Genomic DNA, 56424 nt, shown 5'->3' on the forward strand with positions numbered 1-56424 from the left:
GGTCAAGCTGTCACCGGCGACGAAGTCCCGGTCCGCCAGCGCTGTGTCGAGGATGGCAAACTGCCGGGCCAGATCCGCCACGCCGGCCGCGATCGCATCGGGATTCCGATCCTCGCTCCTGGTCCGGATCAGTTGCCAGAACACCGGGCGAAGCGACGGGACGATAACGGATTCCATCCACTCCATCCAGCGATCGGCGTCGGCCCGCACCCGCAGATCGTCCGGCCACAGACGGCCGGCCGAGTGCCTGGCGCAGAGATACCGGACGATCGCATGAGATTCCCACAGCACGAAGCCGTCGTCGTCGATCGTCGGCACCAGGCGATTCGGGTTGAGCCGGACATAGTCATCGGTGTCGACGAACCCGTAGACGCCGCCGGCATCTATGCGCTCGTGGGGGAGACCGAGCTCCTCGACGGTCCACATGACCTTCTGTACGTTGATCGAGCTGTTGCGACCCCAGATCCGGAGCATGCAGATCGTCCCCTTGCACAAGATGAGCCAGGACAGAACTGCATATCCGCTCGGCGTTGTCATCCGCGAAACTTGATTGTATAAGCTGGCCTGCGTGCCCGTCCGCACCCCTGGAGGAGACGGGCTTTTGACATGCGCCGGCCCAGCAAGGTCGGCCGTTTCGTTTCGAGGAGAGATCACGATGTCCGCGACCGTTTCGCTCAAGGCGGCGGCGCGCGAACGGGTCGGCAAGGGGGCCGCCCGTGCAGAGCGCCGCGCTGGACGAATTCCCGCCGTTATCTACGGCGGCAAGGAACCTGCTACCCCAATCACACTCGACTTTCGCGACATCAGCCTGCGGCTGCGCGGCGGTCACTTCCTGACGACCGTCTTCGAGATCGAGGTCGACGGCAACAAGATCCGCGCCCTGCCGCGCGACGTCCAGACCGATCCGGTCAAGGACTTCCCTGTCCATGTGGACTTCCTCCGCCTGACCAAGGGCGCCAAGATCTCGGTCGAGATCCCGGTCACCTTCCTCAACGAAGAGGATTGCCCCGGTATCCGCCGCGGCGGCGTGCTCAACGTCGTGCGTCACGAGATCGAGGTGATGGCTCCGGTCGATGAGATTCCCGACGAGATCGTCGCCGATCTGGCCGGCCTGGACATCGGCGACTCGCTTCACATCTCCGCAATTGCCCTTCCCGAAGGCGTCGAGCCCACGATCACCGACCGCGACTTCACGGTCGCCACGATCGCCGCTCCCGCGTCGCTGAAGAGCGAGGAAGAGGAAGCGGAGGAAGCCGAAGCCGCCGAGGCCGAGGCCGAAGAGGAAGCGGAGGAAGACGGCGACACCGAAGAGTGATCGCCGTCCGGCCCGCCGGAGTGGTGATCGGACCCATGGTGCTGATGGTCGGTCTCGGCAATCCCGGACCGAAATACGCCGGAAACCGCCACAATATCGGCTTCATGGCTGTCGACGCCATTGCCGATCTGCACCGCTTCGCGGGCTGGCGCAGCCGCTTTCAGGGACAGGTCGCCGAGGGCAACCTCGGCGACTCCAGGGTGATGCTGCTCAAGCCGATGACCTGGATGAACGAATCCGGCCGGGCCGTCGGCGAGGCAATGCGCTGGCTGAAGCTTTCGCCCGCTCAGGTGATCGTGTTCTACGACGAACTGGATCTGGTGCCGGGCAAGGTGCGCGTAAAGACCGGCGGCGGGGCTGCGGGTCACAACGGCATCCGCTCCATCACCGCCCATATCGGCCCCGACTTCCGCCGTGTCCGGCTCGGCATCGGCCATCCCGGCCACAAGGACCGCGTGCAGCGACATGTCCTCTCTGACTTCTCCAAGGCAGATAAGGACTGGCTCGGCCCGTTGCTCGTGGCGGCGGCCGACAGTGCCGGCATGCTCGCTGCGGGTGACGATTCCGGATTCATGAACAAGGTGGCGCTTGCGCTCGGCAGCCAGGAGAAGGCCGCTTCTCGCAAGGCCGGACAATCGGGGGCGTAGCCGGATGGGCTTCAGGTGCGGTATCGTCGGACTACCGAACGTCGGCAAGTCGACACTCTTCAATGCCCTCACGCAGACGGCGGCCGCGCAGGCGGAGAACTATCCGTTCTGCACCATCGAGCCGAATGTCGGCGAGGTCGCCGTCCCGGACCCGCGCCTGACGGAACTGTCGCGGATAGCAAAGTCCGCCGAGATCATCCCGACGCGACTGACCTTCGTCGACATTGCCGGCCTCGTGCGCGGCGCATCGAAGGGCGAGGGCCTCGGCAACCAGTTCCTCGGACACATCCGCGAAGTCGATGCCATCGCCTTCGTCGTCCGCTGTTTCGAGGATGGCGACGTGACCCATGTCGAGGGGCGCATCGACCCGATCGCCGACGCCGAGACGATCGAGACCGAGCTGATGCTCGCCGACCTGGACAGTCTGGAGAAGCGGATTCCCGCCCTCGAAAAGCGCATCCGGGCCAACGACAAGGAAGCCAGACTCGCGTTCGATCTGGTCAACCGCTCGCTGGCCGTCCTGCGTGAGGGCCGGCCGGCCCGGCTCATCGAGTTGAAGGACGAGGAGCGCAAGGCCTTCGATGCATTGAACCTTCTGACGTCCAAGCCGGTGCTCTACGTGTGCAACGTGGACGAGGGATCGGCGGCCACCGGCAACGAGCTGTCGAAGACCGTCGAGGCGCGCGCCGCTGCCGAGAATGCTGCCTGCGTGGTCATCTCCGCAAAGATCGAGGCGGAAATAGCCTTGCTGCCGTCGGCAGAGCGCGCGGAGTTCCTGGAGACGCTGGAGCTCGAGGAACCGGGCCTGAACCGGCTGATCCGCGCCGGATACGGGCTTTTGGACCTCGTCACCTTCTTCACCGTCGGGCCCAAGGAGGCCCGCGCCTGGACGGTCCATCGCGGCGCCCGGGCGCCGCAGGCTGCCGGCGAGATCCACACCGATTTCGAGAAGGGCTTCATCCGCGCCGAGACGATCTCCTACGACGATTTCGTGCGGCTGGGCGGCGAGGCCGGTGCAAAGGAAGCGGGCAAGATGCGTCTCGAAGGCAAAGACTACGTCGTCCAGGACGGCGATGTGATGCATTTCCGCTTCGCGGCGTAGTCAGGGCGGAGGGATGTCGATGAGCAACAAGGCCTTCGAGGATTTCACTCCCGGCGATGTGGTGGAGTTTCACCATGTTACCGTCACCGAGGACGACATCATCGACTTCGCAACCGACTGGGATCCGCAGCCGATGCACCTCGACGAGGAGGCAGGCAAGGCGAGCATCCTGGGAGGACTGACGGGGTCGGGCTGGCACATGGTCTGCCTGCTGATGCGCGGCATGTGCGATGGCTTTCTGCTCGGCTCGACATCCGCCGGATCGCCGGGCGTCAACGAAATCCGGTGGTTGAAACCGCTCCGGCCGGGCGACGAGCTGACGATGCGCTACGAGGTGATGAGCGCCCGTACGTCGAAGAGCCGGCCCGGTATCGGGATCGTCCATTTCAAGTTCGAGACGATAAACCAGAACGGGGAGACCATCATGACGATGGACAATCCCATCATGTTCCGCCGCCGCGAGACTGCGGAGGCGGGCTCGTGACCTATTTCGAGGACGTGGAACTTGGCGACGGCGCCGAACTCGGGCGCCATACCTTCGCCGCCGAGGAAATCATCGCCTTTGCCAGGCGATGGGACCCCCAGCCGTTTCATACCGATCCGGTCGCCGCGAAGGACAGCCTGTTCGGCGACCTGTGCGCGAGCGGATGGCATACGGTCTGCACCTGGATGCGGCTGAACGTCGAAGCCTCCGAGCGTCTCATCGCCGAGGCAAGGGCAGCCGGCGGCCCGATCCCGAGGTTCGGCCCGTCCCCCGGCATTTTCGACCTCAAATGGCCGAAGCCGGTCTTCGTCGGCGACACGATTTCCTACAGATGGACGTTCGTCGAGAAGCGCGAGACCAACTCGCGGCCGGAATGGGGGCTGCTGACCTACCTCGCCGAAGGCACCAACCAGGACGACGAGCCGGTGATGACGTTCAACGGCCGTTTCTTCATGGGCCGCCGCCCGGAATAGCCACCGGAACTCCGGTCAGGACAAAAGAACGGCGGCGACCGTTGTCGCCGCCGTGCCAGTCGGCTGCGGGAGGGAGTTCAGATGCTCAGTTCTCGGGCGGCATCGGATATTCGTCGGCATTGAGGACGATGCCCGGCTTCTTGGAGAAGTCGATGCGCGGCGGCGAGAAGATATCGACGAACAGCATCGGGCCGTAGCTGATCTTCCGCGAGGTGTGGATCAGTCCTGCGGGAATGATCAGCACCGAGGGTGCGCCGTACTCGCCGTGGTCGTCTTCGCGCCACTCGGACATCTTCTTCGTCCAGGGATAGCGCAGGTGGTGCATGTAGGTGCCGTCCAGCACCAATGACCCCTGCTCGAAATCGTCGTGCCAGTGCGGCGACAGCTTTTCGGTGTCGCGCGGCTCGTCGAACGGTTCGAACATGTTGATCATCAGGCTGCGGCTGCGGAACAGGCGCGAGGGCATCGCCGCGCTGTCGCCCATCTCGTACTCGTCGAGCGGGTAGTGGCGAAGCTTGTACCCGCCTTCCGGCATCGGCCAGGGCTCCAGCGGGGCGCATTCCGGCGCGCCGTCCGAATACAGGTCGGCATTGATCGCCTTCGCGCAAAGGTCCTCCGCCTCCTTCGAGAACACGCGGGCCACGCACCCGCCGTTCTTGAAGGTGATGGAACTGGGTCCCGGCGGGATGATGGTGACGGAGTACTCGCCGGCCTCGACCTGGTCGTTGCCGGCGGTGACGGTGGCGGCGACACCGCGCGGCAGGATCAGGACGTACTCGTCCGGATTGTCGTCGCGGGCCAGGACCGCTTCCTCCGAAACCTGGGAGACGGCCACGAGGAAATTCGCGCCGCGGGTCAGCCAGGTGCGGCTGCCCTCCTCGTCGGTGATCTGCGGCGGCTGCGCATAGTGCCTCGCCTGGGTTGCCTCGCGAACTGCTGCGTTCATTACCGTCTCCCTTCGCTTTTGCCTGGTGCGGCCCGGGGACCGCGCCGAATTCGTTATCTGTTCAGTTCCGCCATGTCCGCGAGTGCCTTGCCCGCGGCCTGCCGCATGAAACCGTGATCGGACGAGACGATGAAGGCGCTGGCGCCGAGCGAGGCGAAGTCCTCGGCCTCCGCCTTGCCGCCGACCATGATGCAGACCGTCTTGCCGGCCGCCGTCACCGCCTTGATGATCTTCTCCGCCGCCTGCCGCACCACCGGTGCGTCCATACCGGGCGCCTGGAACGCCGCGGTGAGATCGCCGCGACCGACGAAGAAGCCGTCGATGCCATCGACGGCGACGATGTCGTCGATCACGTCGAGCGCCTCCGGGTCCTCAATCATCGCGATCACCGTCACGCCGGAATCCTGCGCCTCGGTATGCTCGGCGAACCCCATGGCGCCGTAGCGGCCCGCCCGCGTGGTATTGGCGAAGCCGCGCTTGCCGCCGCGATAGCGGCAGGCGGCGACCACGTCCTGCGCCGTCTCGACCGACGACACATGCGGCACCAGCACGCCGGTCGCCCCGTCGTCGAGGACCGACAGGATGGTCGAGGCGGTGGCATCCGGGACGCGAACGATGCCCGCGGTCCCCGAGGCGCGCGCCGCCAGCAGGCCGTAGCCCGTCGTGGTCCGGTCGAACGGCGCGTGCTCGCCGTCGATCACGACGAAGTCGAAGCCCATGTCGCCAAGGACTTCGATCGTCTGGGGCGCCGGCGTCTTAATGAAGGTGCCGACGACGGTTTGGCGGGCGAGGAAGCGTTTGCGAAACTCGGATGCCGGAGGGCGCGGTGCGGAATTCGCCATGATCTCCCTGTTCGTTTCGTACAAGAGAACGGTATCTTGTCTTTCGCAACAATTAGCGAACTGCCGGCGAGCCGGTCAAGAGCACGTTCTCTTCATTCTATCTGACGAAATTGCCGCAGAAATCCGTCGCGGTGCGGCGGGCCGCCGGGAGCGGCCCTACTCGCCCTCGAAGCCGACGAGCGTATGCACCGTGACGCCCTTGCCGCGCAGCCGGGCGGCGCCGCCGAGATCCGGCAGATCGATGATGAAGCAGGCCGCGACGACCTCGCCGCCGGACTTGCGGATCAGATCAATGGCCGCATCGGCCGTGCCGCCGGTCGCCACCAGGTCATCGACGAGCAGCACCCGGTCGCCGGGCTGGATGGCGTCGGCATGGATCTCCACCGTGTCGACGCCGTACTCGAGCTCGTAGTCCTGGCCGATCGTCTTGTACGGCAGCTTGCCCTTCTTGCGGATTGGGATGAAGCCGAGCCCCAGTTCGTGCGCGACGGCGCCCCCCAGGATGAAGCCGCGCGCCTCGATACCGACCACATGGACGATATCCGCGCCGAGAAACGGCCAGATCAGTTCGTCGATGGCCGCGCGCAGTCCTGCCCGGTCGGCGAGCAGCGTCGTGATGTCCCGGAACATGATGCCGGGCTTCGGATAGTCCGGGATCGTCCGGATGAGTCCGCGCAGGTTGAGCCCGGCCCGGGTATTGATAGGCTCGTTCACCGTCGCCTGTCCTTCCGCTGATCCTGTGCTTGCATTCGTGACATGTATCGAACGACGCTTCATCACCCGTTCGACTCAGGAGGCAGGAATGGAACCCGGTACCCGCGTGACGCTCACCGACATCGAAATCCCCTTCGCCCGTCTCGTCGTCATCTTCATCAAATGGGGACTGGCCGCCATTCCCGCCGCCATCATCGTCTCGCTGATCCTGTCGCTCGTCATGTTCGTGCTGGGGGGCCTATTCGGAGGCATGGGCATGATGATGCGCGGTTTCGGCAACTTCTGAGCGCCGGCCCTCAGACCCCCAACACCCGCCCGGCCACCGCGTCCAGCTTCTTCAGAAGGTCCGGATCGCGGGCGTCGGGCGGCGTGATGATTGCCGTTTCGAGCGCCAGGTCGGACCCGATCGGGCACGGCGGGTGCTCGCGGGGAAAATCTCGCGCCAGGCGGGCGATCAGACGGCGCGCCTTCTCGCCGTTGTCCGCCACGGTCCTAAGGATGGAGGGAACGTCGACGTCGCCGTGGTCGGGATGCCAGCAGTCGTAGTCGGTGACCATCGCCACCGTCGCGTAGCAGAGTTCGGCTTCGCGGGCGAGCTTGGCCTCGGGCATGTTCGTCATGCCGATGACATCGCAGCCCCAGGACCGGTAGAGGTGCGATTCGGCGAGCGTCGAGAATTGCGGTCCCTCCATGACCAGGTAGGTACCGCCCCGCCGGACGGGTATGTCTTCGGCTTGCGCTGCCGCCTCGACCAGATCGGCCAGGCCGGGGCTGACCGGATGGGCAAACGACACATGGGCCACGCAGCCGGTTCCGAAGAAGCTCTTTTCGCGGGCGAAGGTCCGGTCGATGAACTGGTCGACCAGCACGAAGGTGCCCGGACTGAGTTCGTCGCGAAACGAGCCGCAGGCGGAGATCGAGACAACGTCGGTGACGCCGACCCGTTTCAAGGCGTCGATATTGGCCCGGTAGTCGATCTCGGTCGGTGGGATCCGGTGGCCGCGCCCGTGCCGCGGCAGGAACACCATCTCCAGCCCGTCGAGCTCACCGAAATGCAGGAGGTCGGACGGCTCCCCCCATGGTGTGGGAACATGTTCCCAGCGCGGATTGGCCAATCCCGGCAGATCGTAGAGTCCCGACCCGCCGATGACGCCCAGTCTCGATTTCGCCATGCGCTTTCCCCTGCCCCAGGCCTGCGGCCGGCTGCTAGTTGCCCGGCCTTTCACCAAGGTATCTTGCCCGAAATTCCTCGACTTCGTTGCCTTCGAAAGCATCGAGGATCTGCAGCGTCACGGCCCGCGTGAGTTCGGACTTCTGTGACACGCCAAACCCGTACTTCTCGGGCTGGAATATCGGTCCGACCACGCGAACCGGATCTTCCGGATTGGTGAAGGCATAATACTCGAGATTCGGCGCGTCCCCGACCACGGCATCGATCCGGCCCCGCAGAAGCGCGGAGACAGCCTCGTCGATGTCGGCATACGAACTCACCGCGATACCATTCTCTTCGGCAAACTCTTCCGCCGTGCCTCCGGCCAGGACGCCGATCGTCTTGCCGTAGAGGTCGTCGGCGTTCCTGATCTGGTTGGTCAGGGCGATTGTCGTCATCACGCTCGTCACCGTCGAGGTGACGTATGCCAGCACCGCCACGCCGCACACCAGCCACAGCGCCGACCAGATGCGCCCGATCCAGCCGAACAGGTTCTTGCGCGACATCCGGCCGGTCGTCGCCACGGACATCACCGTATAGAAGCTTTCCGCGACACCGTCCCGCCAGCGGGTGGGGAAGCTCGTATCGAACCTGCGATCGAATATCGTCAGCAGGATCGTCGCTACGACGATGACGAAGGCAATCCATGCATAGGCGCGCAGAAAGCCGGCATCGCGGAGGCCCTGTACCATCGCCCAGAAGCCGGCGCCCTGGTTTTCGTCGATCATGATGCGCAGGCCCGCATCGAACCAGGGCTGCGTAAAGTCGATCCGCTCCGCCCGCCGCTTGTTGATGGTCAGATTGGTGACGGCGGCATCCACCTCGCCTTCGGCGGCCATGTCGACCAGATCCCGCACGGTCGGCGCGACGACATATTCGGATTCGATCCCCAGACCTTCGGTGACCGACTCCCACAGGTCGAATGCCATGCCGGCGTACCCGTCGCCGTCCCGCATGACGAAGGGCGGGCTCAGGTAGAGGCCGACCCTGATGGAATTCGATGGCGAGGCGGCGGAGTCCGGAGACGCCTGGACCTGCGCCGGCTGTTCCGCCGCCGGTTCGCCCTGGTCCTGGGCGAACGTCTGGCCTGACGGAAGTGTTGCTGCAACGCAGATGAACCAGAGCCATACGAGAAACCGCAATCCGGTCCGGATCCTATGATCGGACATGACATTCCTTCCTTGCTGGACACCGACTTGGCGAATCAGCCCGAAGAGTACCGCACTCGAGCAGCAGTGCCAGCAAACCGGGCCGAAAGCCGCGCTGACGAGCCCCCTACAGGCCGGCGGACCACAGCAGGACACCTGCCAGCGCCGCACCGGCGAGTACCCAGCCCATGCCGAGCCGCAGCACGAACACCGCGACGATCGCGGCGACGGTCAGGAGGGCGGCAACCGGATCGAGCGTATCGGGCACAGGCAGGTCGAGCGACAGGCCGAATCCGCGAAAGGTCGTCACCTCGCCGAACAGGACATGCAGCGAGAACCAGATCGACAGGTTGAGGATGACACCGACGACCGCGGCGGTGATGGTTGCCAGCGCGGCCGACAGGGCGCGGTTGCCGCGCAGCCGCTCGACATACGGCGCGCCGAGGAAGATCCAGAGAAAACAGGGGGTGAAGGTCACCCAGGTCGTGAGCAGTGCGCCGAGAGTCCCGGCAAGCAGCGGCGGCAGTCCCGTCGCTTCGCGGAACGCAGCCAGGAAGCCGACGAACTGTGTGACCATGATCAGCGGTCCCGGCGTCGTTTCCGCAAGGCCCAGGCCATCGAGCATCTCGCCGGGGGCAAGCCATCCGAACGTCTGCACGGCGGCCTGTGCCACCCATGCAAGGACCGCATAGGCGCCGCCGAAGGTGACCACCGCCAGCATCGAGAAGAAGGTCGCGATCTCGGTAAATACGTTGTCCGCGCCGAGCAGGGCGAGCAGAGCCGCAGGCGGCACGAGCCACAGCACCAGGAACGTGGCGGCGATGCGCAGGCTCCAGCCACGGTCGGCCTTCGCGTGGGCAGGGACATCCAGTCCCAGTACGGTGTCGGCGTCCTCCACGTGCTGGCCGACCTGCCCGTGTCCGCCACCGGCGCTGAAGGAGCCGACGCCCATGCGGCCGCCGACATAGCCGATCAGACCCGCAGCGGCGACGATCACCGGAAACGGAACATCGAAGCCGTAGATCGCAACCAGCGAAGCAGCCGCGATCGCCATCATGGTACCGTTCCTCAAGGCGCGCCGGCCGATCCTGACGACCGCCTGCAGCACGATCGCGAGCACCGCCGCCTTCAGGCCGAAGAACAGCGCCTCGATCGGGGCTAGTTCGCCGTAGACGGCATAGATCATGCTCAGCGCGAGGATCGAAAGAGCGCCCGGCAACACGAACAGCACGCCGGCGATGATGCCGCCGAGCGTGCGGTTGAGCAGCCAGCCGATGTAGATGGCGAGTTGCTGGGCCTCCGGACCGGGCAGCAGCATGCAGAAATTCAGCGCATGCAGGAACCGCGTGTCGCCGATCCAGCGCTTTTCCTCGACGAGCACCTGGTGCATCAGGGCGATCTGACCCGCCGGACCGCCGAAACTCATCGCCGCGATGCGCCCCCAGGCCCGGATGGCCTCCCCCAGAGGCACCACGTCACCGATGCGCGACGTCCCACCTGTAGCTGCTGACGTCTGCAATTGATCCGCCATCGATCCGCCCTCCCGATGCAGGTGACAGCGGGTTTCGACCTTTCCGTTGTCGTCCGGACATAGAGCGTATCGCAGATGACAGGGCCGTGACGATCACTTCACCGGCGTTGGCAAATCGTGCCGGCAGCAACAGGGACAGCACCGGCGAGGATCCGCGCGAGCGATCGCAACCGCGAGCAGCCCGTCAGCCCACTGCAATTAAAAGGCAAATCAGTATGGCAGCGGGCCTTCGGCGCGCTTTGCGGCAAGGGCTTCGGCGTACCATTCGAATTCGTCGATGAACCGGTCAGCGGCCTTGTCGATCCAGCCTTCGCTCGGCGTGCCGTCGTCGGCCAGGGCCTTTCCGATCGACGGAATCGCCAGGACGGACGGCAGGCTCGGCATGCCGAGTTCGGCCAGGACGGTCCTGAGCGTCACGGCCGCGCGCACGCCTCCGAAACGGCCGGCCGAATAGGACACGATCGTCGACGGGCGCCAGAAATACTCCTCCAGGAAGTGGTCCAACAGGTTCTTCAGCGCCGGCGGCACGCTTTGATTGTACTCGGCCGTGACGATCACGAAGCCGTCCGCCCGGCGGTAGAGGGCGGCAAGCTCCTCGAGAACAGGCGGCGCCTCTCCCTTGGAATATTCCTTGTACATGCGGTCGAGGAGAGGAAGTTGCTTCTCGAGCGGATCGACCAGGACGACCTCGTGACCACGCGCTTCCAGTTTGCCGACGATATAGCGCGCAGCCTTGATACCCTGGCGTTCGGACCGGACAGAGCCGAGGATTACAGGAAATACGAGACCCATGGACGACCCCCTCCCTTTCCGCCATGCCGCTGCAGCGTAGGGCGAACTCCCACCCTCGAAAAGCCGCAGATACAAAAAAGGGGCCGGAAGCCGGCCCCTTTATCGCCTGCAACGGCGGACTGACGAAGCCTCAATGATCGATGTTGCGCCAGAGCTTCTGCTTGGTGAAGTACAGAAGACCGGCCAGCACGATCAGGAACACCATGACCTGGAAGCCGATCCGCTTGCGCTCCTCGAGCTTCGGCTCGGCCGCCCACATCATGAAGGATGCCACGTCCTTGGAATACTGATCGACCGTCATCGGCGCGCCGTCGGTATATTCCACGACATCGTCGGACAACGGCGGCGCCATCGCGATCTGGTGGCCGGGGAAGTACGGGTTGTAGTACATGCCTTCCCGGATCTCTTCGTGTGCCGGGGGCTCCTCGTAGCCGGTGAGCAGCGAATAGATGTAGTCGGCACCACCTTCCCGGGCCTTGGCCAGCACGGAAAAGTCGGGAGGATAGGCCCCGCTGTTGGAAGCCCGCGCTGCCGCCTCGTTGACGAACGGAGGCGGGAAGCGGTCGGAAGGCTTGCCGGGGCGCTCGAACATGTCGCCGAAGGCATCGGGGCCATCGAGAACCTGGCGCGGGAATTCGGCGGCAAGCACGCGCGCCTGTGCCGGACTGAAGCCGGGTCCGCCCTCCTCGGCCAGGTTGCGGAAAGACAGCAGGTCGAGCGAATGGCAGCCGGAACAGACCTGCTCGTAGACCTTGTAGCCACGCTGGAGTTGGCCCCGGTCGAAGGTTCCGAACGGCCCCTCGAACGTGAAGTTCACCTCCTTCAGTTCGCGCTGCTCCCCCGCCGCACCCGCTGGCATGACAGCGGCCGCGAAAATAACCGCGCCCACGACGGCAGAGGCGGAAACGTGCGCGAGGCTCATGATGTCGATCTTGGTCTTTGTCATCGATCTTCCCCCGCCCTCAACCTCTGCTCTCCGGAGCGGACGCCGCAGCCGCCGCCGCAGACGCGCCGCCGCCGTGCCCGTGCTTGGCCAGCACCGATTCGGAGATCGACGCGGGCAAGGGCTTGGTCCGCTCGAATATGCCGAGCAGCGGCAGGATCACCAGGAAGTGGAGGAAGTAGTAGGCCGTGAGGATCCGCGAGGCGATGACGTAGCCGCCCTCCGGAGGCTTGGCGCCGAGGTAGCCGAGGCCGATGCAGACGATCACCAGGATCCAGAAGAACTGCCGGTACAGGGGCCGGAAGGCCGCCGACTTGACCCGCGACGTATCGAGCCACGGCAGGATGAACAGCACAGCAATAGCACCGAACATTGCGATGACGCCGCCGAGCTTGTCGGGAATCGCCCGCAGGATCGCGTAGAAGGGCAGGAAGTACCATTCGGGCACGATGTGGGCGGGCGTCACCAGCGGGTTCGCGGGAATGTAGTTGTCGGTATGGCCGAGATAGTTCGGCATGTAGAACACGAACGCCGCGTAGAACACCAGAAACACGATGATCGCGAAGAAGTCCTTCACGGTGTAGTACGGGTGGAACGGTACGGTATCCTTGTCCGACTTCACCTCGACGCCGGTCGGGTTGTTGTTGCCCGGCACGTGCAGCGCCCAGATATGCAGGAACACCACGGCCGCGAGCACGAACGGCAGCAGGTAGTGCAGCGCGTAGAACCGGTTGAGCGTCGGATTGCCGACCGCGAAGCCGCCCCACAGCCATTCCACGATCGGCGTACCGACCAAGGGGATGGCGCTGAACAGGTTGGTGATCACCGTCGCGCCCCAGAAGCTCATCTGGCCCCACGGCAGCACGTAGCCCATGAAGGCGGTCGCCATCATGATCAGCAGGATCACGACACCGATCATCCACAGCAGCTCGCGCGGCGCCTTGTAGGAGCCGTAGTACAGCCCGCGGAAGATGTGGATGTAGACGGCGATGAAGAAGAACGAGGCGCCGTTGGCGTGCATGTAGCGCAGCAGCCAGCCGTAGTTCACGTCGCGCATGATCTGCTCGACGCTGTTGAAGGCCATGTCGACCTGCGCCGTGTAGTGCATCGCAAGGACGATGCCGGTGATGATCTGGATGCCCAGGAACAGCGTCAGGATCCCGCCGAAGGTCCAGAAGTAGTTCAGGTTCTTCGGCGTGGGGTAATCCACCGCGTTGGACTGCATGGTGCTGATGATCGGCAGCCTCGTGTCGATCCAGCGCACCACGGGATTCTTGTAATGAATGGTCGAGTGCCCGCTCATCGTCTTCTGCTTCTGCCCCCCGGACCTAGCCGACGCGAACAAGCGTGTCGGAAACGAATTCGTAGACCGGCACGTCGAGATTGCGCGGCGCCGGCCCCTTGCGGATCCGGCCGGCCGAATCGTAGTGCGATCCGTGGCACGGACAGAACCATCCGTCATAGTCGCCCTGCTCACCGAGCGGGACGCAGCCCAGGTGCGTGCAGACGCCGACCATCAGCAGCCATTCCGGCCGCGACTCGCCCCGGCCGTGCGCGCGGTTTGCGTCGGTCGCCGTGTCCTCGGCCGGCAGGTTCGCGTTGCGCGCCAGCGGATCCGGCAGGTCCTCGACCGGGAAGGCCTCGGCCTCCTCGATCTCCTGCTCGGTACGGTGCCGGATGAAGACCGGCTTGCCGCGCCACATCACGGTGAGGCTCTGGCCCACTTCGATGGAACTGATGTCGACCTCGATCGACGCCAGCGCCTGGACGCTCGCATCCGGGTTCATCTGGTCGATGAACGGCCAGGCAACGGCTACGGCGCCGACCGCCGTGACTGCTCCCGTTGCGATGTAGAGGAAATCCCTGCGCGTGGGTTCTTGAGTGTCCGTATGGGCGTGCGCCACGTCCAAATCCCCGATATCGTATTGCGGACTGCCGCCCGATCGTCCGGCTGCTCGGGCTTGTCAAAGCCGCCCGGTAGCCGCAACCGGGAGCGCTCGCCGGGTGGGCGAACGGGCATCCTTTTTGCACTCTTGACCGAAGTTGTCCAGCGCACCCGGGGGGGAGGTGTCCAATTGTCGCGAATGTTTCCAGAAAAGGCCGTTTCCCATTGATCCGACTTGCCCTCTACCAGCCGGATATCCCGCAAAATGCGGGCACGCTGATGCGTCTGGGCGCCTGCCTCGACGTCACCGTCGAGATCATCGAACCGGCTGGATTTCCCGTCTCGGAGCGGGCGTTTCGCCGCGCCGGCATGGACTATCTCGATCAGGTGTCGCTGGTCCGTCACGTGTCTTTCGCCGATTTCGCGCGCGAATTGACCTCAGAGGACCGGCGGATGGTGCTGTTGACCACGAGATCGACGGTTTCCTACGCCGATTTCCACTTCCGCCCCACGGATACGCTGCTGGTTGGGCGGGAGAGTTCCGGCGTCCCCGACAAGGTGCATGAGGCGGCGGATGCCCGAATCGCCGTCCCCATGAAGCGCGGGCTGCGATCCCTGAACGTCGCCGTCGCCGCTGCGATGGTGCTGGGCGAGGCGCTGCGGCAGACGGGAGGATTTCCGGCCGGCGGTCCTGCGACCGCCGGCCGGGCTTCGTGACGAGGCCGTCAGGCGACCTCCGGCTCCATTTCGCCGAGGAAGCCGCCCGACTGGCGCTGCCACAGGCGGGCGTAGATGCCGCCTCTGGCGATCAGCTCGGCATGGCTGCCGGTCTCGACGATACGGCCGGCCTCCATCACCACCAGCCGGTCCATCCGGGCGATGGTGGAGAGCCGGTGGGCGATCGCGATCACCGTCTTGCCGTCCATCAGCGCCTCCAGGTCCTCCTGGATCGCCGCCTCGATTTCCGAGTCGAGCGCCGAGGTCGCCTCGTCGAGGACCAGGATCGGCGCGTCCTTGAGGAGGACCCGGGCGATCGCGATCCGCTGGCGCTGCCCGCCGGACAGCTTCACGCCCCTCTCCCCGACATGGGCGTCGAGACCGCGCCGGCCGTGGAGATCGACGAGATCCGGCACGAACCCGTCCGAATGGGACCGTCTCAGCGCCGCCCAGATCGCCGCGTCGTCCGCCTCGGGCGCGCCGTAGCGGACGTTGTCGCGCACCGAGCGGTGCAGCAGCGAGGTGTCCTGCGTCACCACGCCGATCGCCCCGCGCAGGCTTTCCTGGCTCACCGCCGCGATATCCTGGCCGTCGATCAGCACACGGCCGGATTCCACGTCGTGGAACCTGAGCAGCAGGTTGACCAGCGTCGACTTGCCGGCGCCCGAGCGTCCGACAAGGCCGACCCGCTCGCCGGGCCGCACGCTCAGCGACAGGTCGTCGATCACGCCGCCGGTGCGGCCATAGTGGAACGACACCCGCTCGAAGGTGATGCCGCCGCGGTCGACGACGAGTTCGCCGGCCCCCGGTGCGTCCACCACCGCGTAGGGCCGCGAGATCGACTCCATGCCTTCGGCGACCGTGCCGAGGTTCTCGAAGATCCCCGTCACCACCCACATGATCCAGCCCGACATCGCGTTGATGCGCATGACCAGGCCGGCAGCGAGCGCCACCGCACCGATGGTGATCGCGCTGCCCTGCCACAGCCACAGGCCCATTCCGAGCGTCGTGGCGATGAGCAGGCCGTTGATGATCACCAGAGCGAGGTTCATCGCCGTGATCTGGCGCATCATCGCCCGGAACTTTCCGGTGTGGTCGACGATCGCCTCGCGGGCGTACTCGTCCTCGCGTTCGGCGTGGGCGAACAGCTTCACCGTCATGATGTTGGTGTAGCTGTCGACGATGCGGCCCGTCAGCATCGAGCGGGCGTCCGACATCACCGTCGCGTGGTGCTTCACCTTCGGCACGAAGTGCCAGAGAATGACGACGTAGGCGACGATCCACACCATCAGCGGCACCGCCAGCCAGATATCGGCTTCGGCGAACAGGAACAGCGCACTGGCCGAGTAGACGGTCACGTACCACAGCGCGTCGATCAGGCTGACCACCGCCTCGCGCAGCGCCGGTCCGGTCTGGATGATCCGGTTGGCGAGGCGGCCGGCGAAGTCGTTCTGAAAGAAGCCGAGGCTCTGCCGCAGCAGGTAGCGATGCGTCTGCCAGCGGATCAGGTTGGTCAGGCTCGGCTCGACCGACTGGTGCACCAGAAGCAGATGCAACGCGTTGGCGATCGGTCGCACGAGCACCGCGACCGCCGCCATCCACAGGAAGGTGGTTCCGTAATCGGCGAATAGTCGATCGGGCGGCGTCTCTTTCAGTATGTCGACGATCTGTCCGATGAAATTGAACAGACTGACCTCGATCAGCGCGACGCCGGCCGAAACGACCAGCAGCGGCGTCAGGACCGGCCAGGCCTGCTGCACGTAGTGCCACATGAACGCGACAAGCCGGTTCGGCGGTCGCTGCTGGCGGCCGTTCGCAAGAGGATCGACAAAGGACTCGAAGAGGGCAAACATCGGAGGGCTCCGGACAATCGGTGGAAGTGAGAAGGACACACCGAGAGCGGAGCGCGCGGGCCGCGAATGGGGCCCGGTAGCCGGTCAGCGGTGCGTCAATGCGGTCGCATGACGCCGATAAGCATTCTGGTCTCCAGAGATGTTGCTGGCATGATCGCCACCGTCCGGGGGTTCGGACCAGGCGGCGAACGGCGTTCCTATACCGCAAGGTCAGGCGAATTGCACCCCCGGTTCGTCCGAACGGGCCGCGGTGTTGCCGGTTGGTCACGTTTGGCGTAGGAGCGGCGCGCGGAGGAGCCGATGCCTGCAAACGAAGACACGCTGGAAAGCCGCAAGGCCAGAGCACGCGAGTGGTTCGAGACCCTGCGCGACCGGATTTGCGCCGCCTTCGAGGCGATCGAGGACGATCTCCCTGCCGGAACGCTCCTGTCCGACCGGCCTGCGGGCCGGTTCGCGCGCAAGCCCTGGCAACGCAGGGACCATACCGGCACGGACGGCGGCGGCGGCGTCATGTCGACCATGAACGGTCGCGTGTTCGAAAAGGTCGGCGTGCACTGTTCCACGGTTCACGGCGAGTTCGCCCCGGAGTTCCGCGACCAGATCCCAGGCGCATCCGATGACCCGCGCTTCTGGGCCAGCGGCATCTCGCTGATCGCCCATCCGCACAATCCCAACGTGCCGGCGGTCCACATGAACACGCGCTTAGTGGTGACCACCAGGGCGTGGTTCGGCGGCGGAGCCGACCTCACCCCGGTGCTCGACCGGCGCCGGACGCAGGAAGACCCGGACACGGACGCGTTTCACCGGGCCATGCGGACGGCATGCGAGGCGAACGGCAGGGACTGGCAGGAATACAAGGACTGGTGCGACCGCTATTTCTGGCTCGCCCACCGCCAGGAGCCGCGCGGCGTCGGCGGCATCTTCTACGACTACGTCGACACCGGCGACTGGGAGGCCGATTTCGCCTTCACGCGGTCCGTGGGAGAAGCCTTCCGGGACATCTATCCGGCACTGGTCCGGCGCAATTTCGCCAGCCCCTGGACGGCGGAGGATCGCGAGGAGCAACTGATACGGCGCGGGCGTTACGTCGAGTTCAACCTGCTCTACGACCGCGGCACGGTGTTCGGGCTGAAGACGGGCGGCAATGTCGAGTCCATCCTCTCCTCCATGCCGCCTGTAGTGAAGTGGCCCTGAACCTTATTGATTGGCAGCGGCGGCCCGGGCGAGGAGTTCGTCGCGCCGCAGCGAAAAATCCGACTCAATCCATTCCGTCTCCAGACGGGAGATGATCGCGCCGATCGCGGGTCCTGCAGGGATTCCCAGCGCCACGATATCGGCCCCCTTCACCGGCAGCTGCGGCACGGGCCACCGATCGGGCAACGCGCGCAGCGCCCGCCACTCCGGATCGTCGGCCGCCATTCCTGATCGGGCGAAAGCCAGTGTTGCGCGGTCGCGGTAGGTCTGCGCGCCCTGTCGATAGAGCAGGGCCTTGCGGACGGCTTCGCTGAGGTGCGGTCCGACATGCCACCAGCCGGCGGCGGCGGCCTGAAGCCGGTGGCGTTGCGCATTCGACAGCCGCAGCCGGTCCGAAATCCGCTCCGCGTCCTCGGGAATCGCTATCGCGACTGCGGCAAGGCGCATGAGCGCATCGGGAGGGGAAGCCTCCGCCGCCTCGACGGCCACCTCCCGTTCGAGGCTCCCGATATAGGCGACTCCTCCGGTTACCAGGCCGAGGATGCCGCAATCGGCCATCACCTCGACCGTCGCGGCGGCCCCGGGCGCAACGAGCAGCCGCAGCAGTTCCTGGCGGAGTCGTTCGCCGGACAGGCCAAGCACGCCCAGACGCTGGCGGATCGCGGCGGCGAGACCGTCGGCGTCCGGTGCGCCGTGGCCGAACTGCGCGTGGAACCGGAAGAACCGCAGGATTCTGAGGAAGTCCTCACGGATCCGGGCTTCCGGATCGCCGATGAAGCGCACGCGCCTCGCCATCAGGTCCGGGTAGCCGCCGACCCAGTCGTAGAGCCGCCCGTCCCGATCCGCGTAGAGCGCGTTCATGGTGAAGTCGCGCCGGCGCGCATCCTCCTCCCACGCGGCGCCGAAGGCCACCGTCGCGTGCCTGCCGTGCGTTTCGACATCGTGGCGCAGCGTCGTGACCTCGAACGGGCGCCCGTCCGACACGACCGTCATGGTGCCGTGTGCGACGCCCGTCGGCACGGCCTTCAGCCCGGCGGCAGTCGCAAGTCTGTCGACCTCATCCGTCGATCCTGTCGTCGCAAGATCGACATCGCCGCGGGGATGCCCCAGAATCGCGTCGCGTACCGCGCCTCCGACGACCCGCGTCTCGACGCCGTGCGTGTTCAGCGCGGCGATCACCTTCACCAGGGCCGGTTCCCGCAGCCAGCCGGTATCCCAGTCGATGTCGAGGACCGGCGTCGCCTCGCTCACTCTATGTTTCCGGGCTGGATCCGTCCGTCGCGCAATTCGGCCGGCTTGTACGTCGCCTCGGGCGGTGCGCCGGTGAAGGTGGCGGTGAGCAGAAAACCGATGATCGTCAGCACCAGGCCCAGGATCACCAGCCAGTAGATCGGACTGCGCTCCCAGGATTCGCGGCGCATCGGGTCGAGGCGCGAAAAGTAGAGATACATGGCGTATCCCGCGAACGGCAGCAGGAACAGGAAGAGCTGCAGCGCCACTACTCGTGCCATTATCTGTAGACCCGATTGTAGAGGTTGCGGACGATCCCCGCCGTCGCCCCCCAGATGTGATTGCCATCGTAGGGCATGGCGTAGAAATGGCGCTCATGGCCGCGGAAGACCCGGCTGCGCCGCTCGTGATTGGTGGGCGTCATGAGAAACACCAGAGGCACCTCGAACACCGCAGCCACCTCGTTGTCATCGATATCCAGCTGGTATCCCGGCTCGACGATACCGACGACCGGAACGATACGGAATCCGGTCCCCGTCTGGTACAGGTCGAGGTAGCCCAGCGGCTCGACCTGATCGGGCTTCAGCCCGATCTCCTCCTCCGTTTCACGCAGCGCCGCGGCCAACGGCGTCGGATCGATGCCTTCGATCTTGCCCCCGGGAAACGCCACCTGCCCCGCGTGTGCTGTCAGGTGATCCGTGCGGCGCGTCAGGATGACCGTGGCGCCGTCTTCGTGCGCCACCACCGGGATCAGGACGGCGGCTCTTCGCGGCGGTCCCTTGTGAAACACGTCGACCGGAAGGCCGGCGTTCAGGTCATGGTCGCCGACGTCCGGCGGAAGGTGGGCATTCAGATCGCCTTCGGGCGGTGCCCGCCGCAGTCGCTCCTTGGCAAGTCCCCGGAAGGCGTCCGGCAGGAACAGTGCAGGGGTGGGACTTCCCACCTTCGATTTCGCCAATGCATCCATTTGCGCGATCTGTCCGCTCATTGCATTCATGGTCGTGCCGATCAGGCCCGATTCAGTTGGACCCGGCCAGAGTTGCCGCCGGAGCCATCGGAAAGAACTCGCCGCCGCTTCGGATGCCGAACATTTTCTGGCCGTCCACGACCTCTTCTTCGCCGAGTTCTACCAGATCATAGAACACCGGGCGCGCCACCAATGCCTCCAGACGGCCGCGCACCAGCACGTACGGCTTCAGGCCGTCGGAGCCTGCTTCCTCCTCGAACCGAAGGGGGTGGGCGTGATCCACCTCGACGTAATCGTCGACATTCGTCCTGAACCCGATGCGCCGCTGCCGTCCCTCCCCTTCCACAGCCATTTCGACTGCCAGGAAGGGGGCGTCGTCGACGGTGATGCCGATCTTCTCGACTGGCGTGACCAGGTAGGTCTTGCCGTCGTCGTCCTTGCGAAGGACCGACGAGAACAGCTTGACCAGCCGTTTCCGGCCGATCGGCGAACCCAGGTAGAACCAGGTGCCGTCGCGGGCGATGCGCATGTCCAGATCGCCGCAGAATTCCGGATTCCATTTCTCGACGGGGGGAATTCCGCGTCCGCCCGACGCCCGCGCCGCTTCCTCCAGCGAGGCCAGGCCCATTGCCGTGGATCCCGGCCGCGCATCCGAATCGGCAGTATTTTGAGTCTTGGCTCGCGATGGTGAGGTCATAGTTTCGCCCATCTCCCCCGGCCAGATCGTTTGTTGTGCAGAGAACGTGCAATTGATGACCGTTTGCACCGGAATATCGTCGGCGGCGAAACAATCACGCTGCTGTGAGCACACTCCACTTCCAGCCCGGCTCCAATGGGCCATATAGTCGAGGCTATGAGCGCGATCAATCAGACCACCCAAGCCACCGACCGACCCGACGAGGATATCGTAGCTGCCGCCGATGCCACCGCGGCGCACCTCAGGGTTGTCCGCGAAGCAATCGGCACCGTCATTTTCGGGCAGGAAGATGTCGTCGAGAAAGCACTGGTGACTGTGCTTGCCGGAGGCCATGCCCTGCTGGTCGGTGTACCGGGCCTCGCCAAGACGAAGCTCGTCGAGACCATGGGCACCGTCCTCGGCCTCGACGCCCGCCGCATCCAGTTCACGCCGGACCTGATGCCCTCCGACATTCTCGGCGCCGAAGTGCTGGAGGAGTCGCCGGGCGGCGGCAGGTCGTTCCGGTTCATCCGGGGGCCGATCTTCTCTCAGCTGCTGATGGCCGACGAGATCAACCGCGCCAGCCCGCGCACCCAGTCGGCGCTGTTGCAGGCAATGCAGGAGCACCACGTCACGGTCGCCGGCGCCCGACACGACCTGCCCCGCCCCTTCCACGTCCTTGCCACCCAGAACCCGCTGGAACAGGAAGGCACTTATCCCTTGCCGGAAGCCCAGCTCGACCGGTTCCTGATGCAGGTCGACGTGGGCTATCCGGACATGGAGTCCGAGCGGCGGATGCTGTTCGAGACGACCGGCGATGCCGAAGCGGCAATCAAGCGCGTCATGGATGCTGACGAACTGATGGCCGCACAGCGGCTGGTGCGGCGGATGCCGGTCGGCGAGTCGGTCGTCGACGCCATCCTCAGGCTGGTTCGCGCGGCCAGGCCCGGCGAAGGCGACGAGATTGTCGATTCACAGATCGCCTGGGGCCCGGGGCCGCGCGCCAGTCAGGCGCTCATGCTGACGGTGCGCGCCCGGGCTCTGGTCCAGGGACGGCTCGCGCCATCGGTGGACGATGTCGTCGCCCTTGCCCGCCCCGTGCTGCAGCATCGTATGGCCACCACCTTCGCCGCCCGCGCTGACGGCGTCGACGTCGGGTCGATCATCGCCCGTTTCGTCGAGAAAGTGGGCTAGGTCACCTTGGCCGTCGCCGGCCCGGAACTGGTTCTGACTGCTCCGGATTCGAAGGATCTCGGACGTGAGGCATCGGCCCTGTCGGCGCGGATGCCGGACTTGCTGATGCAGGCGCGGCTCGTCTCCAACACGGTTGCCCATGGCATCCACGGCCGCCGCCGGGCCGGTCCCGGCGAGACCTTCTGGCAGTTCCGGCGGTTCCAGTCCGGCGAGCCGGCCCGGCGCGTCGACTGGCGCCGCTCCGCCCGCGACGATCTGCTGTATGTTCGCGAGAAGGAATGGGAAGCCTCCCACACGGTCTGGATCTGGATCGACCGGTCGCCGTCCATGTATTTCAGTTCCAGCCTGGCGCCTTGCCGGAAGATCGACCGGGCCGTCGTCATGGCCCTCGCCCTGACCGATCTGCTGATCCGCGGCGGCGAGCGCGTCGGTATCGTCGGATTGTTGCGGCCGACAGCACAGCGTCATGCCCTCGAGCGCGCCGCCGTCGCGATTGCGCGTGCACCTGTTAGTGACGATTCCCTGCCGGACGCGGCGCCGTTCGGGCGATTTTCCGAGTTCATCGCCATCGGCGACTTCCTCGAACCGCTCTCCGACCTCGAGCCGGCGCTGACCGGCATCGCTGCCCGCCGGGTCCACGGACACCTGGCCCAGGTTCTCGATCCTGTCGAGGAGTCGTTCCCGTTCGCGGGCCGCACCGAATTCCACGACGCGGCAAGCGGCCTCGAATTCGTCGCGGGCCGGGCCGAGACGGTACGGGAGGCCTACCTCGGCCGCATGGCGGCGCGCCGCAGGCGCCTGAAGGCCGTGACCGACCGGATCGGCTGGAGCCAGCTCATCCATCACACCGACCGACCCGCCCAGGAGCCGATCCTGGCGCTGCACGCCCGTTTGTCGGGCGGCGGCGATCCTCGGAGCTTCGGCGCGGCATCTGCAAGCTCGGGCAATCGACCGCGGCAGGACGCGGAGGCGGACGCGTGATTGCCGGCCTTCCCCTGGCGTTTGCCCAGCCGTGGCTGCTGACGGCACTGGTGCTGCTGCCGGCAATCTGGTGGCTTCTGCGCTTCACGCCGCCCCGTCCGGTCCGCGTGGCGTTTCCGCCGACGCGGATCCTGCTGGAAATCGAGCAGCGCGAAGACGCCAAGTCCAGGACTCCCTGGTGGCTGGTGCTGCTGCGGATGTTGATCGCCGCGCTGGTGATCATCGCGCTGGCCCGGCCGATCCTCAATCCGCAGGCGGTCACCGCCGGCGGCGACGGGCCGATACTCGTGGTCGTGGACAACGGCTGGGGTGCCACGCCCAATTGGTCCCGGATTTCCGGAACGGCCGACGAGATTCTCGCCGAAGCCGGCCGCGATGGCAGGCCGTCGCTTCTCGTCGCCACCGCCACCGATGCCGTGATCGGAGAACCGGTGGACTCCGATGCCGCGCGCGAGAAGCTCGCCGGTCTGTCCGTCCAGCCGCACGAACCGGACCGGGCCGCCATCGGCCAGTCCGTGACCGGGGCGGTCGAACGATATGCGATCGGTGAAGTGGTCTGGCTGTCGGACGGCCTCGAATATGGCGACGGAGAGGAATTCGCGTCGGCCCTGGAGGCGGCCGGCGCGGAGACGGTGGAAGTGGCCGTGCCGGAGACCGGCGAGCTTCCGCTCGCCCTTGGACCGGCAGTCAACGAGACCGGCAGCCTCACGGTCAGCGTGTTGCGTGCCGACGCCGATTCGCGGTCCGGCGGGACGATACGCGCCCGCGACCTGAAGGGGCGCGTCATCTCCGAGACCCCTTACGTTTTCGAGCAGGGAGCGGGCCGATCCGAAGCGGCAATCGATCTTCCTGTCGAATTGCGCAACGATATCGCCCGGCTCGAAATCGCCGAGGAGGAAACGGCCGGAGGCGTGCAGCTCCTCGACGATCGCTGGCGCCGGCGCGTCATCGGGCTCGTGTCGGGTGAAACGCGGGAACGGGCCCAGCCGCTGCTCTCGCCGCTCTACTATATCACCCGCGCGCTCGCCCCGTTTGCCGACCTTCGCGAAAGCCCCGACCCCAACCTGGCGGTCGCGATCGATCGCCTGATCCAGGAACGTGTGTCGATCCTCGTCCTCGCCGATATCGGCACCCTGATCGGCGACGCCCACGAGCAGATCGACGAATGGGTCGACGCGGGCGGCGTGCTCGTCCGGTTTGCCGGACCCAGGCTCGCCGGGGCGGACGCCGACTCCCTCGTCCCCGTCGAACTTCGCGGCGGTGACCGTTCGCTTGGCGGCACGCTGTCCTGGAGCGAACCGCAGCCCCTCGCGGCATTTCCCGAAGGCAGCCCGTTTGCGGGACTGCCGGTGCCGCCCGATGTCCGGGTGACGCGCCAGGTCCTGGCCGAACCTTCGATCGATCTGGTGGAGAAGACCTGGGCGAGCCTCGAGGACGGCACGCCGCTCGTCACCGCCATCCGGCATGGCAACGGCTGGATCGTGCTGTTCCACGTGACCGCCGACGCGGCCTGGTCCAACCTGCCGCTCAGCGGCGTCTTCGTGGAGATGCTGCGGCGGATCGTGGACCTCGCGGGCGCCTCCGAAGAAACCGCCGGAGCCTCGCGAGGCGTGCCGGGAGGAATCCTGCGACCGATTCGAACACTCGATGCCACGGGCCTGCTCGGCAGCCCGCCGCCATACGCGCGGCCGATCCCGTCGGCGGAATTCGCCGATGCGCGGCCCGAAAGGGAGCACCCTCCCGGTCTCTATGGCGAACCCGATGCCTTCCGCAGCCTGAATGTCATGGACGAGGGCACCCCCTTTTCGGCGCTCGAAGCGGGAGGCCTGACGGCTTCGACCTATCCTGCAGCAGAGCCCCGTTCAGTCGGACCTTGGCTGCTGGCGGCCGCGGTTCTGCTGCTGATCGCCGACGGCATCGCCGTCTTGATGCTGAGCGGCCGAGGCCTGCACGTCAGGCGAATGCGGCAAGGCGCGACTGCTGCCCTGCTCGCGCTCGCCGTGCTCGGCGCGCCCGCCGACAATCCGGCGCATGCGCAATCGGAGGCCGGGGGCCTCTCGCAGGCCGACCGGATGGCGCTCGAAGCCACGCTGACGACGCGTCTTGCCTACGTACGCACCGGCAACGCCGAAATCGACGAGACCAGTCGTGCCGGCCTGGAGGGACTGACGGCGGTACTGACCGAGCGCACCGCCCTCGAACCGGATTCGCCGATCGGCGTCGACATCGTCACCGACGAACTCGCCTTCTTCCCGCTGCTGTACTGGCCGATCGACTCCGACGCCGAGCCGCCGGCGCCGGAGGTGCTCGCCAAGATCGACGCCTACATGAAGCAGGGCGGCACCATCCTCTTCGACACCCGCGACGAGCTCGAGGCACGCCCCGGCTCGGACGGCTCCGTCGCCGGTCCCGGGATGCTGCGCCTGCGGACGCTGCTGCGCGGACTCGATATTCCTGAGCTGGAACCGGTCCCGGCCGACCACGTCCTGACCAAGGCGTTCTACCTGCTGCAGGATTTCCCGGGACGGTGGGAAGGCGGGCCGCTCTGGGTGGAAGCGGCACTGCGCAACGCCGACGAGGTGTCTCGTCCCGCCCGCAACGCCGACGGCGTTTCCGCGATCATGATCACGTCGAATGACCTCGCCGGCGCGTGGGCCACGGGCGACGACGGCCGGCCGCTCTATCCGGTGGCCCCCGGCGGCGATCTGCAACGCGAGATGGCCTACCGCTCCGGCGTCAACATCGTGATGTACACGCTGACCGGCAACTACAAGGCAGACCAGGTCCACGTGCCTGCCCTGCTGGAACGGCTGGGGCAGTAGGATGACCTGGAGCATCGACCTCGCCCCGCTCATCGACTGGCGGATCATCGCGGTCCTCGCCGTCGGGGCCGCACTCGTTTCGCTGGCCGGACTGCTACGCAGGATGCCGGGGGCCTGGCTCCGAGCGCTCGCGTCCACCCTGCTCGTCCTCGCCCTTCTCGACCCCTCGCTGAAGGAAGAGGACCGGGACGTGCTGCCCGGCGTGGTTGCGGTCGTCGTCGACGGCAGCGCCAGCCAGGGCCTGGCCGAACGCGCTGCGGAAACGGCGGCGGCCCGCGAGGCGCTGGAGGCCCGGCTCGGCCGGCTGCGCAACGTCGAGGCGCGCTGGATCGACGTGACGTCGACGGGAACGGACGGGACCGAGCTGTTCGGGGCGCTGGAGCGCGGGCTGGCGGACATTCCCTCCGACCGGATCGCGGGCGCCGTATTGCTGACCGACGGTCAGGTCCACGACGTTCCCGAACGCGCCGAGCAGCTCGGCTTCAACGCGCCGCTGCATGTTCTGCTCACCGGAAGCGACGACGAGCGCGACCGGCGTCTGGTCGTTCACTCGTCGCCACGCTTCGGCATCGTCGGCGAAGAACAGCCGATCACCTTCCGGGTCGAGGACATCGGCCCGCGCCAGACCTCCGGCCGGCAACGGGCCCGCGTCACCATCTCGCGCGACGGCGAACCGGTCACCGCTATGAACGTCACCCTCGGCGACAACGTTACCGTTCCCGTCGAGATTGCCAACGGCGGGCGCAACATCGTCGAGATCGAGGTGGAGGAAGCCCCCGGTGAACTGACCGCGCTGAACAATCGCGCTGTCATCACCATCGAGGGTATCCGCGACAATCTGCGGGTCCTGCTGGTGTCCGGCGAGCCGCATGCCGGCGAACGGACATGGCGGAACATCCTCAAGTCGGACGCATCCGTCGACCTCGTCCACTTCACCATCCTGCGCCCGCCGGAAAAGCAGGACGGTACGCCGATCTCGCAGCTCTCCCTGATCGCGTTCCCGACGCGCGAACTGTTCTCGGTCAAGATCGACGAGTTCGACCTCATCATCTTCGACCGCTACCAGAGCCGCGGCGTGCTGCCGATACTCTACTACGACAACATTGCCCGCTACGTTGAGGACGGCGGCGCCGTCCTCGTCGCCTCGGGTCCCGAATATGCCGACAACAGCAGCATCTACCGGACCCCGCTGTCCGCGGTTCTTCCCGCCGCTCCGACCGGCAACGTGATCGAAGAGCCCTACCGCGCCGCGCTTTCGGTGGAAGGCGACCGGCACCCGATCACCCGCGATCTCCTGGAAGGGGCCGAAGAGCCCGCCTGGAGCCACTGGTTCCGTCTCATCGATGCCGACATAGAACGCGGCTCGACGCTGATGACCGGGCCCGGAGACCGCCCGCTGCTGGTCGTGGAGCGCGAGGGCGAGGGTCGCGTTGCGCAGATGCTGTCGGATCACTCCTGGCTGTGGGCGCGCGGCTACGAGGGCGGCGGCCCCTACGTGCCGCTGCTGCGCCGGCTCGCCCACTGGCTGATGAAGGAAACCGACCTCGAGGAGGAGGCGCTGATCGCTCAGGGCCGCGGCGACGAGTTGGTGATCGAGCGCCGCACCATGGCGGACACCACCGGCCCGGCCCGGGTCGAGACCCCGACCGGCGCCCAGGTGGAAGTGACGATGGAGGAGGTCGAGCCCGGATTGTGGCAAGGCGAGACGCCGGTGACCGATCTCGGCATATATCGAGTCGAACAGGGCGACCTGCGCACCCTCGCCAATGTCGGGCCGGACAATCCGCGCGAATTCGCCGACGTTCTCTCGACACCCGAAAAACTGGCGCCCGTTGCCGAGGCGACGCGGGGCGGCATTTTCCGGATCGCCCAGGACGGCGACGTCTCGGTACCGCGCGTTCTGCCGATGCGGTCTGCGTCGTCCATGCATGGCAGCGACTGGATGGGACTGGAAACGACGGATGCCTCGATACTACGAGGCGTCCGCGCGGTGCCGCTGCTTGCCGGCCTGTTGGGCCTGGTCCTCCTGCTCGCCGCCCTCACCGCGGCTTGGTACCGCGAAGGCCGCTAACTGTCGCTGCGCGGGCGGGCGCTTGGCGCCGGCCGCGCCATTCCCCGCGCCTCCGCAAGCGCTCCCGGCACCAGTTCCATCGCCAGCAACCGGGCAGGGTCGACCGGGCCCGGGAGCCTGACCTGCCCGGCCGGTATGGGCGCGAATCCGGCCCTTGCGTAGTACGGCGCATCGCCCACGAGGACGACGAGGCGGTGTCCACAGGCCCGCGCCGCCTGCAGCGAGCGGAGCATCAGTGCCAGGCCGATGCCCCTGTTCTTGTGGTCTGGATGGACGACCAGCGGGCCGAGGAACAGGGCCGGGGTGCCGCCGATGGTGATCGGCGACAGCCGCACCGCGCCCGCGGGGCGATTGCCGAGCAGCGCGACGAAACTGAGTTCGGCGATCGGCTCCGTTCCCTCACGGACCCGATAGGCCGTGCGCGCGAAGCGCCCAGGCCCGAATGCCTCGTCCAGCATCGCCTCGATGGCGGGGACATGATCCGGCTGCTCGTTGACGATCAGCGTGGACATGGATGTTGCGGCGTTCGGCGTCACAGGAAGTTCGGCTGTCATGGCGGAGGAGTCCCGATTGTTCTCTCGGGCGTCCCATGACCGCGATCGCGATCGGGTATGTGTCGGCGGCTGATCGCCGCCTGTCAGCGGCGCGGTCGACGGGACGCAGCGAAACGGCACGCGCGGAAGCGCGTCTAGGCTCGTCGTCGCTGGAAAGTCCTCGTCACCGTCCCAGCATCCCGTGCAATTGGAACGGTCCTGATATCACGCACGGCCGCACCGGTCCAGCGGCGACGATATCGCCGATCGGCCGGTGCACAAGCCATGCGTCAGGTGCGCCCCGGAGGCGGCGCGCCGTGGCGGTCAGTCGTCGAGTCCGCCGATGTGCTTCTGCGCGTAGAGCTGGATTCCCAGCGCCTTCACCAGATCGAGCTGCGTCTCGAGGAAGTCGATATGCCCCTCCTCGTCGGTCGCCAGTTCCTCGAACAGGTTCTTCGATACGCGGTCGTCGACGGACTCGCAGTACTTTGCGGCTTCGGTGTACAGGTTGCGCGCCTCGTACTCTCCGGCCAGGTCGACTTCCAGGATCTCCTCGACGTTCTCGCCGATGCGCAGCGGGTTGAGTTCCTGCAGGTTGGGGAAGCCCTCCAGGAAGATGATGCGGGCGATGAACTTGTCGGCGTGATGCATCTCCTCGATCGATTCTTCCCGCCATTTCTTGGCCAGTCGGAGATAACCCCAATCCTCGAGAAGGCGGAAGTGAAGCCAGTACTGGCTGACGGCGGTCAGTTCCGAACGCAGGCCCTTGTTCAGATACTCTATGACCTTTGCTTCGCCCTTCATTCTTGCTCTCCTCCTGTCTCGGAGCCGCGGGCTCCGGGGTATGCAATGTCGGAGCCTACGGACTCCACCGGATCAGCCGAACCTTCCGCAGCGCGATCCCGGAGGATCGATCGGGAACGGAAATGAACAACGGGTCGAACGGTAGCCCATTCTTTAGAAACATTCTAGCTTGTTTTTGAGAGTCGGCGAAATGCCGTCGGGCCGGCCGGGTCGACAGGCGCCGTTCACGGAAACGCAATTTGAAAGTTGCCGGTCAGGCGCCGACGAACTGGCGGATCTGGAGAGTTTCGTGGACTTCGACGGTGTCGGCAGTCTCGACCACATCAACGGTCTCGACGACCATGGTGGCGGCGTCCTGTTCGCTTGCAGACAGCGGACACTTGGCGTTGCACCTGCTGGTGCAGGCGCTGTGAACGGACGGTAGCGCCGAATCCATTATCTGTCTGATTGTGCGCGCGCAACGGCCGCACTGCGGGCTGCAGCCCAGGCAGCGGTAGACCTGGGCAGGCGTGTACGGGCAGTCAGGCCCCGGCGAGAGGCAGCTGCGTATGGTCTTGTCCGAGAGAGCGTTGCAGGAACAGACGATCACGCCGAAACGGGGCCTTCGATTGGAACGACTTCACCTAGTTGCAACCGCAACTACCGAGAAGATAGGAAATAGGACATTTTCAGTCAAGTTAAGATCGGGCCCTGTATACCCGAGGCCGCGCGGCGACGTAAGCCCCCGGGATGCGGTCTGATGCCGCGCGAAACGAGCGCAGTTCAGATTGCGTGAACCGGTTTGCCCCGGGATATCGGCATTCGCTCGTCCCAGTAGGGCGGATCGCCGAAACAGGACACCAGGTGGTCCACGAAAGCGCGGACCTTGGCCGATAGATGCCGCCCCGGCGGGTACAGCGCGTACGCGCCGAGCTGCCACCATTCGATATCAGTCAGGATCGGAACCAGCCGCCCTTCCTCGACGGCCTTGTGGATCAGGAAGGTCGGCTGCGAGATGATGCCTAGCCCCGCTTCTGCCGCGGCCTGGAGGATTTCGCCGTTGTTGGCGACGAAACGCGCCTTCGGATTGACCACCCGTTCGCGCCCCTGCTCGTCGATCCACGAGAAGATCCGCCGCTCCGGAACGTTCGAGTAGCGCAGATAGGAGTGCCCCATCAGATCCTCGGGCCGCTTCGGCGTGCCGTGGCGCTCCAGATAACCGGGGCTTGCACACACGATGTTGCGCACGGGCGCGAGCCGCCGTGCGATCAGGCTCGAGTCTTCCAGTTGCCCGACCCGAACCGCCAGATCGAAGCCTTCGTTGACCACATCGACGCGGCGGTCGTTGACGTCGAGATCGATCCAGAGTTCGGGATGCTTCTCCAGAAAGCTCGTCACGGCCGGCAGAAGGTGCAGGACGCCGAAGGATTGCGGGCCGGCGATCTTGAGCCGGCCCGACAGTGCCCCATGCACCGCCGCCGCAGTCTGGTCGGCATCCTCGAGATCGGCGAGGATCTGCGAAGCGCGCTCGTAATAGGACTTGCCCGTATCGGTGAGGCTGAGCTGCCGGGTGGTGCGGTTCACCAATCGAACGCCGAGCCGCTCCTCGAGATCCTTGAGACGGCGGCTGACAGCGGACTTCGCAACCCCCAGGCGATCGGCGGCGGCGCCGATTCCGCCGGACTCGGCGACCTGAACGAAAGTCTGGATTTCGCTCATGCGATCCATTGTTCACTCCGACGCAACAATCAGAATGATCCGTAAGGTCTTTTCCCCCGGCCCGCAACCGCTAGCTAGAGGGGGATTGGTGCAATTCACGCGGAAGCAGATCGGAGAGCGTTTTGGGACAACTGGTTGACGGCAAATGGAAGATCGACCCACCAAGAGAGTCCGGGGACGGCAAGTTCAAGCGTGCCAAAACACATTTCCGCAACTGGATCACGCCCGACGGCGACGCCGGGCCAACCGGTATGGGCGGATTTCCGGCCGCCGCGGGCCGCTATCACATTTATGTGTCCCTCGCCTGTCCGTGGGCGCACAGGACCCTCGTCGTCCGAAAGCTGAAGGGCCTCGAGGAGCAGATCAGCGTGTCCAGCTGCGCTGCCTTCATGGGTGACCACGGTTGGGAATTCACCGATGAGTTTCCGGACCCCCTCTACAAGAAGAAATATGTCCACGAGTTGTATCAGAAGGCGGACGCCGGCTATACCGGCCGCGCCTCGGTTCCGGTGCTGTGGGACAAGGAACGCGAGACGATCGTCTCCAACGAATCCGCCGAAATCATCCGGATGCTGAACTCCGCCTTCGACGGCCTCGGCGCCGACGCGTCAGTCGATCTGTATCCGGCCGCCCTGCGCGCCGAGATCGATCGGATCAACTCCGTCGTCTACGACACGGTGAACAACGGCGTCTACAAGAGCGGGTTCGCGACCACCCAGGCGGCATACGAAGAGGCGGCGACGGCGCTTTTCGTCACCCTGGACGAGTTGGAAGAGCGCCTGTCGCGGCAGCGCTATCTTGTCGGCGAGCGACCGACGGAGGCCGACTGGCGCCTGTTCACCACGCTGGTCAGGTTCGACCCCGTGTATGTCGGCCACTTCAAGTGCAACATCCGGCGCCTTGCCGACTACGCGAACCTGTCGAACTACCTGCGCGACCTGTACCAGGTGCCGGGCATCGCCGAGACGGTGCACATCGACTACATCAAGGAGCACTACTATCGCAGCCACACCTCGGTGAATCCGACCGGGATCGTGCCGATCGGCCCCGAGATCGACCTGAAAGCCCCGCACAACCGGGAACGGCTGCAGGCGGCATGAATACGATTACCAATGCTCGCTGGTTTCCGCCCCGTCGAAGATCTCGGCCAGCCGCCTACGCGTCGCCGGGGTCGCCCCCTCGGGCAATTCACTGAGCGGAAAGAAGGCCGCCTCCAGTATCTCCGAGTTCCTGGAGGTGGGGCCATCCTGGCGCCACTCGTCGACGACGAAGACTGCCACGTGATCGCCGGGAAAGTACGTGTGGTTGGAGAATACGCCGTGCAGGCGCGGCGGGCCCTGCAGCACGACGTTGCCCTCTTCGCGCAGTTCCCGTCCGAGCGCCGCTAGCATGGTTTCGCCGCGTTCGACGCCGCCGCCGGGCAGATGCCATCCCGATACGTAGGAATGCCGTACCAGCAGGACGCCCTGCTCCCCGGCGACCACTCCCCGAACGCCGAGGGTCAACCCGCGGCTGAGGCGCCACCAGGGGCGAAACACCAATTTTCTGATCAATCGCCGCATGATCCCTTTGGCCGCCATTCATCGTCGCGCCGGGCGAATGTCGACGCCCGCAGTCATGACCACCTGGTTAATGCGTCATGCGTGCGGTGCAATCCAGCCCGGCGCGCGCATGAGTAGTGGTGATACAAGCTCCAGTTTATATCAGCCTCATAAATGGCGCACCGTCACTGGTGCGCTCCTGCATTTACCTATGGAGCCTACGATGATTTGGCGCATCTTTACCCGCCGGCACTATCATTGGCGGCCGTCTGTCGACATGCGCGACGGACGCATCGCCGCGGCGCTGATGACGTTTACGTCCAACTGACAAGAGACTGGCCAACGTCGCCCGCGGTACTCTAAAAGCGGGCGATGTTCCGCCTTGCTCATCTTTCCGATCCCCACATTCCGCCTGAAGTGTCGCCGCGGCGACGCGATCTGATGTCGAAGCGCGTCCTGGGCTGGACGAACTGGCGGCGCAGCCGACACCGCATCCATCGTCAGCACGTGCTCGACCTGCTGACCGGCGACATGGCCCACCAGTCGCCCGATCATGTCGTGGTGACCGGCGACCTGGCGATCGTCTCGACCCCCACAGAATGGCAGGCGTGCCGGCTCTGGCTTCAGGGCCTCGGGGTGCCAGAAGACATATCCGTCATACCCGGCAACCACGACGCCTACACCCGGCGCGCGATCCCCGGCACGGCTCTGGCCTGGCGCGAATACATGAGCGGCGATCCGGACACTGCCGCCCACAGCGATTTTCCCTATCTGCGCCGCCGCGGACCGACCGCCATCGTCGGCTGCTCGTCGGCGATCGTGTCGGCGCCGTTCATGGCGACCGGGCGGGTCGGGAGCGCCCAGCTGCGACGCATCGGGCCGCTGCTGCGGCAGCTTGGCGACGAAGGCCTGTTCCGGGTGGTTCTCATCCATCATCCGCCGCTGCGGTCATCGGGCGACCGCTACCGCCGCCTCACCGATGCGCGGGCGTTTGCCGGACTGCTGTCGGATTGCGGCGCCGAACTCGTCCTGCACGGCCACGAGCACACGGCGACCGTCCGCTGGACGCCGGGGCCGGGAGATTCGATACCGGTGGTCGGCGTTCCGTCCGCCTCGGCGCTCGCCCACGGCGGTCGACCCGCCGCACAGTACAACCTGTACGAACTCACCGGCGGACCGGGCTCATGGAACTGCCTGATGCGAACCCGGGGCTTCGACGGCGGCGAGTTGATCGAGTTGCAGGACCGGGCCCTGTACGTCGACGGCAAGTCCAGCGGCCAGGTCGTCAGCGGGAAATGAGTACCATTCCCGCGGAGAACAGACCAGCCACACCGACCACGATCCCGAGCAGGAAGACCAGCAAAAGCGACCAGCCTCCAACTCCGCCGGAGGTGGCCGAAGGCCTTGATTCAATTTGCGTTTCTGCCAAACGCTCCGGAGTCGACGGAGCCGCGTCGCGATCGCTTTCGAGGGCCCGCTCGCGCTCGATCAGACGGTGGGCGACATAGTCGGTCACGCGGCTCGCCATCTCCTCGACACTGGTCGTCTCCAGCATCACCTGGCGACCGTGCCGGGTATCCTTCAGGAATCGGTAGGTGCGCTTGTCGCGGCCCATCACCACATGCCCGAGCACATCGATCCACAGGCGCGGCGGCGTTCCCGCGGAGAGCGTGCATTCGAGCAGGTCGGTGTCCGGGGGGATATCCTCGAAGACGTCGCTCAGCGCATCCTGCAGCAGTTCGAGCCTTGCGACTTCCGCCTCGCGCAGTTCGACGATGACGTCGTCGCGCTCGGCTTCCTGCTGACGCGCCCGGTGCAGGGCCTCGCGAAGCGGGCTCCGCATCACGGGACGGTCCTCTGGGTCTTCGATGATCTTCTCTTCCGACATTCGGGTTCCCGAAGCCTGTGACTGCGCGCTCTACGCCATTCATTTACCACGCCGTCGCACTGCCAAGAAACTGCCAACGGTGTGCCGTCGCGGTGCTAACGTCGTGCCAGGCGAGTGCCGTGGCTATGCCGGCTGCCTGCGCCGCATGACCTGGACGATCAGGTCACGCACATCGGCCGGCACGAACGGCTTTTCAAGGTACGGGCAGCCGGTGCGGGCGAGGAAATCGCCGACCCGGCTGTTCAGGGTGTCGCCGGTCACGAAGGCAAGCCCGGCGACCCGCTCGGGCCCGCCCGCCTCCAGCGCGCGATAGAACGCCGGGCCGTCCATGTCGGGCATCCGGATGTCGCTGATCACCACGTCGAACGCGGTTTCCTCGATCAGCTCGAGCGCGCGGCGGGCCGAGGCCGTCACCTCGACGATGTGTCCCTCCAGTTCCAGCGATTCGCCGATCAGCATGCCGACGTCGGGCTCGTCGTCGATGACGAGGACGCGCAGGGCGGGCTCCCGCGACCGCTCGCCGGCATCGCCGGGCACCTGACCGTCGCCGGGCGCGGTGTCGCAGATCAGCCGCACGGTGAACGTCGCGCCGGGGCCGGGAGCGTCCTCGAGCTCGATGGAGCCGCCGTGCGCGGTGACGATGCGGTGCGACAGGGCAAGGCCGAGGCCGGTGCCCGAGCCCGGCCGCTTGGTCGTGTAGAGCGGCTCGAAGATGCGCGAGCGGACCGCCTCGGGGACACCCGTGCCGTTGTCGCGGAAGGTCACGGCGACCTGCCGGCGGTTGCTGACCGGCCGGGTGACGATCTCCAGCCGGCGCGGCCGGTCGACCTCGTTCAGGGCGTGCTCGGCATTGACCAGCAGGTTGGTGAAGACCTGCACCAGCTGGTCGGCGTTGCCGGTGATCTCCGGCAGGCCCTCGTCGAGTTCGAGGACGACGTCGATGCCGGAGGTCTTCAACGAATAGCTGGCGAAATCGAGCGCCCGCATCACCAGCGCGTTGACGTCGACCGGCAGCATCTCGCCGGATTCCTCGCGCGCCATGGCCAGGAAGGTGCGCACGATGCGGGCGCAGCGGTTGGCGGCGCTGCCGATCACATCGGCCCGCTTGGCGGTGGCGGGATCGGTCGCCGTCTCCTTCAGCATCAGGGCGTGCCCGACCAGCACCGACAGCGGGTTGTTGAGCTCGTGGGCGACGCCCGCCAGCAATTCGCCGAGCGCGCTCAGCTTCTCGCCCTGGTGCATCAGGTCGCGCTGCCTGGCGGCTTCCGCCTCAGCCTCGCGCCGCGCGGTCAGGTCGACGAAGCCGACGACGCTGACGTCGCGGCCGCCGTAGCTGATCAGCCGGTCGTTGAGCGAGGCCCAGAACGAACTCCCGTCCATCCGCCTCAGCTCGACCTCGACGTCCTGCAGGGACCCCGTTTCGCGCAGCCGCGCGATCAGTTGCGCGCGCACCTGCGGGTCGGCGAAATGCTCGGTGCTGCGGAGGGTCACGGTGGAGGGCCATTCGCGGCCGAACATCTCCGCGGCCGCCGGGCTCTCGTAGAGGATCTCGGAGGTCTCGATGTCGACCATCCAGACCGGCAGCGGATGGCCTTCGACCATCGAGCGGAAGTATTCCTCGCTGCGCCGAAGCGCATGCTCCATCATCTTGCGCGCGGTGATCTCGTCCCACACCGAGACGAAGCCGCCCTGCCGGGTCTGGCGGTGCGAATACTCGAACCAGCGCCCGTCCTTGGAGGCGAACTCCTCGCGCTTGGCGATGCCGCGCTGGGCGATCTGGCCGGCGAGCCACTCCTCCAGCCGGCCCTCCGCGTCTGTGAAGAAGCCGCGCTCGGCGCGGATCCGCGTGACGTCCGGCCAGTGGGCGCCCGGCACCAGCAGGTCGGCGGAATCGCCGTGAAACGATTTGTAGCGCGAGTTGCAGATGATCAGCCGGTCGCTGGAATCGTAGAGCACGAACCCGTCGTCGAGCGCCTCGATGGCGTCCTCGAGGATCTCCCGGGCCTGCTTGAGCTCGGCTTCGCGCTGCAGCTGTGCGGTGAGGTCCATCAGCGTGCAGACCGCGCAATCCTCGCCCTCCACCTCGACCAGCCGCCCAGACAGCTCGCCCGTGAAGGTCTCGCCGCCGGCCTGGCGGAACCGCATCCGGTGGTGGGCGGCGCTGCCGCCGGCGCGCAGCTCGTCCAGGAACGCGGCGCGTTCGGCGGTGTCGATCTCGAAGTCGGAAACGTTGTCCGGCCCGTCCCCCTCCCTCAGGCGGAGAAGCTCGGCGAGCGCCGGCGTGAAGAACAGCACCTGCCCGTCCGACAGCCGCCAGACATAGAGCGGGCCCGGCGTGCTCTCCAGGACGCGCCTGTAGGCCCCGTCGTCCAGACGGGCGCCCGACCCCCGGGAGCCGCGAGGTGCATCCATGTCGCCTTCGGCCGCCGTCGCGACCGTCCCACTGCCATGCCGCCACTGTTATCACAGTTCCCGATGTCCGGTAGAGCGGTGCGGGGGCGTGTCCGGCATTGATTTTTTCGATTTTCATCGCCGCCCGGGCCGATTATCGTCCGCGGCCATGACAGAGCTCCCAGACAGCGCCCGCCGCGTCGCCGATGCGGCTGCTGCGGCCGGCATCGCGATCGACGTCGTGCAGATGCCGGACTCGACGCGCACCGCCGAGGACGCCGCGGCGGCCTGCGGCTGTGCGGTGGCGCAGATCGTCAAGTCGCTAATCTTCGTCGGCGCCGAGACCGGCAGACCCTACCTGCTGCTGGTCTCGGGCGTGAACCGGGTCGACGAGACCGGCATCGCCGGCCTGCTCGGCGAGCCCCTGAAGCGGCCGGACGGCAAGACGGTGCGCGAACTGACCGGCTACGCGATCGGCGGCATTCCACCGATCGGCCATCCGGCGCCGATGCCGACCGTCATCGACGAGACGCTGCTGACCTTCGACACGGTGTGGGCCGCCGCCGGCACGCCGCGCTGCGTGTTCGCCTCCGATCCCAACGCCCTGAAGGACGCGACAGGCGCCCGGGCCTACGCGTTCTGAAAACCGGCACCTCGCACGGCTGTCCGATCGCGACATGAAAAAGCCCGCGGCAGTGCCGCGGGCTATCGTTTTGACCGCAGACTGCCCCGGTCAGGCGGGTTTCATGCGGGAGATCGCGTAGCCGGCGATGACCGCAGGGACGATCCACACCAGGGCCTGGATCACCAGCGACCGGGCGGCGAATTCGCCGGCGAGTTCGGCCGGGACGAGGCTTTCCATCGCGGCGGGTTGCGGGGCGCCGATGACATGCGGCAGCGCGATCAGCACCACCCCGCCGATCACCCACGCGACGTTGCGGCCGAAGAAGATCGCAGCCAGACCGGCGGCCGTCGCCACCGCTGTGCAGATCCACCAGACCTGCCGCGCCTCGAGCGCCGCGGCCGACGCGCCGGGCAGTTCCGGGGCAAGACCCATCGCCGGGGCGAGGCCCGCGGCGAAGAAGCCGGCAACCGCCCAGGGGACCACCGTGCGGGCATTGATCTCGGCGCCCTTGAAGAACATCGCCGCAAGCAGCATCCAGACGTAGCCGACCGCCACCAGCACGGTCGCCAGGAAGGTGAACAGGGTCCGGGTCAGGCCGCCGCCCTCGCCCGCCGCGCCTTGGGCGTCGGAATGCACGAGCAGGATCCGGGCGGCGCTGGCGACGTCCTTCACCTCGAACTGCTCGGCATGGAGAATGAGCGGAGTCGTCGTGACGGATTCGATCGCGCCCACGACGAGACCTCCGGCGATGCCTCCGATGAGGCCGCCGGCCAGAATGCGCATCAGCATGACGCGCTCAGTGGCAGGGGAACGACATTGCGTGACGCGCGTCGTGGGCGGCGTCATGCAGGGCCTGCGGACTGGCGAAGCCGGTGCCGAAGACGAGAAAGGCGCCCATCACGAATACGAGCGCGGCGATGCCGACCCGGCTCGAAGACGTTGCGTGGGAAAGTGTCGCGGTCTGCTGGTTCATGTCTCTTTACCCGTTCTGCCGCTCAACCCGGCGGCGGTTGGAGTTGCCCTGTCGGACCGGCAGGTCTCCTGGCTCGTACCTTCAGCGCCGCTCTTCCCCCTTCCCGGCCGCAAGGCCAGTGGGATCGACGGAAAAACGGCTCGGCACCTACAGTTGCGGGGACAGCCGCGGAATTCGGAAGCGCACGAAGAAAGGCCCCCGGCACCGCGTTCCCTGTTCGCCCTTTCGGGACCGGTCCGCTGCAAAGACTACACAGCCGGGCGAGTCCCGTCGAGTGGGTTTGCGACCGGGCCTGTCGCTATCGCGCCGGTCGAAGCCGGGTGTCGGGGCGGCGGGTCGGGGCGGCGGGTCGAGCCGGGGTGGAGATTCCGGAGGCGCTGCGGGAACGCAACCCTCCCCTCGATGGGAAGGGTCGGGCCGCAAGCTGGGTGGTGGAGCGGCAGGCCCGGTGTTTGCCGTCCCACTCTCAGCCGCTCGTTCCGGACGCCGGGAGCAAGCGTCAGCGAGCGGACGGTGCGCCGGAACCCGGCGTGACGATCCGCCGACGGCGCGATTCTTTGGCGGTGGTGATCGTGCGGGCCGCCCTCGTGGTTCGAGACGCGCTCTGCGAGCGCTCCTCACCATGAGAGCTCTCTTTATGGGAAGGCTCCTTTTACGGGTTGTGCAGGCGCAGTTGCAGCGGCGGCTTCGCCGGGGTTTTACGCCGGGTCCCCGTTTTCACGGGGGACGAGCGGAAGGAGGCTCACGTGGCGCGTCGATGCAAACGCAGTAGGCGCTAGCGAAGAGCTGCCTCCAGCCGCGCCCAGTCCCTTTCTCCGGCAGGCAGGCCGACGCGCAGCCAGTTTGGATGGTCGGCAAATCGGCGCACGAAGATGCCGGCGCGGCCGAGACGGTCGAAGAGGGCCAGCGCGTCGCGGTGGCGGGCGAGACGGAACAGGCGCGTGCCGCCGACGACCTCAAGGCCGGCGCCGGCCAGGAGATCGTCCATGCGCAGCGCGTCCGCCGTCAGGCGCGCGCGGGTGACGGCCAGCCAGGCATCGTCCGACAGGGCCGCGCGGCCGATCTCGATGGCCGGTCCCGACACCGCCCACGGCCCGAGCGCCTCGCGGATCGCTGCAGCAAGGCGGGGGCCGGCCACCGCGAAGCCGAGCCGCAGGCCGGCCAGCCCGTAGGTCTTGCCGAACGAGCGCAGCACGACGACGCCCTCCCCCGGCAGGTCGGGAATCAGGCTCAGCGGGCCGTCCTCGAGATCGGCGAATGCCTCGTCGACGACGAGAAGGCCGCCGTGGCGCGCACGGTCTTCGGCAATGGCCGCGAGATCGCCGGGCGCGTGGCGCCGGCCGTCGGGATTGTTGGGATTGCAGAGGACGACGCCGGCGCAGGGGTGGCCCTCGTGCGGCGAGCCGATCGCGACGACCCCGGCGCCGGCGGAGGCCCATGCCGCGGCGTGCTCGGCGTAGGTCGGACCGACGACCGCGACCGAGGCCAGCCGAACGACGCGCGGCAGCATCGAGATCAGCACCTGCGTGCCCGGCGCGGCGACGACATGTCCGGCTTCGGTGCCCCAGGCCGCGGCCGCCGCCGCCTCCAGCCTGCGCAGGTCGTCCGGCTCCGGCAGGCGCGACCAGGCCTGCGGTGCGAGCGGCGGGACCGGATAGGGCACCGGATTGATGCCCGTCGACAGGTCGAGGAAGGGCTGCGGCGCATCGGGGAACAGCCGGCGCGCCTCGGCGAGGCGGCCGCCGTGAGCGATGCTGCCGTCTCCCCCTGCCGGAACGCCATCGAACGTGCTAGCCATGCCGCCGCCCATGAGCCTTCTGTCGAACCTCTCGATCGTGCTGGCCGCCCTCCTGATCGAGGCGGCGATCGGCTATCCGGCCCCGGTGCAGCGCGCGGTGCGCCATCCGGTCGTCTGGATCGGCGCGCTGATAGACCGGCTGGACGTCCGCTTCAACCGGGCGAGCCTGCCGGAGTCGCGCCGGCGGCTCAACGGTGTCGGTGCGCTGTGCGTCCTGCTCGCCGCCGCGGTTGTCCCGGCGCTGATCGTCCAGGCGAGCCTGTTCGCCGTGCTGCCATGGGCCGCCGCGGCGCTGCTCTCCGGCATCGCCGCCTCCAGCCTGATCGCCCAGCGCAGCCTGTGGCGCCACGTCGCCGCCGTCGCCGAGGGGCTGGAGACGGAGGGGCTGGCCGGCGGCCGGAAGGCGGTCGCCCATATCGTCGGGCGCAATCCCGACAGCCTCGACGAGGCCGGCGTCGCGCGCGCGGCGATCGAGAGCCTGGCGGAGAACTTCTCCGACGGCATCGTCGCGCCGGCGCTCTGGTGCGCGGTGGCCGGCCTTCCGGGGATCGCAGCCTACAAGGCGGTCAACACGGCGGATTCGATGATCGGCCACAGGACCGAGCGCCACCGCGCCTTCGGCTGGGCCGCGGCCCGGTTCGACGACCTCGTCAACCTGCCGGCGTCGCGGCTGTCGGCCGTCTGGATCACGCTGGCCGCCCTCGTCGCGGGAGAGGATGCGGCCGGCGCCTGGCGCGCGGCGCGGCGCGATGCCCGGCGGCACCGCTCGCCCAACGCCGGCTGGCCGGAAGCCGCGATCGCCGGGGCGCTCGGCCTGAGGCTCGCCGGGCCGCGGATCTACGGCCCGACCCGGGTCGACGACGCCTGGATGGGCGACGGCCGCGCGGAGGCGACGGCCGCCGACATCCGCCGGGCGCTCAGGGTGTACCGGGCGGCGTGCGGGGTGCAGATCGGGGCGCTGGCGCTGGTCGCGGGAGTGGTGATGGTGGCGGTCCGAGGCGTGCTGTAGCAGGTGATGTTTCCGGCCTCCCACGGGCTTCCGACGGCCGCACCGCGATGGATCCCCGCACCGGATCGCTCCGCCGCAGGCGCCGCGCTGGGCCCCGGATCAGGTCCGGGGCGTAGGCTGTGGTGGGGGTCGATGGAGCCACAAGCACAGCCCACATCCCGGCCTTGAGCCGGCAACTGTGTTTTTCAGGCATGGAAGGGTACCTCGTCGCGGAGGATGGCGTTTGCGGTGAGGAGGATCTTTCTTGCCAGGGCGATGATTGCCAGCTTGAAGGGCTTGCCTCTGTCGATGAGGGCCTGAGCGAAGGCGCCGAGGCGGGTCCTGGAGCGCCAGGCGGCGACGGCGGCCATGTACAGGGCGTTGCGCACGCGCCGACGTCCGCCGCGGATGGCGCGGTGGCCGCGGAACCGACCGCTGTCGACGTTGAAGGGGGCAAGGCCGGCGAGCGCGGCGACGGCCTTCGGCGAGGCGGTTCCAAGCTCGGGCAGCAGCGCCAGCAGGGTGGCGGCGGCGACCGGGCCGATGCCCGGGATGGAGCGCAGCAGCCGGTTCGGCCGGGCCAGCTGCGGATCGGCGCGCAGCAGCGCGTCGCGTTGCGCCTCGACCTCGGCGATCTCGGCGTCGAGCCAGGCCAGATGCCGTTCCAGGCTGGCGCGCTCCCGGGGGCTGGCCTCGGCCAGACGCACCTTCTCCTTCTGACGCATGGCGACCAGCTGGTCGCGGCGCTTGTGCAACCCGGCCAGCGCGTCGCGGGCGTCCTCGCGCGCCGGGGTCTGTGCCGGCTCGAGCGCCTGGCCCATGGCCGCCAGCAGGCGGGCGTCGATCCTGTCCGTCTTGGCCATCACCCCGAGCGCCCGGGCGAAGTCGCGCGCCCGGGCCGGGTTGACCCGGGAGAAGCAAACCCCGCGCGCCTCCAGGCCTGCGGCCAGGCGGCGGTCGTAGCGCCCGGTCGCCTCGAAGACGATGTGTCTGTCCGACCGCGCCGGCAGGCCGGCCAGCCACGCGGCGATCGCCTCGTCGCTGTTGTCGATCCGCCGTGTCCGGCCGCCATCGGCTTCGAAAATGTCGAGATGATGCTTGCAGACATCGCATCCGACAAAGCGAGGGTGTATCTTCATGGTGCCTATCCCTGTGCTGCGAGGTCCGATGCGACCGGCCTCCATCAACTGTTCAGGTTGGGTCAGAATAGCGGGCGGGGATCCGGCCGGATCACGGTCTCTCAGACCAGGGACCCAACGATCTCCCGCCCGCACACACCATCGCACATCCAAAACACACAGGGATCCAGGGGCGGCACGGCAATGCCTGTCCGATCTCCGGCGTACGACAGCTCAACACGCTCCACCCTCATCCCGAGGAGCGGCGCGAGCCGCGTCTCGAGGGATCGGCTGCAGGCTCCGCGCGGCGGGCCTCACCGCGCCCGCCCTCGTGGTTCGAGACGCTTCGCGTGCGCGAAGCTCCTCACCATGAGGGCTTGGGGAGGTTGAATGGGTGGCAACCGCCGCGCGGGCCCCGGATCTGGTCCGGCGTGTCGCCTGCGGTACGGGTGGATGGAGTGCCACAAGCACAGTCGACATCCCGGCCTTGAGCCGGGAGCCAGGGGCGGCACGGCAATGCCTCTCCGATCTCCGGCGTACGACAGCTCAACACGCTCCACGCTTTTCCCGAAGAGCGGCGCGAGCCGCGTCTCGAGGAATCGGCCGCAGGCTCCGCGCGGCGGGCCTCACCGCGCCCGCCCTCGTGGTTCGAGACGCTTCGCGTGCGCGAAGCTCCTCACCATGAGGGCTTCGGAGGGCATCGGTCAGCTGCAACCGCCGCGCCGGGCCGGGATCACGTCCGGCGTGTCGGCTGTGGTACGGGTCGAGGCCACCAGCACCTGCGACGTCCCGGACGCCCGGAGCGGCAGCGGGGGGTGAGTCGGGATCCAGCGGAAGGACCCGCCGGAGGCACCTTTTCGGATCTCGCCGAAGGCGCCGCTACCGCGCGAGCGTCAGCAGGCGGTCGATGTCGACATGTGCCTCCAGATCGGCGGCGAGCGCGTCGAGGGCGGCGTCGACGCCGTCCTCGTAGGCGAGGTCCGAGCGGCCGCCGAAACGGGCCAGCCAGGCGGCGCGCTGGCGGTCGTCGGCGAAGAAGCCGTGGGCGTAGGTGCCGGACACGAGGCCGTCGGCGGAGACCGCGCCGTCGGTGCGGCCGTCGGCGAGGCGCACCAGCGGACGGCGCGCGGCAGGCCCTGCTGTGCGGCCCATGTGCATCTCGTAGCCCCTGAACGGCAGGCCGTCGGCGACGGTCTCGCCGGTCACCTCGACGAGGCTCTTGTCGGCGGTGAGCACCGTCTCGACGTCGAGCAGCCCGAGCCCGGCGACCGAGCCGGCCGGGCCCTCGATGCCGCCGGGATCCGACACCGTCCGGCCCAGCATCTGGTAGCCGCCGCACAGGCCCAGCACGCGGCCGCCGCGGCGCACATGGGCGGCGATGTCGATGTCCCAGCCGGCGGCACGCAGCGCGGCGAGATCGGCGATCGTCGCCTTGGAGCCCGGCAGGATGACCAGATCGCAGACCGGCAGCGGCTGCCCCGGAGCGACCATGACCAGTTCGACGTCCGGCTCGGCGCGGAGCGGATCGAGGTCGTCGAAATTGGCGATGCGCGGCAGCACCGGCACCGCGATGCGCAACGCGCCGCCGCGGCGATCCCGGCGCTCGGCAAGGCCGTAGGCGTCCTCCGCCGGCAGCCGGTCGGCGACGTCGGCGTGCGGGATCAGGCCGAGCGGCGCCCAGCCGGTCATCGCGGCGATCGCCTTCATGCCGTCGTCGAACAGACTCGGGTCGCCGCGCATGCGGTTGACCAGGAAGCCGACGATCATGGCGGCGTCGTCCGGGTCGAGCACCGTCCGGGTGCCGACGAGGCTGGCGATGACGCCGCCGCGGTCGATGTCGCCGATCAGCACGACGGGGACGTTGGCGGCGCGGGCGAAGCCCATGTTGGCGATGTCGCTTGCCCGCAGATTGATCTCCGAGGCGCTGCCGGCGCCCTCGACGAGGACGATGTCGGCGGTCTGCTTCAGCCGCGCGAAGCTGTCGAGGACGTGCGGCAGGAGCGATGGCTTGAGGCTCTGGAACTCGCGCGCCCGCGCCGCCCCGAACACCTTGCCGCGCACGACGATCTGGGCGCCGGTCTCGCTCTGCGGCTTCAGCAGCACCGGGTTCATGTCGACATGGGGCGCCAGCCCCGCCGCGCGCGCCTGAAGCGCCTGCGCCCGGCCGATCTCGCCGCCCCCGATCTCGCCGCCCCCGATGTCACCGCTCCCGATGTCACCGTTCCCGGGCGTCACGGCGGCGTTGTTCGACATGTTCTGCGGCTTGAACGGGGCGACCGGGATCCCGCGCAGCCTGAGCGCCCGGCAGAGGCCGGCGACGACCAGCGACTTGCCGACGTTGGAGCCGGTGCCCTGGAACATGATGGCGCGGGCGGTCATCGGGTGGTCCCGTCGCTATTCCGGTCCATCGAGGACCGGAACAGCGCACCCCCACCCCGACCCTCCCCCATCAAGGGGGAGGGGGCACCAAGGCATCGGCCTCGAGGAATGGAACGAACGTTGCCTACGCCGCCGACGGTCCGGTTTGTGCCGACCCGCTGCGGCACATGTCTCCCTCCCCCTTGATGGGGGAGGGTCGGGGTGGGGGTGCGCCGATACAGGTCTCGATGGCCCGTATCGGCGACATACCGGGCAGCAGCCAAAACCCTCAAAACTCGATCCCCTGCTGCGCCTTCACGCCGGCGGCGAAGTGGTGCTTGACGAGCGTCATCTCGGTGACGAGGTCGGCTGCCTCGACCAGCTCCGGCCTGGCGTTGCGGCCGGTGACGACGACGTGCAGGTCGGGCCGGCGCGCCTGCAGGGTGTCGACCACCTCGGCGAGCGGCAGGTAGTCGTAGCGCAGCGCGATGTTGAGTTCGTCGAGGACGACCAGCGCCATGTCGGGATCGGCCATCAGCTCCCGCGCCTTGCCCCAGGCGCGCCCGGCGGCGGCGACGTCGCGGTCCCTGTCCTGGGTCTCCCAGGTGAAGCCCTCGCCCATCGTGTGCCACGCGACGAGGTCGCCGAACCGCTCCAGCACATCGCGCTCGCCGGTCGACCAGGCGCCCTTGATGAACTGCACGACGCCGACCTTGCGGCCGTGCCCGAGCATCCTCAGCGCCAGCCCGAAGGCCGCCGTCGACTTGCCCTTGCCGGGGCCGGTGTTGACGATCAGCAGGCCCTTCTCGATGGTTTTGGAGGCGACCTCGGCATCCTGCACCGCCTTGCGCTTCTCCATCTTGGCGCGATGTCGATCGGGATCCGCCGGCTTCTCGGTCATTTCACGTCCTTCACTGTCATCGGCAGGCCGGCGACCATGAGGATCACGGTCGCGGCACGGGCCGCGATCTGCTGGTTGAGCCGGCCCTGCTCGTCGCGGAAGGCGCGGCCGAGCGTGGTCTCCGGGACGATGCCCTGGCCGACCTCGTTGGTGACGACGACGGTCGGACCGGCGCGCCAGGACAGCGCCGCCTCGAGGTCCTCGGCGGCGCCGGCGACGTCGCGGCCGCCGAGCATCAGGTTCGACAGCCACAGCGTCAGGCAGTCGACCAGCATCGGCGCCGCCGGCGCCTCGCGGACCGTCGCGGGCAGCGCCACCGGCGCCTCGACGGTCACCCAGCCCTCGCCGCGCTGCTGGCGGTGTCGGGCGATTCGCTCGCGCATCTCCGCGTCGCGGGCCTCGGCGGTGGCGACGTATGTCCACGGGCCCGGATGCCCCCTGATCAGGCTCTCCGCGTGGCGGCTCTTGCCCGAGCGCGCACCGCCGACGACCAGGGTCAGGGTCATGGCGCGGTCTCCCGGCGGTCGCAACCACCTCTCCCATGGGGAGAGGTCGGATCGCTCCGGCGATCCGGGTGAGGGGCTCGGGGGCGAACCGCATCCCCCGGCACCCCCGCCCCCGACCCTGCGGGTCGACCCCTTCCCGCCGGGGAGGGGTGGGTCCCGGCCGCATCCGTCCGCGTATCCGACATCGCTTCGACTCCCTCCCGCACTGCCCGCCGCGACCACGCCACGATCGCCGCCGCACACCGCCCGATTGACTCGCCCCGGCCGACCAAATAGTCAATCCGGTGACGGTCCTTCCCGTTGGAAGGTGAAAAGGGAACGCGGTGCCGGGTCCTCGACCCGCATGCCGCGGCTGCCCCCGCAACTGTAGGCGGAGAGCCGCCCGTCAAGTGTCCACTGGGCCAAGCGCCCGGGAAGGCGACGGGGCGGCGAAACGATCCGCGAGCCAGGAGACCTGCCGTCCGAAACTGACCGCAACGCCGGGCGGGGTGCGCCGGCGACCAGCGGAAGTCCGGCAGATGTCGGCCTGTTCCCCGGCAGTGTCGCTGGCTGAACGGTTCACGCACCCCACCCGGCGCGATGATGCGCCAGAAGGGGATCGCAAGCGGTGGCCGACGAGGACCGACCCAAGCTCTACGTGTGCACGACCTGCCGCAAGGCGGGCACCGACCTGCCGCCGGACGGCGTTCCGCGCGACGGCCAGCAGCTGTTCGACGCGATCTCGCAGCGGCTCGACGCGATGGGCGCCGACGCGCCGGTCGACGTCACCCCGATCGTCTGCTTCGCCAACTGCGAGCAGGGCTGCTCGGCCGGCCTCGTGCAGCCGGGCAAGTGGGCCTACATGGTCGGCCATGTCGGCCCCGAGCATGCCGGCGACCTGATCGCCTACGGCGCCGCCTACGCGAAATCCCAGACCGGGGCGGTGCTGCGGTCCGGCCGGCCCGAATCGCTGCGCCACGCGATCGTCGGACGGTTTCCGACCCAGCTCGCCTTTCCGATACCTCCAGTGAAGGATGCCGCCGAATGAGTGCGCCGAACACCGTCCGCAACGGGGCGAAGATCCCCGCCACCGTCATCACCGGCTTCCTCGGCGCCGGCAAGACGACGCTGGTGCGCCACGTGCTGGAGAACGCCGCGGGAAAGCGCATCGCCATCATCGTAAACGAGTTCGGGTCGCTCGGCATTGACGGCGACCTCTTGAAGAGCTGCGGCATCGCCGGCTGCTCCGACGACGACATCGTCGAACTGTCGAATGGCTGCATCTGCTGCACCGTCGCCGACGACTTCCTGCCGACCATGCAGGCGCTGCTCGACCGCGACGACCCGCCCGAGCACGTGCTGATCGAGACCTCCGGGCTGGCGCTGCCGAAGCCGCTGATCAAGGCGTTCGACTGGCCGACGATCCGCTCGCGCATGACGGTAGACGGGGTGATCGCCGTGGTCGACGGCCCGGCGGTGGCCTCGGGCCGCTTCGCCGACGATCCCGACGCGATCGCCAGGCAGCGCGCGGAGGACCCCTCCGTCGACCATGACAACCCGCTCGCCGAGGTCTACGAGGACCAGTTGTCCGCCGCCGACCTGATCGTGCTGAACAAGGCCGACCTGCTCGGCGACGCCCAGATCGACGCCCTGCGCGAGACGATCTCCGGCAGCGTGCCGCGCGCCGTCAAGGTCGTCGCCGCCCGCGAGGGCCGCATCGATCCGGCGGTCCTGCTCGGCCTGCTTGCCGCCGCCGAGGACGACCTCGACGCCCGCCCTTCGCACCACGACGGCGCCGACGACCACGAGCACGACGATTTCGACACCTTCGTCGTCGAGATCGGCGAGATCGCCGAGCCCGACGCTCTGGTTGAGCGCCTGAAGACGGTCGCCGAGGCGCACGACATCCTGCGCATCAAGGGCTTCGTCCCGGTCGCCGGCAAGCCGATGCGCCTCGCCGTGCAGGGGGTCGGCGCCCGCTTCCGCCACGCCTACGACCGGCCGTGGGGACCGGCCGAGGACCGCACCGGCCGGCTGGTGGTGATCGCCGAGGCCGGCTTCGACAAGGCCGCGATCGAAGCGGCGATCCGGGGGTGACGGTCGAGCGATGCGCGAGGTCGCTGCCATACGCGACGCGCTCCCCGCTGCGGCGGGAATGAGCGGTCGGGGCAATCGCCGCAGTGGGCCCCGGATCAGGTCCGGGGCGTATGCCTGTCGTATGTCGGGAGCGTCGACTCAAGCCGCAGCCGACGTCGTGGGCTCCGAGCCGGCCGGCTCCTGCCTCCGGCGCAGCCTCTGCGCTGGGCCCCGGATCAGGTCCGGGGCGTATGCCTGTCGTATGTCGGGGGCGTCGACTCAAGCCGCAGCCGACGTCGTGGGCTCCGAGCCGGTCAGTTCCTGCCTCCGACGCAGCCGTCCCGCTGGGCCCCGGATCAAGTCCGGGGCGTACGGAGTGCCGGGGGGCGACCACGATGCACCGCATGCAGAACTATGTCCCGGACGTGATCCGGGACCCAGAGCTGCGGCTGCGGTGCCTGAGAGCAGGAACGTCGAGCACCTCCGCTCTCTGCCGACGATCGGCCCGCGTCCACTGGCCGCAATCTCGGTCCCGGACTTCGATCCGGTCGGCTCCTGCCTCCGGCGCAGCCTCTGCGCTGGGCCCCGGATCAGGTCCGGGGCGTATGCCGGTCGTATGTCGGGGGCGTCGACTCAAGCCGCAACCGGCATCCTGGACTTCGATCCGGCCCGCTCCTGCCTCCGACGCAGCCGCCCGGCTGGGCCCCGGATCAGGTCCGGGGCGTATGCCTGTTGTATGTCGGGGGCGTCGGATCGACCCGCAGCGTACGTCCCGGCCCCCGAGCCGGGACCCGGCGCGGAGGCTGCCGCGGACGCCGGACTGTCCAGTTTCCCGAAGGCGGGGGGTTGAGATGCACATCCTGGTCCGGGAGACGCGATCGCTCGACGACGACGAGGCGGCGGTCGATCTCGGCCAGAGCCCGGCCGACCTGGTCTACCTGTCGTTTTCCGACTCCGACCTCGGCGCCGCCGCCGATGCGTGGCAGCGGGCGGGGGACCTGCCGCCGCTTCGGCTTGCCAACATCGCCCAGCTCAAGCATCCGATGTCGGTCGACCTCCATGTCGAACAGGTGATCGAGCACGCCCGCTGCGTGGTGATCCGGCTGCTGGGCGGGCTCGACTACTGGCGCTACGGCGCCGAGGAGGTGGCGCGCACCTGCCGCAAGCGGGGCATCGCGCTTGCCATCGTGCCGGGAGACGGCCGCGCGGATGGACGGCTGGCCGAGCTCTCGACGGTGTCCGGCGACATGCTCGCCCGCCTCGAGGCGCTGCTGGCCGAGGGCGGGCCGGTGAACACGGCGCGCGCCCTGTGGCTGGCGGCGCATCTGGCCGGGCTGGGGCGGGACGGCGGCGACCCGGTCGAGCCGGTGCCGATGCACGGGGAGTATCGGGTTGGCGGGACGGGTCCAGGCGCCGAAGTTGCGGAAGCTGCTTCGGGTCTTCCCGAGGGGAGAGGCCGCGTACCCCCCTCCCCGTCCCTCCCCCGCAAGGGGGGAGGGGGCGAAGGAGCCGCATCCGCTTGCGCGTCCTGCAATGGCGCGCCGGGCGAAAACGACATGCGTGGTACGAAGTCGACGCAAGCTGTCGATCAAGAACTCCTCGATATTGCCCCCGTGGCCCGCACGTTTCTCCCCCCTCCCCCCTTGCGGGGGAGGGATGGGGAGGGGGGTACCGCTGAGTTTCCGGATCGGTCCGCGATCGAGGCGGAGGTGGACACCCACCGTCCTCATCGCCGCGAGGTGCATAGCGCCGTCTCGAAGGATGGGCGATGGTCCCGGGCCGTTCCCCCGTCCTTCGAGACACGGGCTTCACCCGCTCCTCAGGATGAGGGAACGGGGGTAGCGTGTGAAAGCGTTGTCCGCCCGCTCGCGGTCATCGTGTTCTACCGGGCCTACCTGCTCGCCGGCGACCTGGCGCCGGTCGATGCGCTGGCAGACGCACTGCGCGGCCACGGGCTGGACGTCAGGGCGCTGCATGTTGCGAGCCTGAAGGCGCCGGAGACCGCTCACTTCGTCGCCGAAACGCTGCGGGCATGGGAACCGGCCGTGGTGCTGAACGCCACCGGTTTCTCGGCGCGCCTCGATGCCGATGGTTCAGGGGGCCCCTCCCCGCTCGACGCCGCCGGGGCGCCGGTCTTGCAGGTGGTGCTGGCGAATGCGGCGCGGGAGGCCTGGCAGGAGTCGGCGCGGGGACTGAGCCAGACCGACCTTGCCATGCAGGTCGTGCTGCCCGAGCTCGACGGGCGGCTCCTGTCGACGGCCATCTCGTTCAAGGAGCAGCAGGCCGAGGTTGCCGGGCTGGAATTCGCGCGCACGGTGCATGCGCCGGACCGCGACGGCATCGCGCTGGCCGCGGCGCGGGCGGCCGGCTGGGCGCGGCTGGCGGGGACGGCCCGGGCGGAGCGCCGGATTGCGCTGGTGCTGTCCGACTATCCCGGCGCGGCAGGGCAGGACGCGCATGCGGTGGGGCTCGACGCCATCGCCAGCACCGCCGAGGTGCTGCGGCTCCTCGAGGCCGAGGGATACGATGCCGGCGCGTGCCTTCCCGACGACAGGGCGGTGGTTGCCGCGCTCTGCGACGCGCAGCCGACGCCGTTCCTGAGCCTCGCCGACTACCGGCGCCTGTTCGCGACCCTGCCGGAGGAGACGCGGAGGAAGATCGTCGAGGCCTGGGGCGAGCCCGAGGCCGATCCGGCGGTGGTCGGGAGCGGGGGCACCACCCCCCTGTCCGCGTCATCCCGGACGGCCGAAGGGCGATCCGGGATCGGAGAGCCACGGATAGCGCGGGGGCTCTCCGATCCCGGCTCTCCGCTGCGCTACGGCCGGGATGACGAGGGAAAGGGGTGCGGCCGGGATGACGACGGAGAGGAAGGGAGCGGCGCGACCGGCGCCGTGACGAGAGACCCGGCCGACGCCGTAGTGAGGGACCGGGCCGGCACCGGCACCGGTGACGAGCGGCACTTCGCGCTGCGCCTCGCCCGTTTCGGCAAGGTGACCGCCGCCGTGCAGCCCGACCGGGGCAACGCGCTCGACCGCAAGGCGAGCTATCACGATCCCGACCTGCCGCCGCGCCACGCCTATGTCGCCTTCTACCTGTGGCTGCGCGAGGTCGAAGGCGTCGACGCGATCCTGCATCTGGGCACCCACGGCACGCTGGAATGGCTGCCCGGCAAGGCGGTGGCGCTGTCGGCAGGCTGCGCGCCGACGGCACTGATCGGCGGCCTGCCGGTGATCTACCCGTTCATCGTCAACAATCCCGGCGAGGCGGCGGCCGCCAAGCGGCGGCTCGGGGCGGTGACGATCGGCCACCTGACGCCGCCGCTGAAGCTTGCCGGCAGCCACGGCGCGGCGACCGACCTGGAGCGGCTGATCGACGAGTTCGCCGCCGCCGACGGGCTCGACCGCCGGCGCACCGGCATCCTGAAGGCGGAGATCCTCGAGCGCGCCGACGAGGCCGGGCTGCTGGCCGAGAGCGGCGCCTCCCGCGACATGGACGAGGACGACCAGCTCGCGCGGCTCGATGCGTACCTGTGCGACGTCAAGGACCTGCAGATCCGCGACGGGCTGCACGTGTTCGGGCGGGCGCCGGCGCCGGAGCAGCGGGCGGCGCTGATCGAGACGCTGCGCGCGTCCTGCCCGGATCTCGATGCGGACCTGCTGGGTGCACGGCTCGACGCATCGGCACAGGCCGAGCGGGCGGCGCTGCTGGCCGCGCTGGACGGACACTTAGTGTCCCCCGGCCCCTCCGGGGCGCCGACGCGCGGGCGGGCCGACGTGCTGCCGACGGGACGCAACCTGTTCGCCGTCGATCCGCGCGCGGTGCCGACGCGCTCGGCGCTGGTGCTGGCCGAGAAGGCGGCCGAGGACCTGGTGCGCCGGCACATGCAGGACCACGGCGACTGGCCGCGCTCGCTGGTGATCGACCTGTGGGGCTCGGCGACGATGCGCACCGGCGGCGAGGATCTTGGCCTGGCGCTGGTGCTGGTGGGGGCGCGGCCGGTCTGGGACACCGGCTCGAACCGGGTCAACGGCTTCGAGATCCTGCCGCTGGCGCTGCTGGAGCGGCCGCGCGTCGACGTGACGCTGCGCGTGTCCGGCCTGTTCCGCGACGCCTTCGAGGCGCAGATCGCGCTGTTCGACGCGGTGGTGCGGGCGATCGCCGGGCGCGACGAGGAGCCGAACTGGAACCCGCTTGCCGCCGCCGCGCGCGGCCTGACCGGCGACGCCTTTCGCAAGGCGACGACGCGGATCTACGGCGCCGCGCCCGGCGCCTACGGGGCCGGAGTGACGACCCGCATCGAGAGCGGCGCCTGGGACGAGCGCGGCGAGCTCGGCGCCGCCTACCTGTCGGCGTCGGCGCACGCCTACGGGCAGGGGCTGGCGGGCGAGAGGGACGAGGCGGGCTTCGCCGACCGGGTCCGCTCGGCCGGCGCCTTCGTGCATCAGCAGGACCATGCCGAGATCGACCTGCTCGATACCGTCGATTTCGCCGCCCACGAGGGCGGCTTCGCGGCGGCGGCGGAGGCGCTCGGCGCGCATCCGGCGCTCTATCATGCCGACACCTCGACGCCGGAGGCGCCGAAGACGCGCACGCTCGTCGAGGAGGTCGCCCGCGTCGTGCGCGGCCGCGCCGCCAATCCGGCCTGGATCGCCGGCATGATGCGGCACGGCTACCGGGGCGGCTCGGAGATCGCCCGCGGCCTGGAGGGCCTGTACGGCTTCGCCGCCACCCTGCCCGACCGGCTCGACCGGCAGTTCGACCTGGTCTTCGACGCAACGCTGGGGGACGAGGCGGTGGACCGGTTCCTGGAGGACAACAACCCCGCCGCCCGCGCCGCGATGGCCGACCGCTTCGACGAGGCGATCCGCCGCGGCCTGTGGCGGCCGAGGCGCAACGCGGTCGCCGAGATCCTCGGGCGGAGGGCATCATGAGCGGCGTGCGTGGAAAGACCCGCGTCGGCTGGTGCCCGAGCGTCGCGACGCCGATGGCGGCGCATGACGGGCTGCTGGTGCGGATCAAGCCGACGGCCGCGGCGATAGCGGCCGGCGCGGCACGGGCGCTCGCGGCGGCGTCCGCGCGGTTCGGCAGCGGCGAGATCGACCTGACCAGCCGCGCCAACCTGCAGGTCCGCGGCCTGCGGCCGGACACGGCGGACGCCTTCGCGGCGGCGATGCACGCGGCCGGTCTTGCCGCCGGCGACGGAGCGTTCGAGGAAATCCGCAACGTCACCGCCGACCCGCTCGGCGCCGACGACCCGGACGCGGCATTCGATTCGCATGCGATCGCGCGGGCGATCGAGGCGATGCTGGAAGGCGACGCGGCGCTGCACGGCCTGCCGCCGAAATTCGGCTTCCTGGTCGACTGCGGCACAACGCTGCCGGTGCCGGACGGGCGGGCGGATATCGTGCTGCGCGGCGTCGGGGAGCGCCTGACGATCGGGCTCGGCGGCGGTGCGCTCGCCGTCGACTGTACGGTGGAAGACGCACCCGCCCTTGCGCTCGATCTTGCCCGCGCCTTCCTCGCGCTTGCCGGTCCATCCGACGCGCCCCCCCACCGGATGCGGGAGCTGGTGGCGCAGGTCGGCGAGCAGGCGGTGTTCGCGGAGGCCGGGATCGCGCGCGGCCTCCTCCACGCGGCGCAACCGCCGCGCTGGGCCCCGGATCAGGTCCGGGGCGTAGACCCGTCGTGTGGCGCGAGAGGTGCCACAATTTCTGAGTACGTCCCGGGCCTGACCCGGGACCCAGGGGCGGCACGGGGAGCGGCGGCGAGGCGCGCCTCGGAAGATCCGGAGCGAGACGCACCCCTCCTCTCGCAGCGCTCCGCCCTGTCGCAGCCGCCGGACTGGGCCCCGGATCAGGTCCGGGGCGTAGACCTGTCGTGTGGCGCGAGAGGTTCCACAATTTCTGAGTACGTCCCGGGCTCGACCCGGGACCCAGGAGCGGCGGGCGCAATAGCTGCCAATTCTGCACGCGACGCCCAACCCGACCCGATGTACGCCGCGCCGCCGGCGGACAGTCCCGTCGGGTCGCTGCCGTTTCCCGACCGAAAGAGTGGCGCCGTCGTCGCGGGCGTGCCGCGCGGGCGGCTGCGGGCGGAGACGCTTGAGGTACTTGCCAGCCTTGCCGGGACATACGCCGACGGCACGCTGCGAATGACGCCGTGGCGCGCCGTCTGTCTCGTGCCGGTGGCCTCCGAAGATGCCGCGCCGCTGCTGGCGGCGCTGGACGCACTGAACCTGATCACCGATCCCGCCGATCCCCGCCGCGCCTTGCGGGGACACGACTTCCAACCCATGGACATACGCACGCACCGGAAGGCCAAACTGCCATGAACGCCCCCCACGACTACATCCGCGACGGCGCCGAGATCTATCGCCGGTCGTTCGCGACGATCCGCAGCGAAGCCGACCTGGCGCGGTTCGCGCCGGACGAGGCCCGCGTCGCGGTGCGGGTGATCCATGCCTGCGGCATGGTCGAGGTGGCGGCCGACCTGGTTTTCTCGCCCGGCTTCACGGCCGCGGCCCGTTCGGCGCTGCTCGACGGCAAGCCGATCCTGTGCGACTCCAAGATGGTCGCCAACGGCATCACGCGGACCCGCCTGCCTGCCGACAACCCGGTCGTCTGCACGCTGGGCGAGCCGGAGGTGGCAGGCCTCGCCGAGATGATCGGCAACACGCGCACGGCCGCGGCGATGGAACTGTGGGAAGACCGCATGGACGGCGCCGTCATCGCGATCGGCAACGCGCCGACCGCGCTGTTCCACCTGTTCGAGATGCTCGACGCCGGGGCGCCAACGCCGGCCGCCGTGATCGGCATGCCGGTCGGCTTCGTCGGCGCGGCCGAATCGAAGGAGGCGCTGGAAGCCGACGGACGGGTGCCGTTCCTGACGGTGCGCGGCCGCAAGGGCGGCAGCGCCATGGCGGTCGCCGCGATCAACGCGCTGGCGAGCGAGCAGGAGTGAGCGGCGCAATGGCGCGGGCGGGGACCCTCTACGGCGTCGGCGTCGGCCCGGGCGATCCCGAGCTGATGACGCTGAAGGCGGCGCGCATCCTCGCCGCCGCCCCCGTCGTCGCCTATTTCGCCAAGAGCGGCCGCACCGGCAACGCCCGGACGATCGTCGAGGGGGCGCTCGGTCCGGCCGCCGAGGAGATGCGGCTCGACTATCCGTTCACCACCGAGATCCCGGTCTCCGACCCGCGCTACCTCCCGGAGATGGCGACCTTCTACGACGACGCCGCGGCGCGCGTCGGCGCGAGGCTGGAGGCCGGAACCGACGTCGCCGTGCTGTGCGAGGGGGATCCGCTGTTCTACGGCTCCTACATGTACCTGCACGACCGGCTCGCCGGCCGGTATACCTGCGAGGTGGTGCCGGGGATCACCGCGATGAGCGGCTGCTGGGCGCGCGCCGGCCGGCCGATGACGCGCGGCGACGACGTGCTGTGCGTGCTGTCGGGGACGATGGCCGAAGACCGCCTCGCCGAGCGCCTGGCGGGCGCCGACGCGGCGGTGATCATGAAGGCCGGCCTGAACCTGGCGAAGATCCGCGCGGCGCTGCAGCGGGCCGGCAAGCTCGGCCGCGCCGTCTATGTCGAGCGCGGCACCACGGCGCAGGAACGGCTGGTGCCGCTGGCGGAACTCGCCGACGAGCGCGGCCCCTACTTCTCGCTGGTGCTGGTGCCGACCGAGCGGAGGACGGTGTGATGCCGCATCCCCGCCGGGCAGCCACATGCGCCGCGTTCAACACCGGTGCGGATGCCGTGGATTCCCGCTGGAGTTTAACCTCGGGCCGCCCGATGACCGGCCGCGAGAACAGGAGTGAGCGGGATACGGACGGGTTCTACTATGCCGCCGTCCTGGGCCCCGGATCAGGTCCGGGGCGTAGACCTATCGTATGGCAAGGTGGGCGCCCCACGCACAGCCGAGCTCCCGGGCTCGAGCCGGGACCCGGCTCGGCCTCTGCGGGTGGCGACAGAGCTGGACCAATCATTATGCCCATTTCCGGAGCTGCCCGATGACCGGCCGCCTGACGATCGTCGGCCTCGGCCCGGGCGCGGCCGAGTTGCAGACGCCGCAGGCGCGGGCGGCGCTGGCGACGGCGACCGACCTGTTCGGCTACACGACCTATCTCGCCCGCGTGCCGGAGCAGGAGGGGCAGGCGCGGCACGGCTCCGACAACCGCGAGGAACTCGACCGGGCGCGGGCGGCGCTCGAACTTGCATATACAGGGAAATACGTCGCGATCGTCTCGTCGGGCGATCCCGGCGTGTTCGCGATGGCAGCCGCCGTGTTCGAGGCGATCGAGGCCGGCGCGCCGGAGTGGCGGTCGATCGAGGTCGAGGTGATCCCCGGCATCTCGGCGATGTTCGCCGCCGCCGCCCGGCTCGGCGCGCCGCTCGGCCACGACTTCTGCGCGATCTCGCTGTCGGACAACCTGAAGCCCTGGGAGACGGTGGTGCGGCGGCTGGAAGCGGCGGCGGCCGCCGATTTTGTCATCGCGCTCTACAATCCGAT

53 protein-coding genes and 2 riboswitches (2 of these 55 cut by a window edge) are annotated in these 56424 nt (G+C 68.3%); of the genes, 23 read left to right on the forward strand and 30 right to left on the reverse strand.

The window, feature by feature from the left end; all coding sequences use genetic code 11:
- Positions 1–474 carry the 5' portion of a glutathione S-transferase family protein gene (locus V3328_RS12150; RefSeq protein ID WP_340329924.1) on the reverse strand. The gene continues 147 nt to the left of window position 1, outside the view, so only the first 474 of its 621 coding nucleotides appear in the window; it begins with the start codon at positions 472–474; its stop codon lies beyond the left edge, outside the window.
- 181 nt (positions 475–655) lie between these two features.
- Between V3328_RS12150 and V3328_RS12155 the strand changes: the two genes are divergently transcribed.
- Genes V3328_RS12155 through V3328_RS12175 form a run of 5 tightly spaced genes read left to right on the forward strand, consistent with a single transcriptional unit; the run spans position 656 to position 4021 of the window.
- The gene (locus V3328_RS12155; protein WP_340329925.1) at positions 656–1315 is read left to right on the forward strand and encodes a 50S ribosomal protein L25/general stress protein Ctc; all 660 of its coding nucleotides are present in this window, start codon (positions 656–658) and stop codon (positions 1313–1315) included.
- Positions 1312–1962 carry an aminoacyl-tRNA hydrolase gene (gene pth, locus V3328_RS12160; RefSeq protein WP_340329926.1) on the forward strand — a complete coding sequence of 217 codons (651 nt, stop codon included), beginning with the start codon at positions 1312–1314 and terminating at the stop codon, positions 1960–1962. Before V3328_RS12155 ends, pth begins: the two co-directional genes overlap by 4 nt.
- Before the next feature lie 4 nt (positions 1963–1966).
- The gene (gene ychF, locus V3328_RS12165; RefSeq protein WP_340329927.1) at positions 1967–3064 is read left to right on the forward strand and encodes a redox-regulated ATPase YchF; all 1098 of its coding nucleotides are present in this window, start codon (positions 1967–1969) and stop codon (positions 3062–3064) included.
- Between the two features lie 19 nt (positions 3065–3083).
- Complete coding sequence (locus V3328_RS12170; protein WP_340329928.1) at positions 3084–3548, forward strand: MaoC family dehydratase; 465 nt, start codon at positions 3084–3086, stop codon at positions 3546–3548.
- Positions 3545–4021, forward strand: coding sequence for a MaoC family dehydratase (locus V3328_RS12175; RefSeq protein ID WP_340329929.1), 477 nt, complete (start codon positions 3545–3547; stop codon positions 4019–4021). Before V3328_RS12170 ends, V3328_RS12175 begins: the two co-directional genes overlap by 4 nt.
- A gap of 85 nt (positions 4022–4106) precedes the next feature.
- Here the strand turns inward: V3328_RS12175 and V3328_RS12180 are convergent, their stop codons facing one another.
- The 3 genes from V3328_RS12180 to V3328_RS12190 all read right to left on the reverse strand — a co-directional run bounded on the left by V3328_RS12180 (position 4107) and on the right by V3328_RS12190 (position 6511).
- Entirely contained in the window at positions 4107–4967 is an 861-nt protein-coding gene (locus V3328_RS12180) for a cupin domain-containing protein (RefSeq protein ID WP_340329930.1), read from the reverse strand.
- A gap of 53 nt (positions 4968–5020) precedes the next feature.
- On the reverse strand, positions 5021–5809 hold the full coding sequence (locus V3328_RS12185) for an HpcH/HpaI aldolase family protein (RefSeq protein ID WP_340329931.1): 789 nt from the start codon (positions 5807–5809) through the stop codon (positions 5021–5023).
- A 156-nt stretch (positions 5810–5965) separates the two neighbouring features.
- The gene (locus tag V3328_RS12190) at positions 5966–6511 is read right to left on the reverse strand and encodes an adenine phosphoribosyltransferase (protein ID WP_340330058.1); all 546 of its coding nucleotides are present in this window, start codon (positions 6509–6511) and stop codon (positions 5966–5968) included.
- A 100-nt stretch (positions 6512–6611) separates the two neighbouring features.
- Here V3328_RS12190 and V3328_RS12195 point away from each other — a divergent pair, with 100 nt between their 5' ends.
- Complete coding sequence (locus tag V3328_RS12195) at positions 6612–6809, forward strand: hypothetical protein (protein WP_340329932.1); 198 nt, start codon at positions 6612–6614, stop codon at positions 6807–6809.
- A gap of 10 nt (positions 6810–6819) precedes the next feature.
- Here the strand turns inward: V3328_RS12195 and V3328_RS12200 are convergent, their stop codons facing one another.
- The 7 genes from V3328_RS12200 to petA form a co-directional block, all read right to left on the reverse strand.
- Positions 6820–7695 carry an S-methyl-5'-thioadenosine phosphorylase gene (locus V3328_RS12200; protein WP_340329933.1) on the reverse strand — a complete coding sequence of 292 codons (876 nt, stop codon included), beginning with the start codon at positions 7693–7695 and terminating at the stop codon, positions 6820–6822.
- Positions 7696–7729: 34 nt separating this feature from the next.
- Positions 7730–8902 (reverse strand): transporter substrate-binding domain-containing protein, encoded by a 1173-nt coding sequence (locus V3328_RS12205; protein WP_340329934.1) that lies wholly within the window; start codon positions 8900–8902, stop codon positions 7730–7732.
- A gap of 106 nt (positions 8903–9008) precedes the next feature.
- A complete protein-coding gene (gene chrA, locus V3328_RS12210) occupies positions 9009–10412 on the reverse strand; it encodes a chromate efflux transporter (protein ID WP_340329935.1) in 1404 nt (467 codons plus the stop codon).
- Between the two features lie 210 nt (positions 10413–10622).
- The gene (locus V3328_RS12215; protein WP_340329936.1) at positions 10623–11204 is read right to left on the reverse strand and encodes an NADPH-dependent FMN reductase; all 582 of its coding nucleotides are present in this window, start codon (positions 11202–11204) and stop codon (positions 10623–10625) included.
- A gap of 130 nt (positions 11205–11334) precedes the next feature.
- On the reverse strand, positions 11335–12150 hold the full coding sequence (locus tag V3328_RS12220; RefSeq protein WP_340329937.1) for a cytochrome c1: 816 nt from the start codon (positions 12148–12150) through the stop codon (positions 11335–11337).
- Between the two features lie 16 nt (positions 12151–12166).
- Positions 12167–13450, reverse strand: coding sequence for a cytochrome b (locus V3328_RS12225; RefSeq protein ID WP_340329938.1), 1284 nt, complete (start codon positions 13448–13450; stop codon positions 12167–12169).
- A 25-nt stretch (positions 13451–13475) separates the two neighbouring features.
- The gene (gene petA / locus V3328_RS12230; protein WP_340329939.1) at positions 13476–14051 is read right to left on the reverse strand and encodes a ubiquinol-cytochrome c reductase iron-sulfur subunit; all 576 of its coding nucleotides are present in this window, start codon (positions 14049–14051) and stop codon (positions 13476–13478) included.
- 206 nt (positions 14052–14257) lie between these two features.
- Between petA and V3328_RS12235 the strand changes: the two genes are divergently transcribed.
- Positions 14258–14749, forward strand: a complete 492-nt coding sequence (locus V3328_RS12235; RefSeq protein ID WP_340329940.1) for a tRNA (cytidine(34)-2'-O)-methyltransferase — start codon at positions 14258–14260, stop codon at positions 14747–14749.
- Positions 14750–14757: 8 nt separating this feature from the next.
- Here the strand turns inward: V3328_RS12235 and V3328_RS12240 are convergent, their stop codons facing one another.
- A complete protein-coding gene (locus tag V3328_RS12240; RefSeq protein ID WP_340329941.1) occupies positions 14758–16602 on the reverse strand; it encodes an ABC transporter ATP-binding protein in 1845 nt (614 codons plus the stop codon).
- Positions 16603–16902: 300 nt separating this feature from the next.
- Here V3328_RS12240 and hemF point away from each other — a divergent pair, with 300 nt between their 5' ends.
- Positions 16903–17796 (forward strand): oxygen-dependent coproporphyrinogen oxidase, encoded by an 894-nt coding sequence (gene hemF / locus V3328_RS12245; RefSeq protein ID WP_340329942.1) that lies wholly within the window; start codon positions 16903–16905, stop codon positions 17794–17796.
- Between the two features lie 3 nt (positions 17797–17799).
- On the opposite strand, the gene V3328_RS12250 is transcribed toward hemF, so the two are convergent.
- Genes V3328_RS12250 through V3328_RS12265 form a run of 4 tightly spaced genes read right to left on the reverse strand, consistent with a single transcriptional unit; the run spans position 17800 to position 20621 of the window.
- Entirely contained in the window at positions 17800–19047 is a 1248-nt protein-coding gene (locus tag V3328_RS12250; RefSeq protein ID WP_340329943.1) for a CCA tRNA nucleotidyltransferase, read from the reverse strand.
- Positions 19044–19307, reverse strand: coding sequence for a DUF6111 family protein (locus tag V3328_RS12255; RefSeq protein WP_340329944.1), 264 nt, complete (start codon positions 19305–19307; stop codon positions 19044–19046). The genes V3328_RS12250 and V3328_RS12255 overlap by 4 nt, the downstream gene beginning before the upstream one ends.
- A complete protein-coding gene (locus V3328_RS12260; RefSeq protein ID WP_340329945.1) occupies positions 19307–20014 on the reverse strand; it encodes a CoA pyrophosphatase in 708 nt (235 codons plus the stop codon). The genes V3328_RS12255 and V3328_RS12260 overlap by 1 nt, the downstream gene beginning before the upstream one ends.
- Before the next feature lie 31 nt (positions 20015–20045).
- Positions 20046–20621 (reverse strand): DUF1285 domain-containing protein, encoded by a 576-nt coding sequence (locus V3328_RS12265; RefSeq protein ID WP_340330059.1) that lies wholly within the window; start codon positions 20619–20621, stop codon positions 20046–20048.
- Positions 20622–20846: 225 nt separating this feature from the next.
- On the opposite strand from V3328_RS12265, the gene V3328_RS12270 reads away from it, so the two are divergent.
- The 4 genes from V3328_RS12270 to V3328_RS12285 are packed head-to-tail and all read left to right on the forward strand — an operon-like array spanning position 20847 to position 27737.
- Entirely contained in the window at positions 20847–21863 is a 1017-nt protein-coding gene (locus tag V3328_RS12270; protein WP_340329946.1) for an AAA family ATPase, read from the forward strand.
- Positions 21864–21869: 6 nt separating this feature from the next.
- Entirely contained in the window at positions 21870–22844 is a 975-nt protein-coding gene (locus V3328_RS12275) for a DUF58 domain-containing protein (RefSeq protein WP_340329947.1), read from the forward strand.
- The gene (locus V3328_RS12280; RefSeq protein ID WP_340329948.1) at positions 22841–25666 is read left to right on the forward strand and encodes a DUF4159 domain-containing protein; all 2826 of its coding nucleotides are present in this window, start codon (positions 22841–22843) and stop codon (positions 25664–25666) included. Before V3328_RS12275 ends, V3328_RS12280 begins: the two co-directional genes overlap by 4 nt.
- Before the next feature lies 1 nt (position 25667).
- A complete protein-coding gene (locus V3328_RS12285; RefSeq protein WP_340329949.1) occupies positions 25668–27737 on the forward strand; it encodes a hypothetical protein in 2070 nt (689 codons plus the stop codon).
- Here the strand turns inward: V3328_RS12285 and V3328_RS12290 are convergent.
- From V3328_RS12290 to V3328_RS12305, 4 genes are all read right to left on the reverse strand, one after another.
- Complete coding sequence (locus tag V3328_RS12290; RefSeq protein WP_340329950.1) at positions 27734–28291, reverse strand: GNAT family N-acetyltransferase; 558 nt, start codon at positions 28289–28291, stop codon at positions 27734–27736. The genes V3328_RS12285 and V3328_RS12290 overlap by 4 nt on opposite strands.
- A gap of 303 nt (positions 28292–28594) precedes the next feature.
- Positions 28595–29074 carry a bacterioferritin gene (gene bfr, locus V3328_RS12295; RefSeq protein WP_340329951.1) on the reverse strand — a complete coding sequence of 160 codons (480 nt, stop codon included), beginning with the start codon at positions 29072–29074 and terminating at the stop codon, positions 28595–28597.
- A gap of 253 nt (positions 29075–29327) precedes the next feature.
- A complete protein-coding gene (locus V3328_RS12300; protein WP_340329952.1) occupies positions 29328–29663 on the reverse strand; it encodes a (2Fe-2S)-binding protein in 336 nt (111 codons plus the stop codon).
- Between the two features lie 173 nt (positions 29664–29836).
- On the reverse strand, positions 29837–30781 hold the full coding sequence (locus V3328_RS12305; protein WP_340329953.1) for a LysR family transcriptional regulator: 945 nt from the start codon (positions 30779–30781) through the stop codon (positions 29837–29839).
- A 113-nt stretch (positions 30782–30894) separates the two neighbouring features.
- Here V3328_RS12305 and V3328_RS12310 point away from each other — a divergent pair, with 113 nt between their 5' ends.
- On the forward strand, positions 30895–31872 hold the full coding sequence (locus V3328_RS12310; RefSeq protein ID WP_340329954.1) for a glutathione S-transferase family protein: 978 nt from the start codon (positions 30895–30897) through the stop codon (positions 31870–31872).
- A 6-nt stretch (positions 31873–31878) separates the two neighbouring features.
- Here V3328_RS12310 and V3328_RS12315 read toward each other — a convergent pair whose 3' ends face one another.
- On the reverse strand, positions 31879–32334 hold the full coding sequence (locus V3328_RS12315) for an NUDIX domain-containing protein (protein WP_340330060.1): 456 nt from the start codon (positions 32332–32334) through the stop codon (positions 31879–31881).
- A gap of 351 nt (positions 32335–32685) precedes the next feature.
- Between V3328_RS12315 and V3328_RS12320 the strand changes: the two genes are divergently transcribed.
- Entirely contained in the window at positions 32686–33612 is a 927-nt protein-coding gene (locus V3328_RS12320) for a metallophosphoesterase family protein (RefSeq protein ID WP_340329955.1), read from the forward strand.
- Here the strand turns inward: V3328_RS12320 and V3328_RS12325 are convergent.
- Together V3328_RS12325 and V3328_RS12330 are read right to left on the reverse strand one after the other, a co-directional pair.
- Positions 33599–34201, reverse strand: a complete 603-nt coding sequence (locus V3328_RS12325; RefSeq protein WP_340329956.1) for a hypothetical protein — start codon at positions 34199–34201, stop codon at positions 33599–33601. The genes V3328_RS12320 and V3328_RS12325 overlap by 14 nt on opposite strands.
- A gap of 123 nt (positions 34202–34324) precedes the next feature.
- Positions 34325–36613 (reverse strand): hybrid sensor histidine kinase/response regulator, encoded by a 2289-nt coding sequence (locus V3328_RS12330; protein WP_340329957.1) that lies wholly within the window; start codon positions 36611–36613, stop codon positions 34325–34327.
- Positions 36614–36761: 148 nt separating this feature from the next.
- Here V3328_RS12330 and V3328_RS12335 point away from each other — a divergent pair, with 148 nt between their 5' ends.
- Positions 36762–37235, forward strand: coding sequence for a YbaK/EbsC family protein (locus V3328_RS12335; RefSeq protein WP_340329958.1), 474 nt, complete (start codon positions 36762–36764; stop codon positions 37233–37235).
- A gap of 90 nt (positions 37236–37325) precedes the next feature.
- Here V3328_RS12335 and V3328_RS12340 read toward each other — a convergent pair whose 3' ends face one another.
- The 3 genes from V3328_RS12340 to cobD all read right to left on the reverse strand — a co-directional run bounded on the left by V3328_RS12340 (position 37326) and on the right by cobD (position 39988).
- The gene (locus V3328_RS12340) at positions 37326–38006 is read right to left on the reverse strand and encodes a CbtA family protein (RefSeq protein WP_340329959.1); all 681 of its coding nucleotides are present in this window, start codon (positions 38004–38006) and stop codon (positions 37326–37328) included.
- A gap of 7 nt (positions 38007–38013) precedes the next feature.
- Complete coding sequence (locus V3328_RS12345; protein ID WP_340329960.1) at positions 38014–38190, reverse strand: CbtB domain-containing protein; 177 nt, start codon at positions 38188–38190, stop codon at positions 38014–38016.
- A 41-nt stretch (positions 38191–38231) separates the two neighbouring features.
- Positions 38232–38441, reverse strand: a riboswitch (cobalamin riboswitch).
- A gap of 524 nt (positions 38442–38965) precedes the next feature.
- Positions 38966–39988 (reverse strand): threonine-phosphate decarboxylase CobD, encoded by a 1023-nt coding sequence (gene cobD, locus V3328_RS12350; RefSeq protein WP_340329961.1) that lies wholly within the window; start codon positions 39986–39988, stop codon positions 38966–38968.
- A 10-nt stretch (positions 39989–39998) separates the two neighbouring features.
- Between cobD and cbiB the strand changes: the two genes are divergently transcribed.
- A complete protein-coding gene (gene cbiB, locus V3328_RS12355) occupies positions 39999–40997 on the forward strand; it encodes an adenosylcobinamide-phosphate synthase CbiB (protein WP_340329962.1) in 999 nt (332 codons plus the stop codon).
- 185 nt (positions 40998–41182) lie between these two features.
- Here the strand turns inward: cbiB and V3328_RS12360 are convergent, their stop codons facing one another.
- From V3328_RS12360 to cobU, 4 genes are all read right to left on the reverse strand, one after another.
- Entirely contained in the window at positions 41183–42115 is a 933-nt protein-coding gene (locus V3328_RS12360) for an IS110 family RNA-guided transposase (protein WP_340329963.1), read from the reverse strand.
- Positions 42116–42973: 858 nt separating this feature from the next.
- Positions 42974–44473, reverse strand: a complete 1500-nt coding sequence (locus V3328_RS12365) for a cobyric acid synthase (RefSeq protein WP_340329964.1) — start codon at positions 44471–44473, stop codon at positions 42974–42976.
- A 268-nt stretch (positions 44474–44741) separates the two neighbouring features.
- Positions 44742–45353, reverse strand: a complete 612-nt coding sequence (gene cobO / locus V3328_RS12370) for a cob(I)yrinic acid a,c-diamide adenosyltransferase (protein WP_340329965.1) — start codon at positions 45351–45353, stop codon at positions 44742–44744.
- Positions 45350–45859: a bifunctional adenosylcobinamide kinase/adenosylcobinamide-phosphate guanylyltransferase gene (cobU, locus tag V3328_RS12375; RefSeq protein WP_340329966.1), complete on the reverse strand. Its 510-nt coding sequence runs from the start codon at positions 45857–45859 to the stop codon at positions 45350–45352. Before cobU ends, cobO begins: the two co-directional genes overlap by 4 nt.
- Positions 45860–46130: 271 nt before the next feature.
- Positions 46131–46335: riboswitch (cobalamin riboswitch) on the forward strand.
- Positions 46336–46466: 131 nt separating this feature from the next.
- On the opposite strand from cobU, the gene V3328_RS12380 reads away from it, so the two are divergent.
- The 7 genes from V3328_RS12380 to cobJ form a co-directional block, all read left to right on the forward strand.
- On the forward strand, positions 46467–46886 hold the full coding sequence (locus tag V3328_RS12380) for a DUF1636 family protein (protein WP_340329967.1): 420 nt from the start codon (positions 46467–46469) through the stop codon (positions 46884–46886).
- Positions 46883–47935 carry a cobalamin biosynthesis protein CobW gene (gene cobW, locus V3328_RS12385; protein ID WP_340329968.1) on the forward strand — a complete coding sequence of 351 codons (1053 nt, stop codon included), beginning with the start codon at positions 46883–46885 and terminating at the stop codon, positions 47933–47935. The genes V3328_RS12380 and cobW overlap by 4 nt, the downstream gene beginning before the upstream one ends.
- Before the next feature lie 830 nt (positions 47936–48765).
- Positions 48766–52845, forward strand: coding sequence for a cobaltochelatase subunit CobN (locus V3328_RS12390; RefSeq protein ID WP_340329969.1), 4080 nt, complete (start codon positions 48766–48768; stop codon positions 52843–52845).
- A complete protein-coding gene (locus tag V3328_RS12395; RefSeq protein ID WP_340329970.1) occupies positions 52842–54245 on the forward strand; it encodes a hypothetical protein in 1404 nt (467 codons plus the stop codon). Before V3328_RS12390 ends, V3328_RS12395 begins: the two co-directional genes overlap by 4 nt.
- Positions 54242–54874, forward strand: a complete 633-nt coding sequence (locus V3328_RS12400) for a precorrin-8X methylmutase (RefSeq protein WP_340329971.1) — start codon at positions 54242–54244, stop codon at positions 54872–54874. The genes V3328_RS12395 and V3328_RS12400 overlap by 4 nt, the downstream gene beginning before the upstream one ends.
- Complete coding sequence (locus tag V3328_RS12405) at positions 54871–55614, forward strand: precorrin-2 C(20)-methyltransferase (RefSeq protein WP_378758971.1); 744 nt, start codon at positions 54871–54873, stop codon at positions 55612–55614. The genes V3328_RS12400 and V3328_RS12405 overlap by 4 nt, the downstream gene beginning before the upstream one ends.
- A gap of 310 nt (positions 55615–55924) precedes the next feature.
- A protein-coding gene (gene cobJ / locus V3328_RS12410; RefSeq protein ID WP_340329973.1) for a precorrin-3B C(17)-methyltransferase crosses the window boundary here: on the forward strand, positions 55925–56424 show its 5' portion. The gene runs 289 nt beyond the window's last position; 500 of the gene's 789 nt are visible here — the first part of the coding sequence; it begins with the start codon at positions 55925–55927; the stop codon falls past the right edge of the window.

It is taken from the genome of Microbaculum marinum, from assembly GCF_037855135.1.
Taxonomy (GTDB): domain Bacteria; phylum Pseudomonadota; class Alphaproteobacteria; order Rhizobiales; family Tepidamorphaceae; genus Microbaculum; species Microbaculum marinum.

What these genes read in the sequence shown, in the direction of transcription:
- V3328_RS12155 (WP_340329925.1), top strand. Translation starts at nt 656, where the DNA reads ATGTCCGCGACCGTTTCGCTCAAGGCGGCGGCGCGCGAACGGGTCGGC.
- ychF (WP_340329927.1), top strand. Translation starts at nt 1,967, where the DNA reads ATGGGCTTCAGGTGCGGTATCGTCGGACTACCGAACGTCGGCAAGTCG.
- V3328_RS12170 (WP_340329928.1), top strand. Translation starts at nt 3,084, where the DNA reads ATGAGCAACAAGGCCTTCGAGGATTTCACTCCCGGCGATGTGGTGGAG.
- V3328_RS12180 (WP_340329930.1), bottom strand. Translation starts at nt 4,967, where the DNA reads ATGAACGCAGCAGTTCGCGAGGCAACCCAGGCGAGGCACTATGCGCAG.
- V3328_RS12185 (WP_340329931.1), bottom strand. Translation starts at nt 5,809, where the DNA reads ATGGCGAATTCCGCACCGCGCCCTCCGGCATCCGAGTTTCGCAAACGC.
- V3328_RS12195 (WP_340329932.1), top strand. Translation starts at nt 6,612, where the DNA reads ATGGAACCCGGTACCCGCGTGACGCTCACCGACATCGAAATCCCCTTC.
- V3328_RS12200 (WP_340329933.1), bottom strand. Translation starts at nt 7,695, where the DNA reads ATGGCGAAATCGAGACTGGGCGTCATCGGCGGGTCGGGACTCTACGAT.
- V3328_RS12205 (WP_340329934.1), bottom strand. Translation starts at nt 8,902, where the DNA reads ATGTCCGATCATAGGATCCGGACCGGATTGCGGTTTCTCGTATGGCTC.
- chrA (WP_340329935.1), bottom strand. Translation starts at nt 10,412, where the DNA reads ATGGCGGATCAATTGCAGACGTCAGCAGCTACAGGTGGGACGTCGCGC.
- V3328_RS12215 (WP_340329936.1), bottom strand. Translation starts at nt 11,204, where the DNA reads ATGGGTCTCGTATTTCCTGTAATCCTCGGCTCTGTCCGGTCCGAACGC.
- V3328_RS12220 (WP_340329937.1), bottom strand. Translation starts at nt 12,150, where the DNA reads ATGACAAAGACCAAGATCGACATCATGAGCCTCGCGCACGTTTCCGCC.
- V3328_RS12225 (WP_340329938.1), bottom strand. Translation starts at nt 13,450, where the DNA reads ATGAGCGGGCACTCGACCATTCATTACAAGAATCCCGTGGTGCGCTGG.
- V3328_RS12240 (WP_340329941.1), bottom strand. Translation starts at nt 16,602, where the DNA reads ATGTTTGCCCTCTTCGAGTCCTTTGTCGATCCTCTTGCGAACGGCCGC.
- hemF (WP_340329942.1), top strand. Translation starts at nt 16,903, where the DNA reads ATGCCTGCAAACGAAGACACGCTGGAAAGCCGCAAGGCCAGAGCACGC.
- V3328_RS12255 (WP_340329944.1), bottom strand. Translation starts at nt 19,307, where the DNA reads ATGGCACGAGTAGTGGCGCTGCAGCTCTTCCTGTTCCTGCTGCCGTTC.
- V3328_RS12260 (WP_340329945.1), bottom strand. Translation starts at nt 20,014, where the DNA reads ATGAGCGGACAGATCGCGCAAATGGATGCATTGGCGAAATCGAAGGTG.
- V3328_RS12265 (WP_340330059.1), bottom strand. Translation starts at nt 20,621, where the DNA reads ATGGGCCTGGCCTCGCTGGAGGAAGCGGCGCGGGCGTCGGGCGGACGC.
- V3328_RS12270 (WP_340329946.1), top strand. Translation starts at nt 20,847, where the DNA reads ATGAGCGCGATCAATCAGACCACCCAAGCCACCGACCGACCCGACGAG.
- V3328_RS12285 (WP_340329949.1), top strand. Translation starts at nt 25,668, where the DNA reads ATGACCTGGAGCATCGACCTCGCCCCGCTCATCGACTGGCGGATCATC.
- V3328_RS12290 (WP_340329950.1), bottom strand. Translation starts at nt 28,291, where the DNA reads ATGACAGCCGAACTTCCTGTGACGCCGAACGCCGCAACATCCATGTCC.
- bfr (WP_340329951.1), bottom strand. Translation starts at nt 29,074, where the DNA reads ATGAAGGGCGAAGCAAAGGTCATAGAGTATCTGAACAAGGGCCTGCGT.
- V3328_RS12305 (WP_340329953.1), bottom strand. Translation starts at nt 30,781, where the DNA reads ATGGATCGCATGAGCGAAATCCAGACTTTCGTTCAGGTCGCCGAGTCC.
- V3328_RS12315 (WP_340330060.1), bottom strand. Translation starts at nt 32,334, where the DNA reads ATGCGGCGATTGATCAGAAAATTGGTGTTTCGCCCCTGGTGGCGCCTC.
- V3328_RS12320 (WP_340329955.1), top strand. Translation starts at nt 32,686, where the DNA reads ATGTTCCGCCTTGCTCATCTTTCCGATCCCCACATTCCGCCTGAAGTG.
- V3328_RS12325 (WP_340329956.1), bottom strand. Translation starts at nt 34,201, where the DNA reads ATGTCGGAAGAGAAGATCATCGAAGACCCAGAGGACCGTCCCGTGATG.
- V3328_RS12330 (WP_340329957.1), bottom strand. Translation starts at nt 36,613, where the DNA reads ATGGATGCACCTCGCGGCTCCCGGGGGTCGGGCGCCCGTCTGGACGAC.
- V3328_RS12335 (WP_340329958.1), top strand. Translation starts at nt 36,762, where the DNA reads ATGACAGAGCTCCCAGACAGCGCCCGCCGCGTCGCCGATGCGGCTGCT.
- V3328_RS12340 (WP_340329959.1), bottom strand. Translation starts at nt 38,006, where the DNA reads ATGCTGATGCGCATTCTGGCCGGCGGCCTCATCGGAGGCATCGCCGGA.
- V3328_RS12345 (WP_340329960.1), bottom strand. Translation starts at nt 38,190, where the DNA reads ATGAACCAGCAGACCGCGACACTTTCCCACGCAACGTCTTCGAGCCGG.
- cobD (WP_340329961.1), bottom strand. Translation starts at nt 39,988, where the DNA reads ATGGCTAGCACGTTCGATGGCGTTCCGGCAGGGGGAGACGGCAGCATC.
- cbiB (WP_340329962.1), top strand. Translation starts at nt 39,999, where the DNA reads ATGAGCCTTCTGTCGAACCTCTCGATCGTGCTGGCCGCCCTCCTGATC.
- V3328_RS12360 (WP_340329963.1), bottom strand. Translation starts at nt 42,115, where the DNA reads ATGAAGATACACCCTCGCTTTGTCGGATGCGATGTCTGCAAGCATCAT.
- V3328_RS12365 (WP_340329964.1), bottom strand. Translation starts at nt 44,473, where the DNA reads ATGACCGCCCGCGCCATCATGTTCCAGGGCACCGGCTCCAACGTCGGC.
- cobO (WP_340329965.1), bottom strand. Translation starts at nt 45,353, where the DNA reads ATGACCGAGAAGCCGGCGGATCCCGATCGACATCGCGCCAAGATGGAG.
- cobU (WP_340329966.1), bottom strand. Translation starts at nt 45,859, where the DNA reads ATGACCCTGACCCTGGTCGTCGGCGGTGCGCGCTCGGGCAAGAGCCGC.
- cobW (WP_340329968.1), top strand. Translation starts at nt 46,883, where the DNA reads ATGAGTGCGCCGAACACCGTCCGCAACGGGGCGAAGATCCCCGCCACC.
- V3328_RS12390 (WP_340329969.1), top strand. Translation starts at nt 48,766, where the DNA reads ATGCACATCCTGGTCCGGGAGACGCGATCGCTCGACGACGACGAGGCG.
- V3328_RS12395 (WP_340329970.1), top strand. Translation starts at nt 52,842, where the DNA reads ATGAGCGGCGTGCGTGGAAAGACCCGCGTCGGCTGGTGCCCGAGCGTC.
- V3328_RS12400 (WP_340329971.1), top strand. Translation starts at nt 54,242, where the DNA reads ATGAACGCCCCCCACGACTACATCCGCGACGGCGCCGAGATCTATCGC.